Origin of the sequence: Streptomyces silvae (genome assembly GCF_016745505.1) — a bacterium.
Classification (GTDB): Bacteria; Actinomycetota; Actinomycetes; order Streptomycetales; family Streptomycetaceae; genus Streptomyces; species Streptomyces silvae.
Genome location: NZ_JAERUC010000150.1, coordinates 1 through 47304 on the forward strand (window position 1 = coordinate 1; position 47304 = coordinate 47304).

45 protein-coding genes are annotated in these 47304 nt (G+C 72.6%); 28 read left to right on the top strand and 17 right to left on the bottom strand.

Annotated elements, in window-relative coordinates:
* Nucleotides 1-197: 197 nt before the first annotated feature.
* From JKV81_RS23795 to JKV81_RS23815, 5 genes are all read left to right on the top strand, one after another.
* A complete protein-coding gene (locus tag JKV81_RS23795; RefSeq protein WP_202077700.1) occupies nucleotides 198-2405 on the top strand; it encodes a molybdopterin oxidoreductase family protein in 2208 nt (735 codons plus the stop codon).
* 121 nt (nucleotides 2406-2526) lie between these two features.
* Nucleotides 2527-3951 carry a CitMHS family transporter gene (locus JKV81_RS23800; protein WP_202077702.1) on the top strand — a complete coding sequence of 475 codons (1425 nt, stop codon included), beginning with the start codon at nucleotides 2527-2529 and terminating at the stop codon, nucleotides 3949-3951.
* The gene (locus JKV81_RS23805) at nucleotides 3951-5249 is read left to right on the top strand and encodes an MFS transporter (protein ID WP_202077704.1); all 1299 of its coding nucleotides are present in this window, start codon (nucleotides 3951-3953) and stop codon (nucleotides 5247-5249) included. The genes JKV81_RS23800 and JKV81_RS23805 overlap by 1 nt, the downstream gene beginning before the upstream one ends.
* Before the next feature lie 241 nt (nucleotides 5250-5490).
* Nucleotides 5491-6885 carry an aldehyde dehydrogenase family protein gene (locus JKV81_RS23810; protein ID WP_202077706.1) on the top strand — a complete coding sequence of 465 codons (1395 nt, stop codon included), beginning with the start codon at nucleotides 5491-5493 and terminating at the stop codon, nucleotides 6883-6885.
* A 31-nt stretch (nucleotides 6886-6916) separates the two neighbouring features.
* The gene (locus JKV81_RS23815) at nucleotides 6917-7996 is read left to right on the top strand and encodes a Zn-dependent alcohol dehydrogenase (protein ID WP_124279555.1); all 1080 of its coding nucleotides are present in this window, start codon (nucleotides 6917-6919) and stop codon (nucleotides 7994-7996) included.
* 73 nt (nucleotides 7997-8069) lie between these two features.
* Here the strand turns inward: JKV81_RS23815 and JKV81_RS23820 are convergent, their stop codons facing one another.
* Genes JKV81_RS23820 through JKV81_RS23830 form a run of 3 tightly spaced genes read right to left on the bottom strand, consistent with a single transcriptional unit; the run spans nucleotide 8070 to nucleotide 10467 of the window.
* Nucleotides 8070-9008 carry a DMT family transporter gene (locus JKV81_RS23820; RefSeq protein WP_129261660.1) on the bottom strand — a complete coding sequence of 313 codons (939 nt, stop codon included), beginning with the start codon at nucleotides 9006-9008 and terminating at the stop codon, nucleotides 8070-8072.
* Between the two features lie 44 nt (nucleotides 9009-9052).
* The gene (locus JKV81_RS23825) at nucleotides 9053-9778 is read right to left on the bottom strand and encodes an ArsR/SmtB family transcription factor (RefSeq protein ID WP_129261658.1); all 726 of its coding nucleotides are present in this window, start codon (nucleotides 9776-9778) and stop codon (nucleotides 9053-9055) included.
* A 14-nt stretch (nucleotides 9779-9792) separates the two neighbouring features.
* Nucleotides 9793-10467 carry a TetR/AcrR family transcriptional regulator gene (locus tag JKV81_RS23830; RefSeq protein WP_129261656.1) on the bottom strand — a complete coding sequence of 225 codons (675 nt, stop codon included), beginning with the start codon at nucleotides 10465-10467 and terminating at the stop codon, nucleotides 9793-9795.
* 65 nt (nucleotides 10468-10532) lie between these two features.
* Here JKV81_RS23830 and JKV81_RS23835 point away from each other — a divergent pair, with 65 nt between their 5' ends.
* From JKV81_RS23835 to JKV81_RS23860, 6 genes are all read left to right on the top strand, one after another.
* Nucleotides 10533-11684, top strand: a complete 1152-nt coding sequence (locus JKV81_RS23835; RefSeq protein WP_129261654.1) for an acyl-CoA dehydrogenase family protein — start codon at nucleotides 10533-10535, stop codon at nucleotides 11682-11684.
* 102 nt (nucleotides 11685-11786) lie between these two features.
* The gene (locus JKV81_RS23840) at nucleotides 11787-13034 is read left to right on the top strand and encodes a hypothetical protein (protein WP_129261652.1); all 1248 of its coding nucleotides are present in this window, start codon (nucleotides 11787-11789) and stop codon (nucleotides 13032-13034) included.
* The gene (locus JKV81_RS23845) at nucleotides 13022-14182 is read left to right on the top strand and encodes a hypothetical protein (protein ID WP_129261650.1); all 1161 of its coding nucleotides are present in this window, start codon (nucleotides 13022-13024) and stop codon (nucleotides 14180-14182) included. The genes JKV81_RS23840 and JKV81_RS23845 overlap by 13 nt, the downstream gene beginning before the upstream one ends.
* Nucleotides 14183-14199: 17 nt before the next feature.
* The gene (locus JKV81_RS23850) at nucleotides 14200-15213 is read left to right on the top strand and encodes a hypothetical protein (RefSeq protein ID WP_202077708.1); all 1014 of its coding nucleotides are present in this window, start codon (nucleotides 14200-14202) and stop codon (nucleotides 15211-15213) included.
* Nucleotides 15214-15306: 93 nt separating this feature from the next.
* Complete coding sequence (locus JKV81_RS23855) at nucleotides 15307-15597, top strand: YiaA/YiaB family inner membrane protein (RefSeq protein ID WP_031099588.1); 291 nt, start codon at nucleotides 15307-15309, stop codon at nucleotides 15595-15597.
* Between the two features lie 84 nt (nucleotides 15598-15681).
* Nucleotides 15682-16311 (top strand): TetR/AcrR family transcriptional regulator, encoded by a 630-nt coding sequence (locus tag JKV81_RS23860; protein ID WP_099178099.1) that lies wholly within the window; start codon nucleotides 15682-15684, stop codon nucleotides 16309-16311.
* A 30-nt stretch (nucleotides 16312-16341) separates the two neighbouring features.
* Here the strand turns inward: JKV81_RS23860 and JKV81_RS23865 are convergent, their stop codons facing one another.
* Nucleotides 16342-16803, bottom strand: a complete 462-nt coding sequence (locus tag JKV81_RS23865; protein ID WP_124279564.1) for a MaoC family dehydratase — start codon at nucleotides 16801-16803, stop codon at nucleotides 16342-16344.
* 156 nt (nucleotides 16804-16959) lie between these two features.
* Here JKV81_RS23865 and soxR point away from each other — a divergent pair, with 156 nt between their 5' ends.
* Nucleotides 16960-17433, top strand: coding sequence for a redox-sensitive transcriptional activator SoxR (soxR, locus tag JKV81_RS23870; protein WP_129261647.1), 474 nt, complete (start codon nucleotides 16960-16962; stop codon nucleotides 17431-17433).
* Between the two features lie 40 nt (nucleotides 17434-17473).
* Here soxR and JKV81_RS23875 read toward each other — a convergent pair whose 3' ends face one another.
* Nucleotides 17474-18085, bottom strand: a complete 612-nt coding sequence (locus JKV81_RS23875; protein WP_202077710.1) for a hypothetical protein — start codon at nucleotides 18083-18085, stop codon at nucleotides 17474-17476.
* 222 nt (nucleotides 18086-18307) lie between these two features.
* On the opposite strand from JKV81_RS23875, the gene JKV81_RS23880 reads away from it, so the two are divergent.
* Entirely contained in the window at nucleotides 18308-21136 is a 2829-nt protein-coding gene (locus JKV81_RS23880; RefSeq protein WP_202077712.1) for a penicillin acylase family protein, read from the top strand.
* A 50-nt stretch (nucleotides 21137-21186) separates the two neighbouring features.
* Here the strand turns inward: JKV81_RS23880 and JKV81_RS23885 are convergent, their stop codons facing one another.
* Nucleotides 21187-22455, bottom strand: coding sequence for an exo-beta-N-acetylmuramidase NamZ family protein (locus JKV81_RS23885; protein WP_202077714.1), 1269 nt, complete (start codon nucleotides 22453-22455; stop codon nucleotides 21187-21189).
* A 172-nt stretch (nucleotides 22456-22627) separates the two neighbouring features.
* On the opposite strand from JKV81_RS23885, the gene JKV81_RS23890 reads away from it, so the two are divergent.
* From JKV81_RS23890 to JKV81_RS23905, 4 genes are all read left to right on the top strand, one after another.
* The gene (locus JKV81_RS23890; RefSeq protein WP_129261641.1) at nucleotides 22628-23392 is read left to right on the top strand and encodes an SDR family oxidoreductase; all 765 of its coding nucleotides are present in this window, start codon (nucleotides 22628-22630) and stop codon (nucleotides 23390-23392) included.
* Nucleotides 23389-25056, top strand: coding sequence for an AMP-binding protein (locus JKV81_RS23895; RefSeq protein WP_129261639.1), 1668 nt, complete (start codon nucleotides 23389-23391; stop codon nucleotides 25054-25056). The genes JKV81_RS23890 and JKV81_RS23895 overlap by 4 nt, the downstream gene beginning before the upstream one ends.
* Before the next feature lie 38 nt (nucleotides 25057-25094).
* Complete coding sequence (locus JKV81_RS23900; protein WP_099177967.1) at nucleotides 25095-25688, top strand: TetR/AcrR family transcriptional regulator; 594 nt, start codon at nucleotides 25095-25097, stop codon at nucleotides 25686-25688.
* A gap of 237 nt (nucleotides 25689-25925) precedes the next feature.
* On the top strand, nucleotides 25926-27242 hold the full coding sequence (locus JKV81_RS23905; RefSeq protein ID WP_202077716.1) for a M28 family metallopeptidase: 1317 nt from the start codon (nucleotides 25926-25928) through the stop codon (nucleotides 27240-27242).
* Nucleotides 27243-27284: 42 nt separating this feature from the next.
* Here JKV81_RS23905 and JKV81_RS23910 read toward each other — a convergent pair whose 3' ends face one another.
* From JKV81_RS23910 to JKV81_RS23920, 3 genes are all read right to left on the bottom strand, one after another.
* Nucleotides 27285-28499: an acyl-CoA dehydrogenase family protein gene (locus tag JKV81_RS23910; RefSeq protein WP_202077718.1), complete on the bottom strand. Its 1215-nt coding sequence runs from the start codon at nucleotides 28497-28499 to the stop codon at nucleotides 27285-27287.
* Between the two features lie 7 nt (nucleotides 28500-28506).
* Entirely contained in the window at nucleotides 28507-29529 is a 1023-nt protein-coding gene (locus tag JKV81_RS23915; protein WP_129261633.1) for a phosphotransferase family protein, read from the bottom strand.
* Nucleotides 29530-29648: 119 nt separating this feature from the next.
* Nucleotides 29649-29990 (bottom strand): winged helix-turn-helix transcriptional regulator, encoded by a 342-nt coding sequence (locus tag JKV81_RS23920; RefSeq protein ID WP_129261631.1) that lies wholly within the window; start codon nucleotides 29988-29990, stop codon nucleotides 29649-29651.
* Between the two features lie 118 nt (nucleotides 29991-30108).
* On the opposite strand from JKV81_RS23920, the gene JKV81_RS23925 reads away from it, so the two are divergent.
* Nucleotides 30109-30759 carry an NADPH-dependent F420 reductase gene (locus JKV81_RS23925; RefSeq protein ID WP_202077720.1) on the top strand — a complete coding sequence of 217 codons (651 nt, stop codon included), beginning with the start codon at nucleotides 30109-30111 and terminating at the stop codon, nucleotides 30757-30759.
* A 36-nt stretch (nucleotides 30760-30795) separates the two neighbouring features.
* Nucleotides 30796-31731 carry an NADP-dependent oxidoreductase gene (locus tag JKV81_RS23930; protein WP_124279575.1) on the top strand — a complete coding sequence of 312 codons (936 nt, stop codon included), beginning with the start codon at nucleotides 30796-30798 and terminating at the stop codon, nucleotides 31729-31731.
* A gap of 55 nt (nucleotides 31732-31786) precedes the next feature.
* On the opposite strand, the gene JKV81_RS23935 is transcribed toward JKV81_RS23930, so the two are convergent.
* Genes JKV81_RS23935 through JKV81_RS23950 form a run of 4 tightly spaced genes read right to left on the bottom strand, consistent with a single transcriptional unit; the run spans nucleotide 31787 to nucleotide 33927 of the window.
* Nucleotides 31787-32104: a DUF202 domain-containing protein gene (locus tag JKV81_RS23935; protein WP_129261627.1), complete on the bottom strand. Its 318-nt coding sequence runs from the start codon at nucleotides 32102-32104 to the stop codon at nucleotides 31787-31789.
* A complete protein-coding gene (locus JKV81_RS23940; protein ID WP_124279577.1) occupies nucleotides 32101-32496 on the bottom strand; it encodes a YidH family protein in 396 nt (131 codons plus the stop codon). The genes JKV81_RS23935 and JKV81_RS23940 overlap by 4 nt, the downstream gene beginning before the upstream one ends.
* Nucleotides 32493-33023 (bottom strand): NUDIX hydrolase, encoded by a 531-nt coding sequence (locus tag JKV81_RS23945; RefSeq protein WP_129261625.1) that lies wholly within the window; start codon nucleotides 33021-33023, stop codon nucleotides 32493-32495. Before JKV81_RS23945 ends, JKV81_RS23940 begins: the two co-directional genes overlap by 4 nt.
* The gene (locus JKV81_RS23950) at nucleotides 33010-33927 is read right to left on the bottom strand and encodes a DMT family transporter (RefSeq protein WP_129266886.1); all 918 of its coding nucleotides are present in this window, start codon (nucleotides 33925-33927) and stop codon (nucleotides 33010-33012) included. The genes JKV81_RS23945 and JKV81_RS23950 overlap by 14 nt, the downstream gene beginning before the upstream one ends.
* A gap of 154 nt (nucleotides 33928-34081) precedes the next feature.
* On the opposite strand from JKV81_RS23950, the gene JKV81_RS23955 reads away from it, so the two are divergent.
* Complete coding sequence (locus tag JKV81_RS23955; RefSeq protein WP_202077722.1) at nucleotides 34082-35737, top strand: FAD-binding dehydrogenase; 1656 nt, start codon at nucleotides 34082-34084, stop codon at nucleotides 35735-35737.
* Between the two features lie 47 nt (nucleotides 35738-35784).
* Here the strand turns inward: JKV81_RS23955 and JKV81_RS23960 are convergent, their stop codons facing one another.
* On the bottom strand, nucleotides 35785-36210 hold the full coding sequence (locus JKV81_RS23960) for an ASCH domain-containing protein (RefSeq protein ID WP_129261621.1): 426 nt from the start codon (nucleotides 36208-36210) through the stop codon (nucleotides 35785-35787).
* Nucleotides 36211-36452: 242 nt separating this feature from the next.
* On the opposite strand from JKV81_RS23960, the gene JKV81_RS23965 reads away from it, so the two are divergent.
* The 4 genes from JKV81_RS23965 (at nucleotide 36453) to JKV81_RS23980 (ending at nucleotide 40437) form a co-directional block, all read left to right on the top strand.
* Nucleotides 36453-37415, top strand: coding sequence for a hypothetical protein (locus JKV81_RS23965; RefSeq protein WP_202077724.1), 963 nt, complete (start codon nucleotides 36453-36455; stop codon nucleotides 37413-37415).
* Between the two features lie 35 nt (nucleotides 37416-37450).
* Nucleotides 37451-39019: an APC family permease gene (locus JKV81_RS23970; protein WP_129261618.1), complete on the top strand. Its 1569-nt coding sequence runs from the start codon at nucleotides 37451-37453 to the stop codon at nucleotides 39017-39019.
* A gap of 145 nt (nucleotides 39020-39164) precedes the next feature.
* Nucleotides 39165-39830, top strand: a complete 666-nt coding sequence (locus JKV81_RS23975; protein ID WP_236057559.1) for a molybdopterin-dependent oxidoreductase — start codon at nucleotides 39165-39167, stop codon at nucleotides 39828-39830.
* Nucleotides 39772-40437: a cytochrome b/b6 domain-containing protein gene (locus JKV81_RS23980; RefSeq protein ID WP_202077726.1), complete on the top strand. Its 666-nt coding sequence runs from the start codon at nucleotides 39772-39774 to the stop codon at nucleotides 40435-40437. Before JKV81_RS23975 ends, JKV81_RS23980 begins: the two co-directional genes overlap by 59 nt.
* 6 nt (nucleotides 40438-40443) lie before the next feature.
* Here the strand turns inward: JKV81_RS23980 and JKV81_RS23985 are convergent, their stop codons facing one another.
* Both JKV81_RS23985 and JKV81_RS23990 read right to left on the bottom strand, forming a co-directional pair.
* Complete coding sequence (locus JKV81_RS23985) at nucleotides 40444-41841, bottom strand: GntP family permease (protein ID WP_124279585.1); 1398 nt, start codon at nucleotides 41839-41841, stop codon at nucleotides 40444-40446.
* An 11-nt stretch (nucleotides 41842-41852) separates the two neighbouring features.
* A complete protein-coding gene (locus JKV81_RS23990; RefSeq protein WP_129261610.1) occupies nucleotides 41853-42362 on the bottom strand; it encodes a gluconokinase in 510 nt (169 codons plus the stop codon).
* A gap of 144 nt (nucleotides 42363-42506) precedes the next feature.
* Here JKV81_RS23990 and JKV81_RS23995 point away from each other — a divergent pair, with 144 nt between their 5' ends.
* The 3 genes from JKV81_RS23995 to JKV81_RS24005 all read left to right on the top strand — a co-directional run bounded on the left by JKV81_RS23995 (nucleotide 42507) and on the right by JKV81_RS24005 (nucleotide 44999).
* Nucleotides 42507-43208, top strand: a complete 702-nt coding sequence (locus tag JKV81_RS23995; RefSeq protein WP_202077728.1) for a FadR/GntR family transcriptional regulator — start codon at nucleotides 42507-42509, stop codon at nucleotides 43206-43208.
* Nucleotides 43209-43284: 76 nt separating this feature from the next.
* Nucleotides 43285-44370 carry an S-(hydroxymethyl)mycothiol dehydrogenase gene (locus tag JKV81_RS24000; protein WP_124279587.1) on the top strand — a complete coding sequence of 362 codons (1086 nt, stop codon included), beginning with the start codon at nucleotides 43285-43287 and terminating at the stop codon, nucleotides 44368-44370.
* On the top strand, nucleotides 44370-44999 hold the full coding sequence (locus tag JKV81_RS24005; RefSeq protein ID WP_129261606.1) for an MBL fold metallo-hydrolase: 630 nt from the start codon (nucleotides 44370-44372) through the stop codon (nucleotides 44997-44999). The genes JKV81_RS24000 and JKV81_RS24005 overlap by 1 nt, the downstream gene beginning before the upstream one ends.
* A gap of 12 nt (nucleotides 45000-45011) precedes the next feature.
* Here JKV81_RS24005 and JKV81_RS24010 read toward each other — a convergent pair whose 3' ends face one another.
* Nucleotides 45012-45950: a pseudouridine synthase gene (locus tag JKV81_RS24010; RefSeq protein WP_202077730.1), complete on the bottom strand. Its 939-nt coding sequence runs from the start codon at nucleotides 45948-45950 to the stop codon at nucleotides 45012-45014.
* Nucleotides 45951-46156: 206 nt separating this feature from the next.
* Here JKV81_RS24010 and JKV81_RS24015 point away from each other — a divergent pair, with 206 nt between their 5' ends.
* Nucleotides 46157-47215: a rhamnogalacturonan acetylesterase gene (locus tag JKV81_RS24015; RefSeq protein ID WP_202077732.1), complete on the top strand. Its 1059-nt coding sequence runs from the start codon at nucleotides 46157-46159 to the stop codon at nucleotides 47213-47215.
* The last annotated feature ends 89 nt before the right edge of the window (nucleotides 47216-47304 follow it).

Sequence of the window (47304 nt, forward strand, 5' to 3'; positions counted from 1 at the left end):
CCGGCGGCAGGCGCTGGCGCGGGGCCCCCTCCCCGGCGGCCCGGTCTCCGGGGACGGGGCAACGGGCCGCCCCCAGACCCTCGCCAGCATCCGTACCGGTCGGTATGCTCGGTCCGCCGGGAGCCCGCGCCCGCCGAGCGCGCCGCGGGACGCCGGTTCACGCCCGCGCGCCACCGCTGCCGCCCCGGGGAGGGCCCGTGTCCCACGATTCCCGTACCGCCCTGCGTGTCTGCCCGCTCTGCGAAGCCACCTGCGGACTCACCCTCACCATCGAGGGAACGGCGGTCACCGGCGCACGCGGTGACCGCGAGGACGTCTTCAGCAAGGGCTTCATCTGCCCCAAGGGCGCCTCGTTCGGCGGGCTGGACGCCGACCCCGACCGGCTGCGCACCCCGCTCGTCCGCACGGACGGCGTCCTGCGCGAGGCGACCTGGGACGAGGCCTTCGACGCGATCGCGGCGAGGATCCCGGCCCTGGTCCGGGAGCACGGCAAGCAGGCCGTCGGGGTCTTCCTCGGCAACCCCAACGTGCACACGATGGCGGGCGGGCTCTATCCGCCGCTGCTGCTGTCCACGCTCGGCACCCGCAACGTCTTCACCGCCAGCACCCTGGACCAGATGCCCAAGCACGTCTCCAGCGGGCTGCTCTTCGGCGACGCCCACGCCATCCCCGTACCTGACCTGGACCGCACCGCCCATCTGCTGCTGATCGGCGCCAACCCGCTGGAGTCCAACGGCAGCCTGTGCACCGCCCCCGACTTCCCGGGCAAGCTCAAGGCGCTCCGCAAGCGCGGCGGGACCCTCACCGTCATCGACCCGCGCCGCACCCGCACCGCGCGGCTCGCCGACCGGCACGCCGCCATCAGGCCCGGCACCGACGCCCTGCTGCTCGCCGCGCTCACCCAGGTCCTCGTCGAGGAGAAGCTCGCCGACCCCGGCGCGCTCGCCGACCACATCGAGGGGTACGACGAACTCGCCGAAGCCGTCGCGGACTTCACTCCCGAGGCGGTCGCCGGGGCCTGCGACCTGGACGCGGACACCATCCGGGCGATCGCCCGGGAGCTGGCCGCCGCCCCCGCCGCGGCCGTCTACGGGCGCATCGGGAGCTGCACCGTCGAGCACGGCACCCTGGCCAGCTGGCTCGTCGACGTACTCAACATCCTCACCGGCAACCTCGACCGCCCCGGCGGCGCCCTCTTCCCGCTCTCCGCCACCGCCCGCGCCCCGCGTGCCGCCGCGCCCGGGAAGGGCTTCGACCTGGGCCGCTGGAGCAGCCGGGTCTCCGGGCACCCCGAGGCCAAGGGTGAACTGCCCGTCGCCGCGCTCGCCGAGGAGATCGAGACACCCGGGCAGGACCGGATCCGGGCGCTCATCGTCATCGCGGGCAACCCGGTGCTCTCGGCGCCCGACGGGGACCGCCTGGACCGGGCACTCGCCGACGGCCTCGACTTCATGGTCAGCGTCGACCCCTACCTCAACGAGACCGCGCGCCACGCGGACGTCGTACTGCCCCCGCCGCCGCCCTCCCGGAGCGCCCACTTCGACTTCGCGTTCAACTCCTTCGCGGTCCGCAACCAGGTCCGCTACAGCCGCCCCGCCGTCCCGCTGGAGGAGGGCGGGATGGACGAGAGCGAGATCCTCGCCCGGCTCGTCCTCGCCGTCGGCGGCAACCACGGCGCCCCGCCCGAGGCCGTGGACGACCTGATCATCACCACGACGCTCGCCAAGGCCGGCCTCCCCGAGTCCCTCGCCGGCGAGCTGACCGGCGACACCGGGGCCGAACGGCGCCTCGACCTGATGCTCCGCCTCGGTCCGTACGACCTCACGCTGGACCGGCTCCTCGCGCATCCGCACGGGATCGACCTCGGCCCGCTGGAGCCGCGCGTCCCGCAGGTGCTCAGGACCCGCAGCGGCCGCATCGAGCTCTTCCCGGCGCCGATCGCCGCCGACCTCCCCCGGCTCCGCGCCGCACTCGGCGCGCGGCCCGCCGGACTCGTCCTCGTCGGCCGCCGCCATCTGCGGTCCAACAACAGCTGGATGCACAACGTCGCCTCGCTGCGCGGCGGATCGAACGTCTGCACCCTCCAGATCCACCCCGACGACGCGGCCCGGATCGGACTCGCCGAGGGCGACACGGCCCGGATCACCGCGGCGGGCGGCGAGGTCGAGGCGCCCGCCGAGATCACCGACTCGGTACGGGCCGGGGTCGTGAGCCTCCCGCACGGCTGGGGCCACAGCCGGCCGGGCACCCGCATGTCGGTCGCCGGGTCGGAGCCGGGCGTCAACGTGAACCAGCTCCTGGACGGCACCCTCCTGGACCCGCTGTCCGGTACCTCGGTGCTCAACGCCGTCCCCGTCTCCGTGACCCCGTCCGCAGCCGACGCCTCTCTAGCATCGGCTCGTTGACCTGGGGTTTTGCTCGTATTGCTCACACGTCAACATCTTGTTAACGCTGCTTCAGGGCCCCTAACGTCATCCGGACCGCCGGCACCGGTGAGAGTTCAAAGGTGAACGTTAGGTATCCCATATGTTGACAATCCTCGGATTCGCCATGATCGCGACCTTCCTGGTCCTGATCATGATGAAGAAGATGTCGCCGATCGCGGCGCTGGTCCTGATCCCCGCCCTGTTCTGCGTGGCCGTAGGACAGGGCGCGAAGCTCGGTGACTACGTCATCGAGGGCGTCGGCACCCTCGCGCCGACCGCGGCGATGCTGATGTTCGCCATCGTCTACTTCGGCGTGATGATCGACGTCGGCCTGTTCGACCCGATCGTCCGGGGCATCCTGCGCTTCTGCAAGGCCGACCCCATGCGGATCGTCATCGGCACGGCGCTGCTCGCCGCCGTCGTCTCGCTGGACGGAGACGGCTCCACCACCTTCATGATCACGGTCTCGGCGATGTATCCGCTCTACAAGCGGCTGAAGATGAGCCTGGTCGTGATGACCGGGGTCGCCGCCACCGCGAACGGGGTCATGAACACGCTGCCCTGGGGCGGCCCCACCGCCCGCGCCGCCACCGCGCTCAAGGTGGACGCGGCCGACATCTTCGTACCGATGATCCCGGCCCTCGCCGTCGGGCTCCTGGCCGTCGTCCTGCTCGCCTGTGTCCTGGGCCGCCGCGAGCGCAAGCGGCTCGGCATGCTCACCCTCGACGAGGCGCTGGTGACCGAGCCCGAGACCGTCCTGGTCGGCGCGGGAAGCGGAGCCGGCGGCGGTGGTGACCGGCTCACCAAGGCCCCGAAGAGCGGCAGCTCCGGCACCGCCACCGGTGGTGCGGAGGACACCGAGGACGGGGATGGGGACGAGGAGTTCAAGGGCCTCGACCCGCACCGGTCCACGCTCCGCCCCAAGCTCTACTGGTTCAACGCCGGCCTCACCGTCGCCCTGCTGGCCGCGATGATCCTGGAACTCATGCCGATCCCGGTGCTCTTCCTGCTCGGCGCGGCCCTCGCCCTCACCGTCAACTTCCCCCACATGCCCGACCAGCGGGCCCGGATCGCGGCCCACGCCGACAACGTGCTCAACGTCTCCGGCATGGTCTTCGCCGCCGCCGTCTTCACCGGCGTGCTCACCGGCACCGGTATGGTCGAGCACATGGCGGACTGGCTCGTCGGGGCGATCCCCGACGCGATGGGCCCGCACATGGCCATCGTCACCGGTGTGCTGAGCCTTCCCCTGACGTACTTCATGTCCAACGACGGCTTCTACTTCGGAGTTCTGCCCGTGCTCGCCGAGGCCGGCGCCGCCCACGGCGTCTCCCCGCTGGAGGTCGCCCGCGCCTCCATCGTGGGACAGCCGCTGCACATGTCGTCCCCGCTCGTGCCCGCCGTCTACGTCCTGGTCGGCATGGCCAAGGTCGAGTTCGGCGACCACACCCGGTTCACCGTCAAGTGGGCCGTGCTCACCTCGCTGGTGGTCCTCGGCGCGGGCGTCCTCTTCGGAATCATCTGATGCCTCCGGAACCACGGCCCGGCAGGGGCTGGCTGCTGCGCCTCGTCATCGCCTTCGCCTTCGCGCAGGGGGCCGTGTCGATGGCGCGGCCAGCCGTCTCCTACCGGGCCCTCTCCCTGGGCGCCGACGAGCAGGCCATCGGCGTCATCACGGGGGTGTACGCGCTGCTGCCGCTCTTCGCCGCCGTACCCCTCGGCCGGCGGACCGACCACGGGCGCTGCGCACCGCTCCTGCCCGTCGGGGTCCTCCTGATCGGCGGCGGCTGCGCGCTCAGCGGCACCTCCGGCTCCCTCCCGGCGCTGGCCGCCTGGAGCGGGGTCATGGGCCTCGGCCACCTCTGCTTCGTGATCGGCGCCCAGTCGCTCGTCGCCCGGCAGTCGGCCCCCGCCGAACAGGACCGCAATTTCGGCCACTTCACCATCGGCGCCTCGCTCGGCCAGCTCATCGGGCCGATCGCCGCGGGCTACCTCATCTCCGAGCGCGACGGCGCCATGGTCCGTACGAGCGCCCTCGCCCTGATCGTCTCCGCGGCCGTCGCCGCGGTCTCCCTCACCTCGCTGTGGCGCATCGAGCACCGCGCCGCCCCGGGGGCACCGCGGGGGACGGACCGGAAGGTGCCGGTGGGCGGTATCCTGCGCACCCGCGGAGTCCCGGCCGGCATCTTCATCAGCCTCGCCGTGCTCTGCGCCACCGACATCCTCACCGCCTACCTGCCGGTGGTCGGCGAGAACCGGGGCATCGCACCCGCCACCGTCGGCCTGCTCCTCAGCCTGCGGGCCGCCGCGACCATCGCCTGCCGGCTCGTCATGACACCGATGCTGCGCAGGGTCGGCAGGGCCGCCCTGCTCTCCACGACCTGCCTGCTCGGCGGCCTCCTCTGCGCGGCCGTCGCCCTGCCCGTCCCGGTATGGGGGCTCGCCGTGATGCTCGCCGTGCTGGGCTTCTGCCTGGGGGTCGGCCAGCCCCTCTCGATGACCACCGTCGTCCAGGCGGCCCCCGCGGACGCCCGCTCCACCGCGCTCGCCCTCCGGCTCACCGGGAACCGGCTCGGCCAGGTCGCGGCCCCCGCCTCGGCCGGCCTGATCGCCGGAGTCGCGGGCACCGCCGCGCCGTTCGTGATGCTCGGCGCCCTGCTCGTCGGCGCGGCGGGCCTCGGGCTCCGGCGGGGCGGGGCAGGGGCAGGGGCAGGGGCCGGGAGAGGGACCGGGACGGTCGACAAGGTCCCGGCCCCCGGTACGGCGCCGGCTCCAGGAGCCCAGGAGGTACGGGCGCCCGCCGCCGAGCGGGACCCGGCCTGAGAAGGGTTCCGGCCTGACAGAGGGACTCGGCCCGGCACGGGTTCCCGCCCCGCGCTTCCCGTCCCGCCCCGGGACATCCCCGGCCCGCCGTGCGAGGGTGGCCGGAGGCCCTGCGTGACCTGTGTCTCCAGCCGTTCCCTGGCGCCGAAAAACTAACAGCGCTAGTTTGGGCCCGGGACGGCATCCGTCCGTACGACGCACGGCTTCGGCGGCAGGCACAGCGAGCCCGGGAGGGACAGCCATGAAGGCGCATGACGGGATGTACATCGGCGGGGAGTGGCGGCCCGCCGCCGGCCAGGACACGATCGCGGTCGTGAACCCGGCGGACGAACAGGTCATCGGACACGTCCCGGCGGGCACCGCCGAGGACGTCGACGCCGCGGTACGCGCCGCACGCGCCGCCTTCCCCGGCTGGGCGGCCACCCCGCCCGCCGAGCGCGCCGCGCGGATCACCGCGCTGCGCGACGTGCTCGCCGCCCGCAAGGAGGAGATCGCCGAGACCGTCACCGCCGAGCTGGGCTCGCCGCTGCCGCTGTCCCAGGCGGTGCACGCGGGCGTACCGGTGCTGGTCGCCGGCTCGTACGCCGAACTGGCCGCCTCGTACTCCTTCGAGGAGAAGCTCGGCAACTCCACCGTCCTGCTGGAGCCGGTCGGCGTCGTCGGCGCGATCACGCCCTGGAACTACCCGCTCCACCAGATCGTCGCCAAGGTCGCCCCCGCGCTCGCCGCGGGCTGCACCGTCGTCCTCAAGCCCGCCGAGGACACCCCGCTCACCGCGCAGCTCTTCGCCGAGGCCACCGAGGAGGCGGGCCTGCCGGCCGGCGTCTTCAACCTGGTCACCGGCGTCGGGGCGGTCGCCGGACAGGCGCTCGCCGAGCACGAGGACGTCGACCTGGTCTCGTTCACCGGGTCCACGGCGGTCGGCCGGCAGATCGGGGCCACCGCGGGCGCGGCCGTCAAGCGGGTCGCCCTGGAGCTCGGCGGCAAGTCCGCCAACGTGATCCTCCCCGGCGCCGACCTCGCCAAGGCGGTCAACGTCGGCGTGGCCAACGTGATGTCCAACTCCGGCCAGACGTGCAGCGCCTGGACCCGGATGCTGGTCGACGCCGAGCGGTACGAGGAGGCCGTGAGCCTCGCCGCCACGGCGGTCGCCAAGTACGTCCCCGGCGAGCGGGTCGGGCCCGTCGTCAACGCCAAGCAGCAGGCCCGGGTGTGGGGTTACATCGAGAAGGGCATCGAGGAGGGTGCCCGCCTCGTCGCGGGCGGCCCCGAGGCCCCCAAGGACCAGGGCTACTACGTCAGCCCCACCGTCTTCGCCGACGTCACCCCCGGCATGACCATCGCGCAGGAGGAGATCTTCGGCCCGGTGCTCTCGATCCTGCGGTACGAGGACGTGGACGACGCCCTGCGCATCGCCAACGACACCGTGTACGGGCTGGCCGGCGCGGTCTGGGGTGCCGACGACGCGGAGGCCGTGGCCTTCGCCCGCCGCATGGACACCGGACAGGTCGACATCAACGGCGGACGCTTCAACCCCCTGGCGCCCTTCGGCGGTTACAAGCAGTCGGGCGTGGGACGCGAGCTCGGCCCGCACGGGCTCTCCGAGTACCTCCAGACCAAGTCCCTCCAGTTCTGATCCCCACGCCGATCCACCGAGGAGTCTGTTCGTGGTCCGCGCCGCCGTACTGCCCGCCGTCGGAGCTCCCCTGGAGATCACCGACATCGCACTCCCGGAGCCCGGCCCCGGCCAGGTGAGCGTCAGGCTCGCCGCCGCCGGTGTCTGCCACTCCGACCTGTCCCTGTCCAACGGCACCATGCGGTTGCCCGTCCCCGCGGTCCTCGGCCACGAGGGTGCCGGCACGGTGCTCTCCGTCGGCGAGGGCGTCACCCACGTTGCCGCGGGCGACCCCGTCGTCCTCAACTGGGCGCCGTCCTGCGGCGCCTGCTTCCACTGCGGGATCGGCGAGGTCTGGCTCTGTGCCGACGCGCTCAAGGGCGCGGCGAACATCCATGCCCGTACGGCCGACGGCACCGAGCTCCACCCCGGCCTGAACGTCGCGGCCTTCGCCCAGGAGACCGTCGTCGCCGCGAACTGCGTGCTGCCCGCCCCTTCCGGCATCCCGCTCGACGACGCGGCCCTGCTCGGCTGCGCGGTCCTCACCGGCTACGGGGCGGTCCACCACTCCGCCCGGGTGCGCGAGGGCGAGAGCGTCGTCGTCCTCGGGATCGGCGGGGTCGGCCTCGCCGTCCTCCAGGCCGCCCGCATCGCCGGAGCGTCGCAGATCATCGCCGTGGACGTGTCACCCGAGAAGGAGGAGCTCGCCCGCCGGGCCGGCGCCACCGACTACGTCGTCGCGTCCGACACCACACCCCGCGCCGTACGCAAGCTCACCGGCGGCCAGGGCGCGGACGTCGCCGTGGAGTGCGTGGGCCGCCCCGCCACGATCCGCGGGGCCTGGGAGTCGACCCGCCGCGGCGGCCGGACCACGGTCGTCGGCATCGGCGGCAAGGACCAGCAGGTGACCTTCAACGCCCTGGAGATCTTCCACTGGGGCCGCTCCCTCACCGGCTGCGTCTACGGGAACAGCGACCCGGCCCGCGACCTGCCGGTGCTCGCCGAGCACATCCGTGCAGGACGGTTCGACCTCTCCATGATGGTCACGGAGCGGATCACGCTGGACGGCATCCCGGAGGCCTTCGACCACATGATCGCGGGCAAGGGCGGCCGCGCGCTGGTCGTGTTCTAGGGCGTACAGGCGGGGCCGTGGAACCACGGCCCCGCACTCCGCCCAGGCAAGCCCGCGCGCGGGCCGGGCGGCCTCAGACCGCCGGCTCCTCCGCCGCCCGCGCGCGCCGCGAGCGGGTCCGTGAGACCGCCACCCCCGCCAGGCAGAGCAGCCCGCCCGCGACGGTGAGCACCGCGGGCACCTCGTCGAGGAGCAGCCAGGACATCAGCACCACCAGGGCGGGCACGGCGTACGTCGTCGCGCCCATCCGGCCCGCGGTCGTCCGGGCCAGGGCGTACGCCCAGGTGGTGAAGGCCAGCGCGGTCGGGAACACGCCCAGATAGACCATGTTCAGCGTGGCGGAGACCGGGGCGTCGGCCGCCTCGGAGACCAGGACGCCGGTGAACGGCAGGCAGGCGACCGTGCCGATCAGGCAGCCGAACGTGGTGATCTGCAGCGGGGACCCGTGCCGCAGCGCGGGCTTCTGGATGACCACCCCGCCCGCGTACGACAGGGCGGCCAGCAGGCACAGGAGTACGCCGAGCACCGACGAACTCCCGTGGCCCGACATGGAGAGCCCCACGACGACGGCCCCCGCGAACGAGACCGCCATGCCCGTCAGGAGGCGGCGGGGGAGCGCCTCCCCGAGCAGCCGGGCGCCCAGCAGCGCCATCAGGATCGGCCCCACGTTCACGACCATGGCCGCCGTACCGGCGTCGACCTGCTGCTCACCCCAGTTGAGCACCACCATGTACAGCCCGAACCAGAGCAGCCCTGAGCCGATGATGCCCGGCCACGCGGCCCGGGACGGCAGACCCTCGCGGCGTACGAGCAGGAGCGCGCCGAGCGTCAGCGTGCCCGCCAGGAGCCGGCCCAGGGCCAGCGCCCCCGGTGAGTACGCCTCGCCCGCGCTGCGGATGGAGACGAAGGCGGAGGCCCACAGGAGGACCGTGGTGCACGCGGCGGCCGGGGCGCGCCAGTCGCGTCGGGATGCGGACGGCGCGGAGGGGCGCGCTGTCGGTGTGGTCGTCATGGCCCCGACGGTAGGCCGGGAACGCTTCGGGCCCCACCGAATTGTCAGCACGCCGTGAGCGACGCCGGCTCGATGCCCAGATGCTCCGCCAGGGCGCGCTCCCCGGCGGGGGTCGCCCGGACCGCCCGGCCCGTCCCGACCCGCTCGCACCAGCCTGCGTCCAGCGCATGACGGCACAGCGCGGCTCCTGAGACACCCGCGAGGTGCGGCCGCCGCTCGGTCCAGTCCAGGCAGCCGCGCGCCAGAGGCCTCCGGGACGTGGTGCCGAGGGGGATGCCGAGCGCGCCGAACCAGTGCAGACCGTCCTCGGTCAGCGCGAAACCGGTGTCCTGCCGCAGGAGCCCGCGCTCGGTCATCGCGTCGGTGATGCGGATGCCGAGGAGCCCGGCGAGATGGTCGTAACACGTACGTCCCCGGGCCAGCGCGTGCTGGAGGCTCGACTCGCGCAGCGTGCGCGGGGGCGTACGGACCCCCGGCTGGGCGTGGGCCGCCAGCTCCTCGACCAGCTGCGCGATCCGCCCGTCGGCGAGCCGCAGATAGCGGTGGCGGCCCTGGCGCTCCTCGGTCAGCAGCCCGCCGGCCACCAGCTTGCCCAGATGCTCGCTGGCGGTCGAGGGGGCCACCCCCGCGCCCCGGGCCAGCTCGCCCGCCGTCCAGGCCCGGCCGTCGAGCAGGGCCAGGCAGAAGGAGGCGCGGGTCTCGTCGGCGAGCAGGGCCGCCAGCGCGGCGAGCCGCGGTGCGGCCGGATCGTGCGGTGTCGTACGGGCCATGGGTCCAGGATGCGTCAGGCGCCGTTCGGCGCGGGCCGAACCGTCCGGCCGGCGGCCGTCTGCTCGTACTGGAGCGCCAGACCGTCCAGCAGGGCGCGCAGCCCGGTCTCGAAGGCACCCTCGTCGACCTGCTGGCGGCGGTCGGCCAGCAGGTGCGCCTGGCCCAGGTGGGGGTAGTCGGCGGGGTCGTACGCCGTCTCGTCGTCCACGAAGCCGCGGGCGAACGAGCCGAGCGCGGAACCGGTGATGAAGTACCGCATCAGCGCGCCGATGTACGTCGCCTGGGCGGGCGGCCAGCCGGCCCGGACCATCGCCCCGAACACCGCGTCGGCGACCTTGAGGCCGGCCGGACGGCGGCCGGGCCCCTGCGCGAGCACCGGGACGATGTGCGGGTGCGCGGCGAGCGCCGCCCGGTAGGAGACGGCCCAGTCGTGCAGGGCGGCGGCCCAGCCGCGCGGGTCGGACTCCTCGAACATCGACAGGTCGACCTGCGCGGAGACGGCGTCGGCGACCGCGTCGAGGATCTCGTCCTTGTTCCGGAAGTGGTTGTAGAGCGAGGGCCCGCTCACCCCCAGCTCGGCGGCGAGCCGGCGGGTCGAGACGGCGTCCAGCCCTTCGGCGTCGACGAGGGCGCTCGCCGCCTCGACGATGCGGTCTCTGCTGAGGAGGGGCTTGCGCGGTCGGGCCATGCGGCACATAGTAGGGCCTGCAAGCCTAAAACTAGCAGTGCTAATTAAAAGTGGGGTGTCGCAGGATGAACCTGGAGCTGAGCGAGGAGCAGGAAGCCGTCCGGCAGCTCGCCGAGGACTTCGTCGCACGGGAGATCACCCCGCATGTCGTCGAGTGGGACCGCGCCGAGAGTGTCGACAAGTCGATCGTGAAGAAGCTGGGCGCCCTCGGCTTCCTCGGGCTGACGGTCCCGGAGGAGTACGGCGGCTCGGGCGGCGACCACCTCGCCTACTGCCTGGTGACCGAGGAACTCGGCCGCGGTGACTCCTCGGTGCGCGGCATCGTCTCCGTCTCGCTCGGCCTGGTCGCCAAGACCATCGCGTCCTGGGGCAGCGAGGAGCAGAAGCAGCAGTGGCTGCCGGGGCTCACCTCGGGCGAGGCGATCGGCTGCTTCGGCCTCACCGAGCCGGGCACCGGCTCCGACGCCGGCAACCTGACGACCCGGGCCGTGCGTGACGGTGAGGACTACGTCGTCAACGGCTCCAAGATGTTCATCACCAACGGCACCTGGGCCGATGTCGTCCTGCTCTTCGCCCGGACGAACGACACCCCCGGTCACCGGGGCGTCTCCGCCTTCCTGGTCCCGGCCGACACCCCCGGCCTGACCCGGCGCACCGTGCACGGCAAGCTCGGGCTGCGCGGCCAGGCCACCGCCGAACTGGTGCTGGAGGACGTCCGCGTCCCCGCCTCCGCGCTCCTGGGCCCCGAGGGCAAGGGCTTCTCCATCGCGATGTCCGCCCTGGCCAAGGGCCGGATGTCGGTGGCCGCGGGCTGTGTCGGCATCGCCCAGGCCGCCCTGGACGCCGCCGTGCGCTACGCGGGGGAGCGCGAGCAGTTCGGCAAGTCCATCGCGAGCTACCAGCTCGTCCAGGAGCTCATCAGCGACATCTCCGTGGACGTCGACGCCGCCCGCATGCTGACCTGGCGCGTCGCCGACCTCATCGACCGCGGCCAGGACTTCGCCACCGCGGCGTCCACGGCGAAGCTCTTCGCCTCCGAGGCCGCGGTCCGTGCCGCGAACAACGCCCTCCAGGTGTTCGGCGGTTACGGCTACATCGACGAGTACCCCGTCGGCAAGCTCGTCAGGGACGCCCGCGTGATGACCCTGTACGAGGGCACCAGCCAGATCCAGAAGCTGATCATCGGCCGGGCGCTGACAGGGGTGTCCGCCTTCTAGCACCCGTCCCCGCCCGTCCTGTCCGGTCAGGGAGGCGGGACCGGCCGCGCACCGCTCTGATAGCGTCCCCGGTTCGGATCGGCGGGGGAAGGTCATCACGGAATGCGCGGCATACGGGGGCGCACTTGGCTGCTCCTCGCGGCAGCGGGGGCGACGGTCCTGGCTCTCATCGGCGGGACCGCGGTGTGGTTCTCCGCCGACCGGGACCGGCAGCGGAGCGACAACCTGGAGCAACTCGGGCGCGCCTGCGCCGGTCTGCTGCCCCATGAGCGGCTGCGGGGCTTCGTCCCGGACGACAGCGCCGGCGTCCTGGAGGAGTACGGGACGATGCTCGACCCGGGCCGGGAGAGCCGGGCGCTGCTGGACTGCACGCTCGCCTGGGGCCCCGCGCGCTGGGAACCCGAGGCGCTCGTACAGGTGCGGGCCGAGGCCCTGATCGCCGCTCAGGTGGCCGCCGACGACGAGGGGTCCCCGACCGTCGGCGACTTCCCGATGCCCCTTCCGGCGGGTGCGCGGGGCGGCACCATGGCCGACGACCGGCTGAACGGCAGTGCGGTGAGCGCCTCGTTGCGGGTGGAGTGCCCCTCGGGCCTCCGCGGCAGGAGCCGGCCCGCCGAGAGTTTCCGGGTCACGGTGGACCTGCCCTCCGCGGCGGACGACGAGTACGACGTCCCCGACGCCGACCGCCTCCTCGCGGCCCGCACGGCGGTCGACGTCGCCAACTGGGTCCTCGGGCACCAGGACTGCGGGCGGGATCCGATCCGTACGAGCGCCTCGCCCCGTCAGGCCGAAGGGCCCGAGCCGACGGAGCTCTGCGCGTGGGCCGACCCTGACGAGCTCGGCTTCGCCGCCGAGGACTGGGAGTTCACCGGGGACGCGCGGTACGACGGCCGCGCCGGGTCCTGCGCGGGCCGCACCACCGGATTCGGCGTACCGGACGGCATGCCCGTCGTGGCGCTGAAGGCCGAGAGCTGGTCGGGCGAGTTCGCCCGTGGCGCGTACGAACGCCACACCTACGCGGGAACCGCCCCCGGGCAGGGCGCCAGGTCACCCGCCGCCCCTGACGGCACCGTCGCGATCAGGACGGCGGAGTTCTCCCCTCCGGCGCTCGCGCTCTGGGCCGGGTCGGTGTGCGACGGCGGCCCGAGCTACCACCGGATCGTCGTGACCCCGGGGATCAGCTTCGACGACGAGCAGGAAGTGACCGTCGAGGGGCAGGTCCGCAAGCGGTTCTCGGCGGACGCGCGCGCCGCGCTCGACCGCTACCTGGCCGCCGACGGCGGCTGGCCGAAGCGTGCGCACTGCCATGACACCAAGGTCCTGGGCGAGGTGGAGGAATGGCTCCGGTGAAGCGTTACGCGGTGGGAGCCGGGGCCGTCCTGGCCGCTCTGGTGCTGCTCGCGGGCGGCGTCGCCTGGTTCGGCGGCGGCTACGACCGCTGGCGGTCGGCCCGGCTGGTCACCGACGCGTGCGACGGTGTGCTCCCCGCCGACGAGGTCCGTGCCGTCCTCGGCGACCGCCGTCTGAAGGCCGGCAAGGACACGAGCGAGGGAAGCCTCGACGACACCACCACCTCGCTGCGGGTGACCTGCGGCATCGCGCGCGGCGCCGACCCGCATGACGGCGTGCACCCCGGCGAGGCGACGATGACGGTCACCGTCAACGGTGTGCCGACCCTCGACCGGGAGGACCGCCGGTACGAGAGCCTCTACCCACCGGTGCGCTCCACCTTGCCGCCGGCCCCTCTGGGGCAGGGCTGGAGCGGCGTGTTCGCCATGGGCCACCACTCCTCCGGTGAGGCCGAAGCCACCACGTCCGTCCTGCTGGACTGCTCACCGGGCCGCGGCGACCTGCTCGTCACCGTCGCGGTGGAGGGGAAGAAGTACCTGGACGACAGCCCCCTCGACAACCCGGAGCGCCGTACCGCGTTCGCCCGGGTCGCCACCGCCACGGCCGCCAACGCCTCCCGCCGGTGGAACTGCGACGCCGACCTCGGCGAGCCGCCGGCCACCGTGCCGCTGCCCGTGAACGAGGACGAGTACGTCGCCCCCGCCGACGCCGAGGGCGCCTGTTCCGGCGTCACCGCCCGCGGGAAGACGGTCGACCGGGTCTGGGAGAGCGGCAGCGGCGCCGCGCCGATCGAGGAATGCGTGCTCGGCGACGCGAAGGGCACGGCCTCCCGGCTCACCGCGCTGTACGGCCCCTACGCGGAGGGAGCGCGCCATGACGCCGCCGAGCACACCGGGAAGCCCCATCCGTCCGAGTCCGGACAGCGGTCGGGCGTCCTGGACGAGGGCGACTACTGGACCAGCGCCGAATGCCCCGGAGACGGCGGACCCGCCCTCTTCGGGCTGACGGGCGGGCACGACGACGAGACGCAGGAGACGGGGGCCGACCGGGCGTACGCGCTCTCCGTGCTGAAGACGTTCGCCGAGCGGTCGGCCGCGGCCCACGGGTGCGCGGCGCCCGCCGCGCCCACGGCCACCACGGCACCGTGACGGAGGGGGAAGCAGGGATGACCGGACGACGGGTCAAGGCGGCCGGGGGAGCGCTCGTCCTGGCGCTCACGGCCGGCGGGCTGATCTGGGGGCTCGGCCTCCGGGGCGACGACTCCGGGGAGGAGCCCGCCGACACCTGCCGGGGAGCCCTGGCGGCCGAGGAGGCAGAGACGTTCTTCGGCGGCGCCGAGCTGGAGTTCGGCGGTCACACCGCGGAATGGGTGGGCCAGGAGACCGAGTACTGCGCGGCCTGGGCCCGGGGCGAGGAGGCCGGCGGCGTACAGCTCAAGCTGAACATCCGTCCGTCGGCGGCCCATCGGTCCAGTGGCGCGGCGGAGAACGCCTCGGCGACGCCGATCGGATTCGGCTGGAACGGCTCCTTCGCCGTCTCCGACCAGCCCAGGGCCGGGGTGCTCGTCGACTGCGCCCCGCTGCCCGGCAAGGGCCTTCTCGTCCTGGCCGAGGCGCGCCAGGACATCGAGGAACTCACCGACGCCCAGGTGCTCCAGGTGGCCCGGTTCGCCACCGAGTCGGCCCGCCGCGCGGCGAAGCGCTTCGACTGCGAGGGGGATCTGGGCCGGCGCCCCTCGGCCGTCGACCGTTCGCCGTGGCAGACCCGCCCCGTCGCGGAGGCGGAGGGCACCTGCCGCGACGTCGTCCGCCCGCAGGACGCGGACCGGCTGCGGCTCACGACGGTGTCGGAGAAGCCCGCCGGGCGCGCGCTCACCGAGGAGTGCTCCGTCACCCTCCCGGACGAGGACCACCATGTCCGGCTGACCGCCTACTACGGGCCCTCCGCGGAGCAGGAGAGGTACCTGGACGGCCGCTATCCCGGCAGCGTGACGGGTGCCGTCATGGAGTCCCACCTCTGCGACGGTGCCCTGTGGGTCGCGTACTTCAAGTTCGAGGAGTTCCCGAGGCCGGACCGTGAGAAGGGGGTGCGCTCCACGGTCGGCCACCAGGACGCGGAGCGCCTGCTGGCCGCCTTCGCCACCGCCTCCGGGGCCCGGCACGGGTGCCCGGTCCCCTGACGCACCGCCGGGCCCACGGGCAACCGCCGATGAGTACCGGCTGAGTACGCCGACGGATACCGGTGGGCGCCACCGCGCCGGATGCTGTGTCCCATGAGTGAGACAACATCGGTCAAGCAGCAGAGCACCGCCGCCTTCTACGGACAGGCCGTCCTCTCCTTCGGCGTGGCCATGGGTGCGGTGGCCCTCGGCATCTTCTTCCTCGACGCGGACGCCTGGGTGCGGGCCTTCCTCGCCATCGGCGTCCTCTATCTCGTCACCTCGTGCTTCACCCTCGCCAAGGTCATCCGGGACCGGCAGGAGGCGGGGCAGATCGTCAGCAGGGTCGACCAGGCCAGGCTGGAGAAGATCCTCGCCGAGCACGATCCCTTCCAGAAGCTCTGACGGTCTCACCCCCCGAGCGCTCTAAGCGCTTGCTCAGGTTCGCGGTATGGTGTTCGTCCTGCCAGCGGAAAGGGGCACGTGGCGATGAGCACGGCGGAGGAGACCGACGGCGACAACACGCCGTGGAGCGAGGTCACGCCCGAGGCGGCGAGGCGGCTGCTCCTCGCGGCCGTCGAGGCCTTCGCGGAGCGTGGCTACCACGCCACCACCACCCGTGACATCGCCGGCCGGGCGGGGATGAGCCCGGCCGCGCTCTACATCCACTACAAGACCAAGGAAGAGCTGCTCCACCGGATCAGCAGGATCGGCCACGACCGGGCCCTGCTCCTCCTGGAGACGGCCGCGGACCAGGACGGTACGGCCTCCGAGCGGCTCGCCGACGCGGTCCGGTCCTTCGTCAGCTGGCACGCCGAGCGGCACACCACGGCCCGGGTCGTCCAGTACGAGCTGGAGGCCCTCGGCGAGGAGCACCGGGCCGAGATCGTCGCCCTGCGCAGGCGGAGCGACGCCGCGGTGCGCCGGATCATCGGCGACGGCGTCCGGGCCGGCGAGTTCGACGTACCGGACGTCCCTGGCACCACGCTCGCCGTGCTGTCCCTCTGCATCGACGTGGCGCGCTGGTTCAACGCCCAGGGCAGCCGGACGCCCGAGGAGGTCGGCACCCTCTACGCGGACCTCGTCCTGCGCATGGTGGGCGCCACCCCGAAGCAGTGACCCCCGGGGCGGCCCCGAAGCGGTGACGGATCAGAAGTAGTAGCGCGACACCGACTCGGCGACGCACGCCGGCTTGTCGCCGCCCTCGCGCTCGATGGTCACCAGCGCCGTCACCTGCACGCCGCCGCCCGCCTCCTCGACGTCCTTGAGCACGGCCGTGGCGCGCAGCCGCGAGCCCACCGGGACGGTCGAGGGGAAACGGACCTTGTTGGTCCCGTAGTTGATGCCCATCTTCACGTTCTCGACCTGGAGGATCTGCGGGACGAGCACCGGCAGCAGCGACAGCGTGAGGTAGCCGTGCGCGATCGTCGTTCCGAACGGGCCCGCCGCGGCGCGCTCCGGGTCCACATGGATCCACTGGTGGTCGCCCGTGGCCTCGGCGAACTGGTCGATCCTCTTCTGGTCGATCTCCAGCCAATCGCTGTGACCGAGCTCCTGGCCCACCCCGTCCCGCAGCTCCTGTGCGGACGTGAAGATCTTCGGCTCTGCCATGTTCCTGGTCCCTGCTTTCCGGCGGTCGGTCGCCCCCAGGGGCGATGTCTAAGCGCTTGCTCAGCATGGTTGGGCCGCGCGTCCCTGTCAACGACGGACCGGCCGGGTTTTCGAAGCGGCGGCAGCGGCCGAGGTGCGGCCACTAGGGTTGGGGGAGTGCCACAGATTCCGCAGACATGCCAAGAACTCACCGTCGGCCAGCTCTCCGCCCGTAGCGGAGCCGCGGTGTCCGCCCTGCACTTCTACGAGTCCAAGGGCCTGATCAGCAGCACCCGCACCAGCGGCAACCAGCGCCGCTACACCAGGGACGCGCTGCGCCGGGTGGCATTCGTCCGGGCGGCGCAGCGGGTGGGCATCCCGCTCGCCACCATCCGGGAGGCGCTGGCCGAACTGCCGGAGGAGCGCACACCGAACCGCGACGACTGGGCCAGGCTCTCCCGGGCGTGGCGCTCCGAGCTGGACGAGCGCATCAAGCAGCTGGGGCGGCTGCGCGACCACCTCACCGACTGCATCGGCTGCGGATGCCTGTCGCTGGAGACCTGCGTGCTGTCCAACCCCGACGACGTGGCCGGCGAGCGGATGGCCGGATCGCGGCTCATGCCCGAGCGAGGAGCCCGGAGCCGCTCCTGAGCGCGCACCGGCTCCGGCGGGTCCCCTCCACGCGCGCCCCTCAGGCCGCCGACGCCAGGGCCCTCGTCCGTACTCTTCTCGCCTCGGCCAGCGCCTTCGCCGTCAGGACGGGCCGCGGGACCACGATGCCGCAGCCGGTGCAGACCGGCCCGGTCCACGGCTCGCGGTCCAGGTCCTGCCGCCAGATGATCCCGGTCCCCGCGCAGACCGGGCACGCGGCGCCCGGCTTCGCGCCCAGGGCGGCGATCAGTCGTCCCAGCACCTCGGCCAGGGGGGCGCCGGGATGGACCTCCGGGTCCTCGCAGTGCGCGATCCCGTTGCCGCCCCAGGTCCGCCGGTGCCAGTCGTCGAATGTTCCGGGCCGCCGCAGCCCGTCGTGCTTCTCGCGGCGCCGCCGCTCGGCGAAGCCCGCCTCGTACGCGAGCCAGACGGCCCGCGCCTCCTCCAGTTCCTCCAGCGCGCGGATCAGCCGCGCCGGGTCGGGGGCCCGGTCCTCGGGCTCGATCCCGTGCCGGGCGCACAGATGATCCCAGGTCGCCCGGTGACCGTACGGGGCGAACCGCTCCAGGCATTTGCGCAGCGAGTACCGCCGCAAAGCCAGATCGCCCCGTGGATCGCGGACCTGTCTCGCAAGACTCCGGAAACCGGCCATGGCACTGCCACCTCCGTCGCTCGTACTTCGGCGTTATGGGATGGACGTACGACTGCCCGATTCGGCTCCATCCAAGGGTGAAAGCGTCCACGGACCGAGACGGCCCCTGTGGGGCGGCGTGTGCCGGGGTGTGGTGATTCGGAAAAAGTGACTGATGTTCATCTTACGGACGGGGCGTACCGCCAGTAACCTCCGGCGCATCGGCCACCCGGAGGAGCACGCATGCCCCCACGCACCCGCACGCTCAGAGCCGCCACAGTCGCGGCTGTTCTCGCTCTCGGTACATCCCTGCTCGCCACGGCGCCCGGCGCCGGAGCGGCGGAGCCGAAGCCCCTCGCCGTCACCGACCACTGCGCAAGCCAGTGCGCGGACATCCTGCCGCCCGGCGAGAACGGCAACGCCACCCTCGTCGAGATCCTCGGCAACAAGGCGTTCGGCACGCACCCCGCGCACAGCGACGACCAGCTCGACCGCTACAACGGCCTGGTCGCGGGGCATACGGGCCTCACCGACCAGAAACTGACCGACTTCTTCAACGACGCCTCCTTCGGGGTCGCCGCCGACCAGGTCGAGTCCGTGACGAAGCCGCGTGAGGACGTCACGATCACCCGCGACAAGAAGAGCGGCGTGCCGCACATCAAGGGCACCACCCGCTACGGCACCGAGTTCGGCGCCGGTTTCGCCGCCGGGCAGGACCGGCTGTGGCTGATGGACCTCTTCCGGCACATCGGACGCGGCCAGCTGACCTCGTTCGCCGGCGGAGCGCTGGCCAACCAGGGCCTGGAGCAGCAGTTCTGGCCGCAGGCCCCGTACACCGAGGCGGACCTCCAGGCCCAGGTCGAGCGGATCAGGACCACCGAGGGCGCCCGCGGTGAGCAGGCGATGGCCGACGCGCAGGCCTACGTCGACGGGATCAACGCCTACCGCGAGAAGTCCAAGAAGGGCCGCTACTTCCCGGGGGAGTACGTCCTCACCGGGAAGATCGACTCCATCACGAACATCGGCGAGATCCAGCCGTTCGGGCTGACCGACCTGATCTCGATCGCCTCCGTCGTCGGCGGACAGTTCGGCGGGGGAGGCGGCGGTGAGGTCCAGGCCGCGCTCTCGCTGCTCGCCGCCCAGCAGAAGTACGGCGTCGAGGAGGGCACCCGGGTCTGGGAGTCCTTCCGCCAGCGCAACGACCCCGAGGCGGTCCTCACCGTCCACGACGGCACCTCGTTCCCGTACGCCGGCAAGCCCGACAAGGCCCGGGGTACGGCGCTTCCCGACGCGGGATCCGTCACACCCGAACCCCTGATATACGACCGCACCGGCTCGGCCGGCACGAACAAGAAGGCCCCCGTCGACGCGCCGGCCGCCCTCGAACCGCTCCAGGGCATGTACGACGACGGCGTCATCCCCGAGGGCTCGCTGCCCGGCTCCGGCGACGGCGCCCAGAAGCGGGGCATGTCCAACGCCCTGCTGGTGTCCGGCAAGGCCACCGCCAGCGGCAACCCGATCGCCGTCATGGGCCCGCAGACCGGCTACTTCGCCCCGCAGCTGATGATGCTCCAGGAGCTCCAGGGCCCCGGCATCAGCGCCCGCGGTGTCTCCTTCGCCGGGGTCGGCATGTACATCCAGATGGGACGCGGCCAGGACTACGCCTGGAGCGCCACATCGGCGGCCCAGGACATCACCGACACGTACGCCGTCGAGCTCTGCGAACCCGACGGCTCCGCGCCCACCAAGGACTCCACGCACTACCGCGTCGACGGCGCCTGCACGGCCATGGAGAAGCTGGAGCGCACCAACTCCTGGAAGCCCACCGTCGCCGACTCCACCGCCAAGGGCTCCTACCGGATGCAGGTGTGGCGCACGGACTACGGCATCGTCACCCACCGCGCCACGGTCGGCGGCAAGCCGGTCGCGTACACCTCGCTGCGCACCACCTACCGCCACGAGGCCGACTCGATCATCGGCTTCCAGCTGCTCAACGACCCGGCGTACGTGACGGACGCGGCCTCCTTCCAGCAGGCCGCCAGTCACATCGACTACGCCTTCAACTGGTTCTACGCGGACTCCCGCACCACCGCCTACTACAACAGCGGCATGAACCCCGTGCGCGCGGCCGGGGTCGACGCCGCGCTGCCGGTCAAGGCCGAGAAGGCGTACGAGTGGAAGGGGTACGACCCGGCGGCCAACACCACCGACTACACCCCGTTCGCCGAACACCCGCACTCCAGCGGCCAGGACTACTACATCTCCTGGAACAACCGTCAGGCCAAGGACTACTCCACCGCCGCGTTCGGCTTCGGCGCCGTGCACCGTGGCGACCTGCTCGACGACCGGGTCTCCGCACTGGTCGAGGAGGGCGGGGTGACCCGCGCCTCCCTCACCCGCGCCATGGAGGAGGCCGCTCTCACCGACCTGCGCGGCGAGCAGCTGCTGCCCGAGCTCCTGAAGGTGCTGCGCTCCCAGCCGGTCACCGACCCGGCGCTGAACGCCGTGGTCCAGCAGCTGGACTCCTGGCGGGCCGCCGGTGCACAGCGCAAGGAGACGAGCCCGGGCTCGCACACGTACACGCACGCGGACGCCGTCCGGATCATGGACGCGTGGTGGCCGAAGCTGGTCGAGGCGGAGTTCCGCCCCGGTCTGGGTGACGGCCTCTACGACGCGTTCACCGCGAGCCTGGCCACCGACGAGTCCCCGGCCGCCAGCCACGGGCCGAGCGGGGCGCACAGCGGCTCCGCCTTCCAGTACGGCTGGTGGGGCTTCGCCGACAAGGACCTGCGCCAGGTCCTCGGACAGCCCGTCAAGGGGCCGCTGGCCAGGACGTACTGCGGCGGCGGCGACCTGAGCGCCTGCCGCTCCGCGCTGCTCGGCACCCTGAAGGAGGCGGCCGCCGTGCCCGCCGCCGAGGTCTACCCGGGGGACGACAGCTGCAAGGCCGGTGAGCAGTGGTGCACCGACGCGATCGTCCACCGTCCGCTGGGCGGGATCTCGCAGAAGTCGATCCACTGGCAGAACCGTCCGACCTACCAGCAGGTCGTGGAGTTCCCCTCGCACCGCTGAGTCCGGGCGACGGGCCCCTTCCGCCGCACCCGGCGGAAGGGGCCCCACGCTCACCGGTACAGCAGGTACTCCCGCCGCACCTTGCGGAACGCGGCGAGGTCGGCCGCCCAGGCGCCCACCACCTCGTCGGTGTCCGCGCCCGCGTCGATCATCGTGCGGACCCGGGTGTTGCCCGAGAGCCGGTCGATCGCGTTGTCCGCGCGCCACGCGAACCCGCTCCACGTCCGCTTCGCCGTGACCAGCAGGCCGATTCCGGTGCGTACGGGGTCGAAGACCTTCCGGTCCTGGACGTGCACCTGCACCCCGCCCACCGTCTTCCCCTCGAACTTGGAGAACGTCGGCGCGAAGTACGCCTCGCGGAAGGCGACCCCGGGCAGCTCCAGGGCGTTCGCGGCGGCCGCCCACCGGTGGTCGATGCCCTCCGCGCCCAGCAGCTCGAACGGCCGTGTCGTCCCCCGGCCCTCGGAGAGGTTCGTCCCCTCGAACAGACAGGTCCCCGAGTAGACCACCGCGGTCTCCGGCGTCGGCATGTTGGGACTCGGCGGCACCCACGGCAGGCCCGTCGCGTCGAAGAAGTCCTCACGGCGCCACCCGGACATCTTGACGACGTCCAGCTCCACCGGACGGTCGGCCAGGAACTCCGCGTTGAAGAGCAGCGCGAGCTCCGCCACCGTCATCCCGTGCGCCTGGGAGATCTCCCGGCGCCCCACGAAGGACGCGAAGGCCCGGTCGAGCACGGGCCCCAGTGCCGCCCGCCCGGTGACCGGATTCGGCCGGTCCAGGACGACGAACCGCTTGCCCGCGAGCGCGGCCGCCTCCATGCAGTCGTACAGGGTCCAGATGTACGTGTAGAAGCGCGCCCCGGCGTCCTGGATGTCGAAGACCACCGTGTCCACACCGGACGCCGTGAAGATGTCGGCGAGCGGCTGCCCGCTCTTCAGATACGTGTCGTAGACCGGCAGCCCGGTCGCCGGGTCGTCGTACCGCCCCTCCGAACCGCCCGCCTGCGCCGTCCCCCGGAAGCCGTGCTCCGGGCCGAAGACCGCGGTCAGGTCCACCCGGTCGTCCGGGTGCATGACGTCGACGATGTGCTCCACGTCGGTGGTGATGCCGGTCGGGTTGGTGACGATCCCCACCTTCTGCCCGGCCAGCAGCCGGTAACCGTCGGCCGCCAGCCGCTCGAAGCCGGTACGCACCCCGCCCCGCCCGGCCCCGTGCTCCCGGCCGGCCGCGACGGCCGTCCCCGGTGCGGCAGCGGTCGTCGCGAGGGCCCCCATCGCACCGCCGACCGCCAGCAAACCACGCCTGGACAGGGTCATCCTGCTACCTCCATGATCGCGTCGACCGTCATGGTCACGCACGCTAGCGCGGGCACCGGCCATACGGAACGCCCCTGACCGGGCAGATTCCCGGTCCTTCCCCGGACCCCTTCCCCGATCACATACCGACTGGTTAGTCTGCCGTGGAAGACGGCTGAGAGAGGCGGGACCGATGAGTACGGTGCAGGGCGCTGGCGTAGTGGTGACGGGAGCCGGAGGCGGCATCGGGGCCGCCCTCGCCCGGAGATTCGCCGCGGAGGGTGCCCGGGTCGTCGTCAACGACCTGGACGCCGCCCGGGTCGAGGCGCTGGCCGAGGAGATCGGCGGCACGGTCGTGGCCGGCGACGCCTCCACCGTCGTGGACGCCGCGCGCGACGCGCTCGGCGGCACGGTCGACGTCTACTGCGCCAACGCCGGCCTCGCCTCGGGCGGGGACGCCTTCGCCGAGGAGGACGTCTGGGCACGGGCCTGGGACGTCAACGTGATGGCGCACGTCCGCGCGGCCAAGGCGCTGCTGCCCGACTGGCTGGAGCGCGGCAGCGGCCGCTTCGTCTCCACCGCGTCGGCGGCCGGCCTGCTGACGATGATCGGCGCGGCCCCGTACAGCGTCACCAAGCACGGGGCCGTCGCGTTCGCCGAGTGGCTCTCGCTGACCTACCGGCACCGCGGCATCAAGGTCCACACGATCTGCCCCCAGGGCGTGCGTACGGACATGCTCACCGCGGCCGGCTCCGCGGGCGAGCTGGTGCTCGCCCCCACCGCGATCGAGCCGGAGGCCGTCGCCGAGGCCCTGTTCGACGCCATGGAGCAGGACCGCTTCCTGGTCCTGCCGCACCCCGAGGTGGCCGGCTACTACCGCGCCCGCGCCAAGGACCCCGACCAGTGGATCGGCAACATGAACCACCTGCAGCAGAAGTGGGAGGCGGCCGGAGCATGACCGAGTCGATCTACGCGGCGAAGCCCTGGACGGCCCTCCTCAGCGAGGCCCAGCTCGCCCCCGTCCACCCCGCCGAGACCGTGGTGCACGCCTTCCGCGCCGCCGTCGGGCGGGCCCCGGACCACACCGCGCTCGCCTACTTCGACGGGCGCCTCACCTACCGTGACGTGGACGCGCTGTCCGACTCCGTGGCGGGGCACCTGGCCGCCGAGGGGCTGCGGCGCGGCGACCGGGTCGCGATCATGCTCCAGAACACCCCGCACTTCGTGCTCGCGCTGCTCGGCGCCTGGAAGGCCGGCGCGACCGTCGTCCCGCTCAACCCGATGTACAAGTCCGGCGAGGTCGGCCATGTGCTGAAGGACGCGGAGGTGACCGCGCTGATCTGCTCCGACCGGGCCTGGGAGGCCTATCTGCGGGCCACCGCCGAGGCCGCGCCGAGCGTGACGATCGCCCTCACCGCCTGCGAGCTCGACCTCCAGTCCGCCGACGACCCGCGGGTGCTCGGCTTCGAGCGGCTCCCCGCGCCCGGCGCGGACGCGTGGGCCCGCGATCTGGTGGAGGTGGCCCGCCGCGGGCTGCCCGCCCCCGGGGACCGGGAGCTCGCCGCCTCGGACACCGCCCTGATCAGCTACACCTCCGGGACGAGCGGCACCCCCAAGGGAGCCATGAACTCCCAGGGCAACATCATGGTCAACGCCGAGCGCCAGCGGGCCGGCCACCCCATCGAGGAGGGGGCGTCCTACTTCGCGCTCGCCCCGCTCTTCCACATCACCGGCATGGTGTGCCAGCTGGCCGCCTGTATCGCCAACGCGGGCACCCTGGTCCTCGCGTACCGCTTCGAGGCGAGCGTCGTCCTGGAGGCCTTCGCGGAGCACCGGCCCGCCTACACCGTGGGCCCGTCGACCGCCTTCATGGCGCTCGCCGCGCACCCGGACGTCACCCCGGAGCACTTCGCCTCCTTCAAGGTGATCTCCTCGGGCGGCGCGCCGCTGCCTCCCGCGCTGGTCGAGAAATTCCGCGAGGGCTTCGGCCCGTACATCCGCAACGGCTACGGGCTCACCGAGTGCACCGCGCCCTGCGCCTCCGTACCGCCGGAGCACGAGGCCCCCGTCGACCCGGTCTCCGGGACCCTGTCCGTCGGCGTCCCGGGGCCCGACACCGTGGTCCGCATCGTCGACGAGAAGGGCGACGACGTGCCCTTCGGCGAGCAGGGCGAGATAGCCGTACGCGGCCCCCAGGTCGTCTCCGGCTACTGGAACCTCCCCGAGGCCACCGAGGCCGCCTTCCCGGACGGAGAGCTGCGCACCGGGGACATCGGCTTCATGGACGCCCAGGGCTGGCTGTACGTCGTCGACCGCAAGAAGGACATGATCAACGCCTCCGGCTTCAAGGTCTGGCCCCGCGAGGTGGAGGACGTGCTCTACACCCACCCCGCGGTCCGCGAGGCGGCCGTCGTGGGCGTGCCGGACGCCTACCGCGGAGAGACCGTACGGGCCTACGTCAGCCTGCGGCCCGGGGCGGAGACGGAGCCCGCGGAGCTCAGCGCGTACTGCAAGGAGCGGCTGGCCGCCTACAAGTACCCGCGCGAAGTCGAGATCCTGGCCGAACTCCCGAAGACGGCGAGTGGGAAGATCCTCAGGCGGGAACTGCGTTCCCCCCGTTAGAACAGTTCACGCACGGTACGAGAGGACAGGTGGCGGCAATGGCCAAGGCGACGGACGGGAACGGTACGCCCGTCCCCCAGAGGCTGCTGGCCGCCGCCACCCGGCTCTTCGCGGAACGCGGCTACGACCGCACCTCCGTCCAGGAGATCGTCGAGGCGGCGGGCGTCACCAAGGGGGCGCTCTACCACTACTTCGGCTCCAAGGAGGACCTCCTCCAGGAGGTCTACGCCCGGGTGCTGCGGCTCCAGCAGGAGCGGCTCGACGCCTATGCGAACGCCGAGGCGCCGATCGAGCAGCGCCTGCGTGACGCGGCGGCGGACGTCGTGGTCACCACCATCGACAACCTCGACGACGCCTCGATCTTCTTCCGCTCGATGCACCACCTGAGCCCGGAGAAGAACAAGCAGGTCCGGCTGGAGCGCCGCCGCTACCACGAACGCTTCCGCGCCCTGATCGAGGAGGGCCAGAAGGCCGGGGTGTTCTCCACCGCGACCCCGGCCGACCTGGTCGTCGACTACCACTTCGGCTCGGTCCACCACCTCTCCACCTGGTACAGCCCGGAGGGTCCGCTCAGCCGCCAGGAGGTCGCCGACCACCTGGCCGACCTGCTGCTGAGGGCACTGCGCCCCTGAGGCCCCGGCGGCGTCCGCCCGGCCGGCGGCAGGGTCATGCCGGCCCCCGGGACCGTCTGACGGCGCTCGTATCTCCGATATGCGGACAGGTCTGTCCGAATCCCGCTCTTGACGGTACGCGGCCATCCCCGCCAGCATCGGTCGCGCACCGCGCACCGCCCGCTCCAGGCCCCGGTCGTGCACGGCCGGGGACCCCCGCACGTTCCGTCAGTCCCCGAACGGAATCCGGAGCCCCCGATGAGCCCTGCCCGTCCCAGATCCCTCTCCGTCGCCGCGCTCGCCGTCGCGGCCCTCCTGGCGGCCGCCGCCCCCGCGGTCCAGGCCGCGCCCACCGCCGAGGCCGCCCTCGCCGCGGCGCCCGACATCCCGCTCGCCAACGTCAAGGCGCACCTCACCCAGCTCCAGTCGATCGCCACCGCCAACAGCGGTAACCGGGCCCACGGAAGGGCCGGTTACAAGGCGTCCGTCGACTATGTGAAGGCCAAGCTGGACGCCGCCGGATACACCACGGCGCTCCAGCAGTTCACCTCCGGCGGGGCCACCGGGTACAACCTGATCGCCGACTGGCCGGGCGGCGACCCGAACAAGGTCCTCATGGCCGGCTCCCACCTCGACTCGGTGACCTCCGGTGCCGGCATCAACGACAACGGATCGGGGTCGGCCGCCGTGCTGGAGACGGCCCTAGCGGTCTCCCGGGCCCAGCTCGCGCCCGACAAGCACCTGCGGTTCGCCTGGTGGGGCGCCGAGGAGCTGGGGCTCGTCGGCTCCAAGTACTACGTCAACAACCTGGCCACGGCCGAACGTTCCAAGCTCGCGGGCTACCTCAACTTCGACATGATCGGCTCGCCGAACCCCGGCTACTTCGTCTACGACGACGACCCGGTCATCGAGCAGACCTTCAAGGACTACTACGCGGGCCTGTCCATACCCACGGAGATAGAGACCGAGGGCGACGGCCGCTCCGACCACGCCCCGTTCAAGAACGCGGGAGTCCCCGTGGGCGGGCTCTTCTCAGGCGCCGACTACACGAAGACGAGCGCCCAGGCCCAGAAGTGGGGCGGAACGGCCGGCCAGGCCTTCGACCGCTGCTACCACTCCTCGTGCGACACGACGGCCAACATCAACGACACGGCCCTGGACCGCAACAGCGACGCGATCGCGCACGCCGTCTGGACCCTGTCCGCCGGCACCACCACCCCGCCGACCGGCACCGTGTTCAGCAACACCGCCGATGTCGCCGTGCCCGACAACGGGGCGGCCGTGACCTCGCCCGTCTCCGTCACCGGCCGTACGGGCAACGCCCCTTCGGCCCTCAAGGTGGCCGTCGACATCAAGCACACCTACCGCGGTGACCTCGTCGTCGACCTGCTCGCGCCCGACGGCACCGCCTACCGGCTGAAGAACTCCAGCGGCAGCGACTCGGCCGACAACGTGATCGCGACCTACACCGTCAACGCGTCGAGCGAGACCGCCAACGGCACCTGGAAGCTCCAGGTACGGGACGTCGCCGCGCAGGACACCGGCTACATCGACAGCTGGGGGCTCACCTTCTGACCGGGCCGGGGAGGCGGCCGGCCGCCGCCTCCCCGGACGGGATCAGAGGTACTTCTTGATCTCGCGCCGCGCCAGCGACCGCTGGTGCACCTCGTCCGGTCCGTCCGCCAGCCGCAGCGTCCGTGCCGACGCCCAGAGTTCGGCCAGCGGGAAGTCCTGGCTGACCCCGCCGGCGCCGTACAGCTGCACCGCCTGGTCGAGGATGCCGACGACCGCGCGCGGGGTGGCGATCTTGATCGACTGGATCTCGGTGTGGGCACCGCGGTTGCCCACGGTGTCCATCAGCCAGGCGGTCTTCAGCACCAGCAGCCGCAGCTGCTCCACCGTCACCCGGGCGTCCGCGATCCAGTTCTGCACGACGCCCTGCTGGGCCAGCGGCTTGCCGAAGGCCGTACGGGCCACGGCCCGCCTGCACATCAGCTCGATCGCGCGCTCGGCCATCCCGATCAGCCGCATGCAGTGGTGGATCCGGCCCGGACCCAGCCGCGCCTGGGCGATGGCGAAGCCGCCGCCCTCCTCGCCGACCAGGTTCGCCGCCGGCACCCGTACATCGGTGAACACGACCTCGGCGTGGCCGCCGTGCGAGTGGTCCTCGTAGCCGTACACCTGCATCGCGCGGCGCACCTCCAGGCCCGGGGTGTCGCGCGGGACCAGGATCATGGACTGCTGGCGGCGGATGTCCTCGCCGTCCGGGTCCGTCTTGCCCATCACGATGAAGACGGCGCAGTCCGGGTTCATCGCCCCGGAGATGTACCACTTGCGCCCGTTGATGACGTAGGAGTCGCCGTCCCTGGTGATCCGGGTCTCGATGTTCGTCGCGTCGGAGGAGGCCACCTCGGGCTCCGTCATCGCGAACGCCGAGCGGATCTCACCCGCCAGCAGCGGCTCCAGCCACTGCTTCCTCTGCTCCTCCGAGCCGAACTGGGAGAGCACCTCCATGTTCCCGGTGTCCGGCGCCGCGCAGTTCAGCGCGGTCGGCGCCAGGTGCGGGCTGCGGCCGGTGATCTCGGCCAGCGGGGCGTACTGGAGGTTCGTCAGCCCGGCCCCGTACGCCGCGTCGGGGAGGAAGAGGTTCCACAGGCCCTGCCGGCGCGCTTCCGCCTTGAGGTCCTCGACGATCTGCGGGGTGTCCCACGGGGACGCCAGCCGCGCACGCTGCTCCTCGGCGACCTCCTCGGCCGGATACACGTGCTCGTCCATGAACGTGAGCAGCCGGGTGCGCAGCTCTTCGGTACGGGCGTCGAATGCGAAGTCCACGGGGTGATCAGCCTTCCTGGAGGGTGGTGAGGCCGTGCGCGATGAAGACCGGGACCAGATCGCCGATGCGGTCGAAGCCGGCGCCGACGGTCTGGCCCAGGGTGTAGCGGTAGTGGATGCCCTCCAGGATCACGGCGAGCTTGAACCACGCGAAGGCCGTGTACCAGGAGATGGCGGAGGTGTCACGGCCGGAGCGGGCCGCGTAGCGCTCGATCAGCTCGGCGGGGCCGGGATGCCCCGGGGCGCCGCTCGTCGTGGAGACGGGTGACTCGGGCAGGCCCAGGTCGGAGCTGTACATCACGAGCAGACCGAGGTCGGTGAGCGGGTCGCCGAGCGTGGACATCTCCCAGTCCAGGACCGCCTTGATCCGGTCGTCCCGGCCGATCAGCACGTTGTCCAGGCGGTAGTCGCCGTGCACGACGGTGGGGGCGGGGGAGACGGGGAGCTCCCGGCCGAGCGCGGCGTGCAGCTCGTCGATGCCGGCCAGCTCGCGGTTGCGGGAGGCGTCCAGCTGCTTGCCCCAGCGCCGCAACTGCCGGTCCAGGAAGCCGTCCGGGCGCCCGAAGTCGCCGAGCCCGACGGCCGCCGGGTCCACGGCGTGCAGGTCCACCAGGGTGTCCACCAGCTCCAGCACGACGGCCCTGGTGCGCTCGGCGCCCAGCGGGGCGAGCTGGTCGGCGGTGCGGTACGGCGTCCCCTCGACGTACTCCATGACGTAGAAGGGCGAGCCGATGACCGCCTCGTCCTCGCAGAGCAGGAGCGTCTCCGGCACCGGGACCGCCGTAGGGTGAAGGGCGCTGATCACCCGGTGCTCGCGCTTCATGTCGTGCGCGGTGGCCAGCACATGGCCCAGCGGAGGTCTGCGCACGACCCACTGCCCGGACCCGTCGGTGACGATGTACGTGAGGTTCGAGCGGCCGCCCTCGATGACGCGGGCCTCCAGCGGTCCGTTCACCAGCCCCGGCCGCTCACGGTCGAGATGGCCGCGCAGCAGGTCGAGGTCGAGACCTGGCGGGTGGACTGGGCTCATGGGGCGCACCTCCGGGGCGGTTGAACGGTCGGGACCATGATGCCGACCAGTCGGTATGTCGTCCAGTGCCCTCCCGGAATCCGGGCAGTGATCTCCGGCTCCCCGCCCCCGCCCCGAGGTCAGTCGTCCCAGCCCTGCGCCTCCACGAAGGCGTCCCCGTACGTGGCGGACCAGCGGCCCAGCGCCTCGATCGGCTCCAGCAGCGTCCGGCCGAGCGCGGTCAGGGAGTACTCCACACGCGGCGGCGCCTCGGCGTACGCCCGGCGCTCCACCAGCGCGTACTCCTCCAGCCTGCGCAGCGTCTCGGTCAGCACCTTGGCGCTGATGCCCCCGATCTCCGCACGGAGCTCACCGGGCCGGCGCGGGCCCGCCCCGAGCGCGTACAGCACCACCGGATTCCAGGTGTTGCCCAGCAGATCGAAGCCGAGCCGCGCCCGGCAGTCGGCGAGCAGCCGGTCCATGACGTCCCCTTTCCCCGCCCGTCGGGCACCGAACGGTGCGCAACGGTTTCCCTAACGTCCCCTTCGGCACGGAACACGCAGCACGACGCTACGTGACGGGCTTCCGGAGGAGAGGGACATGCGCATCGGCATCATCGGGACCGGCAACATGGCGGACGCACTGGGCGGCCGGTGGGCCGCGGCAGGCCACCGCGTGCTCTTCGGGGGCCGCTCCCCGGAACGGGCCAGGGCCCTCGCGGACCGCACCGGCCAGAGCGCCGGCACCCTCCGGGACGCGGCCGGCTTCGGCGACGCGGTCCTGCTCGCCCTGCCGTACGACGCGGTGGCGGGCGTCCTGGCGGCGCTCGGCGCGGACGGGGGAGCGCTGCGCGGCCGGGTGCTCGTCGACTGCACCAACGCCGTCGGCCCCGGCTTCCGGCTCACCACCGGCACGGGACCGGGCGCCGCCCGTACGATCGCCGACGCCACCGGAGCACGGGTCGTCAAGGCCTTCAACCACCTGCCCGACGCGGTGTGGCGGCGGCCCCCGCCCGCCTTCGCCGAAGGGCCGGTCGCCGTCCCGCTGTGCGGGGACGACCCGGCGGCCCTGGAGACCGTCGCGACCCTGGTCCGGGACCTCGGCTGTGTGCCGCTGCCCGTGGGCGGGCTCGACCGGGCCGCGTACCTGGAGGCGACGACCGCGTTCCTCATCGGCCTCTGGCACTCCGGCCACGACCCGCGGTCGCTGCTGCCGCCCTTCCATGCGGTCACGGCCCCGGACCGGGGCTGAGTTGCGGGGACCCCGGCCCGCCCCGATCGTCGGAGGATGAAGGCGATCAGCTACAGCAGGTACGGCTCGGCCGACGTCCTGGAGTACGGCGAGCGGCCCGACCCCAAGGTCGGCCCGGACTCGGTCCTGGTGAAGGTGCGCGCCGCGGCCGTGAACCCCGTCGACTGGAAGGCCCGTGAGGGCTACCTCCAGGCGGGGCTGGAGGCGGTGTTCCCCGTCATCCCCGGCTGGGACGTCTCCGGGGTCGTGGTCCAGCCCGGCGCCGCCGTGGACGAGTTCGCGGTGGGGGACGAGGTCATCGGCTACGTACGCGAGGACTTCCTCTCGCGCGGCACCTTCGCCGAGTACGTCGCCGCCCCCGTGCGGACCCTCGCCCGCAAGCCGCTCAGCCTGAGCTTCGAGGAGGCGGCGGGCCTTCCGCTGTGCGGCCTCACCGCCCACCAGGTGCTGCACCGCGTCCTCGGGGTGCAGGAGGGCGAGACCGTCCTCGTCCACGCCGCCGCCGGAGGGGTCGGTTCGCTCGGGGTGCAGCTCGCCCGGCACGCCGGCTGCCGGGTCATCGGCACCGCGGGACCCCGCAACCACGACTACGTACGCAGGCTCGGCGGTGAACCCGTGGAGTACGGCGAGGGGCTGGCCGCCCGGCTCCGGGAGCTCGTCCCCGAGGGCTTCGACGCGGCCTTCGACACCGTCGGCGGGGAAGCGCTCCGGATCTCCGCCGAGACCCTCGCACCCGGCGGCCGGCTCGCCTCCATCGCCGACGCCGAGGTCTTCTCCTACGGCGGGCGCTACGCCTTCGTACGGCCCGACGCCACGGACCTCGCCCACCTCGCCGGACTCGCCGAGCAGGGCATCGTCTCCGTGCACGTGGACCGGGTCTTCCCGCTGGAGGAGGCCGCCGACGCCTACCGGCTCAACCAGGAAGGCCGTACCCGGGGCAAGATCGTCGTCTCCGTGCCCTGGGACGACTGAGCGGCCACCCCGCCCGCACGCGCGGCCAGGCCAGGTCACGTCAGGTCAGGTCAGGTCAGAACAGCGTCGCGACGGCGAACACCGCGAGCGCGACCGTGCACGCGGCCGCCGTCAGCGCAAGGCGCGGCGACAGCGCGGCGGGCGGCCGGGCCGACCCCATGCCCGTCACCCGGCGGTGCGCCACACCGAGGAAGCCGAGCCAGGCCAGCAGGCTCAGAGCGACCGCGACCACCCCGGCCGCGGTCGCCCCGGCGTGCAGGGACTGCCGGAACGCGAGCAGGGCCACCACCGTGCACGACAGGGTGGTGCGGCGCCAGGCCAGCCGGGTCCGCTCGGGCTGGAGACCGGGATCGCGCCCGGCGGCGGTGGTCACCGGCCCTCCCAGCCGAACAGGACCACCACCACCATCGCGACGGCCACCACGGCGACCACGAGGCTGAGCAGCGCCGGGAAGTGCGACACCGGCAGATCCTCCCCGCGCCGCATCGCCCGCTCGCACCGCACCCAGTGGTTGACGGCCCGCAGCGCGCAGAGCACCCCGGCCGCCAGCAGCCCGAGGGCCAGCCCGGCGCGGACGCCCCAGGCCAGCTCCGGGAGGAACTGGTCGACGGCGAAGCCGCCGCCGATGAGGGCGAGGGCCGTCCGGATCCAGGCGAGGAAGGTCCGCTCGTTGGCGAGGGAGAAGCGGTAGTCCGGGGTGTCGCCCTCCTCGCGGATCCGCTCCGGGGCGAACCACAGCCGCAGCCCGCGTACGAACCCGCTCACGCGGTGGCCCCCGCCGTGTCACCCGCGCGGTACGCCCGCAGCCGGTGGTACGTCTCCAGCCCGTCCGGCACCCATGTCCAGCCGCCGAGCCGCTCCTCCAGCTCGGCGTCGGTCAGGAAGGTGTGCCAGGCGACCTCCTCGGCCTGCGGCCGCACGGGCAGCTCGCAGCGCACCTCGTACACGTACGACCACCAGCTGTGCCGGGGGCTCTCGTAGAGGTACTTGAAGAGGGGCGTGGGGCGGGGGAGGCCCGAGACCCCCAGCTCCTCCTCGGCCTCCCGGAGCGCCGCCGTGTCGTACGACTCGCCCGCGCCCACGACCCCGCCGACGAACATGTCGTGGTGCGAGGGGAAGACCAGCTTCGTGGGCGTCCTGCGGTGCACGAAGAGCCGGCCCGCCGGGTCCCTGGCCTCGATGAAGACGCAGCGGTGGCGCAGGCCGCGCGCGGTGGCCTCGCCACGCGGCGCCTGCCCCACCACCTCGTCGTACGCGTCGACGATGTCCAGGATCTCGTCAGCCGGAGTCATGGGGTCCATCCAACATCAACCGGTCCGCGGCCGTGGAACCGTGCCGCTCCTTGCCCTCCGGCATCGCCGGGTGCAGCCCCAGCAGCACGATCCCGGCCACGATCGCCGCCAGCCCGGCCGCCTGCCAGGCCAGCGCCCCGGTGTCGGTGCGCACCTGGTCGCCGAGGAACCCGATCCCGCAGAGGATCCCCGCCAGCGGCTGCGCGGCGGTCAGCGCCGGCAGGGACATCCTCAGCGGCCCCGCCTCGAACGCGCTCTGGACCAGGATCAGCCCCGTCACCCCCAGCACGAGCACGGTGTACGGCTGCCAGCCCGTCAGCAGCGCCGTCCAGCCGTCGTCGGCCAGCCGTTCCCCGCTGAGCCTGGTCAGGGCGTCCTGGAGCCCGTAGAGCAGCCCGGCCGCCAGACCGAGCAGGACGGGCGTCCCCCGGGTCCTGGGGTGCCGGGCACTGGCCGTCAGGACCACGGCGAGCCCCGCCACCACCCCGATCACCAGCCAGTGCCGCAGGGGAGAGGTCACCGCCTCGCCGCCGCGCGGCTCACCGGCCAGCAGGAACGCGGAGACGCCGCCGGCCAGCAGGCAGAGGCCTCCCCAGCCCTGCCGGCCCAGCGTCTGGCCCGTGCGGTGACGCGACAGGGCCATCGCGAAGAGCAGATTGGTCGCCAGCAGCGGCTCCACGACCGACACCTCGCCCTGGCCGAGGGCAAGGGCCCCGAGGACCATCCCGCAGACCATCAGCCCGAGCCCGGCCAGCCAGCTCGGCACCCGCATCAGGTCGAGCAGCAGCCGGGGCGAGAGGAAGTCGCTCAGGGGCGCGCGGCGGGCGGCGTCCTGCTGGAGGACGAATCCGAAGCCCAGACAGCAGGCGGCGCCCACGGACAGCAGGAGTACCAGCACCGACACGGTCCGACGATAGCCCGGCGGACGTACGGGATCGGTGAGGGCGAGGCCGACCGGACGGTTGACGTGGGCGCGGCCCGTACCGAAGATCTGACCCACAAGTAACTTCGCCCGCCCCCGCCCGCCGCTGCCCCGCACCGCCCGAAGGATGGAACCCATGGCGTACGACGCTGATGTGATCGTGATCGGGGCGGGGCTCGCCGGGCTGGCGGCCACCGCCGAGCTCGCCGAGGCGGGCCGCACGGTGATCCTCCTCGACCAGGAGCCCGAGCAGTCGATCGGCGGCCAGGCGCACTGGTCCTTCGGCGGGCTCTTCCTCGTCGACTCGCCCGAGCAGCGCCGGCTGCGGATCAAGGACAGCCACGACCTGGCCCTCCAGGACTGGTACGGCACCGCCGGCTTCGACCGCGACGAGGACCACTGGCCCCGGCAGTGGGCCGAGGCGTACGTCGACTTCGCGGCCGGGGAGAAGCGGTCCTGGCTGCGCGCCCAGGGGCTGCGGCTCTTCCCCGTCGTCGGCTGGGCCGAACGCGGCGGCTACGACGCCAACGGCCACGGCAACTCCGTCCCCCGCTTCCACATCACCTGGGGCACCGGGCCCGGTGTCGTCGCCCCGTTCGAGCGGCGGGTCCGCGAGGGCGTCGCCAAGGGCCTCGTCCAGCTGCGCTTCCGCCACCGGGTGACCGGCCTGGGACGCTCGGCCGGAGCGGTCGACACGGTCACCGGGGAGATCCTCCGGGAGAGCGGCGCCGAGCGGGGCACGGCGAGCAGCCGCGAGGTCGCGGGCGCCTTCGAGCTCAGGGCCCAGGCCGTGATCGTCACCTCCGGCGGCATCGGGGGCAACCACGACCTGGTGCGCGCCCAGTGGCCCGAGCGGCTGGGCACCCCGCCGGAGAAGATGCTCTCCGGGGTCCCCGCCCACGTCGACGGGCTGATGCTGGGCATCGCCGAGAAGGCGGGCGCCCACCACATCAACCGCGACCGGATGTGGCACTACACCGAGGGCATCGAGAACTGGAACCCGATCTGGGACAAGCACGGCATCCGGATCCTGCCCGGCCCGTCCTCCCTCTGGCTGGACGCCCGCGGCAAGAGGCTCCCGGTGCCGCTCTTCCCGGGCTTCGACACGCTGGGAACCCTCGAACACATCATGCGGTCCGGCCACGGCTACACCTGGTTCGTCCTCGACCGGAAGATCATCGGCAAGGAGTTCGCCCTCTCCGGCTCCGAGCAGAACCCGGATCTGACCGGGAAGTCGGTGCGCGACGTGATCGGCAGGGCGCGCGCCGACGTCCCCGGGCCCGTCCAGGCGTTCATGGACAAGGGCGTGGACTTCGTCGTCGAGAAGGACCTCGGCGCACTCGTACGCGGGATGAACGCGCTCACCGGGGACTCCCTCATCGACGAGGACGCCCTGCGCCGCGAGATCACGGCCCGGGACCGCGAGATCGCCAACCCCTTCACCAAGGACCTCCAGGTCACGGCGATCAACGGCGCCCGGTCCTACCTGGGCGACAAGCTGATCCGCACCGCGAAGCCGCACCGCATCCTCGACCCGGCCGCCGGCCCGCTCATCGCCGTACGGCTGAACATCCTGACCCGCAAGTCCCTCGGAGGGCTGGAGACGGACCTGTCCTCCCGCGTCCTGACCGAGGACGGCAGCCCGCTGCCCGGGGTGTACGCGGCGGGCGAGGCGGCGGGGTTCGGCGGCGGCGGGGTGCACGGCTACCGGTCCCTGGAGGGCACGTTCCTCGGCGGCTGCATCTTCTCGGGCCGGACGGCGGGCCGGGCGGCGGCGAAGGCACTGGGCTGAGCCGGCCGGCCGGCTCTCCGAAGCGGGGCCCGTGGGGCGGCGGCCGGTCACTCCAGCCGCTCCACCACCCGGAAGCGCTCCGCCACGATCATCGTGTCGTCGTCGACGGTGAACGACGGGTCCCCGAGCGCCTCCCGCATCTCCTCGCTGTGCCAGAACGCCTCGTGCGCCGCCCGCCACCCGGCGACCGAGGTGTACCCCTCGCCCTCGTCCAGCGCGTGCCGCAGCCCGACCGACCCCAGCGGCAGCACCCGCACCTCCGTCAGCTCGACCACGGCGACCTCCCGCCCGTCGGAGTCGATCAGCGCGGACCGCTCGCCCACGGGCGGGAGCTCCTCCCGCTCCGCCTCGTACTCCGCCAGCAGACCGGAGGTGGAGACCTTCTCGCCGGAGAGCACCGCCGCGACCAGCCGGTCGCGCAGCGGCCCCGGGAACGCGAGGAGGAGGGGCTTGAGGGGTTCACGGTTCGCCATGGCGGCAGTGTGGCACGCGTCACCCCGGCCCCACCCGCCACACCCGTCACCACCCCTCGAACTGCGCGAATGGTTCAGGCCTGCCCTTTCGGAGGTCAACTGTGTGTTAAGTGAAAGCAGTTGAGGGAGGGTCGGCCTTGACTCGGAGCATTACCTACCGCTTTGCTGTCCGCGATCGTTTGCTCGCACACAGCATCGATATGTGCTCGCGTCACTGTCGAAGTGGATAAGGAAGCCTGCGGATGTCTCCGCCTCCGCCGCCCCTGGGCCGTTCCCGCCGTAAGGGCGGACGCTCGGACCACATCTTCGACCCGGCGCTCGACGACAGCGAACTCATCGACGTACGAGGACAGTTCGCCCAGGGCCGGTGGACCAGGGCCCGCTCCCTGCTCGTCGCGACGGGCACCGACTGGGATCTGCGCGGCCACCGTCTGCTCGCCCTCGCCGCCGTACCGTCCGCCGCCGGCTGGGCGCGGGACTGGCTGCTCGCCGAACCGGACAGCGCCGACGCCACGACGCTGCTCGCCTGTGCCTCCGTCGCCCGTGCCCGGCGCCCCAAGGCCACCGCGGACGAACGCGCCCGGGCGCGCGAGGCATGCCTGGCCGCGGCCGCCCAGGACCCGGACGACCCCACCCCCTGGCTCGGCCTGATGACGCTGGAGCGCACGCACGGCACCCACCAGGCCGCCGCCCGGCACTTCGAGGAGATCCGCGCCCGCCACCCCGAACACCACCACGCCCACCACCTGATGACGGCCGGCCTCGCCGAGGCGCACCCCGAGAGCGACCCGCTCCACGAGGTGTACGACTTCGCCGCATGGGCCGCCGAACAGGCACCGGCCGACTCCCCGCTCGCCGTGCTCCCCGTAGTCGCCCACGCCGAGCGCTACCGCGTCCTGGCCGCCGCCGGCGTCGTGTCCGACGACCCGGCCGCCTCGGGCCACTGGTCGGGGCGCCGGGCCAGACAGGTGATGAAGGCTGCCTTCGACTGGTGGCTCGAATGGGAACGCGAGGACCACCCCCGCCACCGCGTCGACCTCAACTTCCTCGCCCACGCGAAGATCTGCGAGGGCCGCCCCGCCGAGGCCGCCGCGATCTTCCACCGCATCGGCCCGCACGCCACCGAGGCCCCCTGGTCGTACGCCGGCCGCGACCCGTACCCCGACTTCCTCGCCGCGCGCACCCTCGCGCTCGGTGCCCCCTGACGCACGCAGATATCGACGAAGGGACCACCCCCGCCATGTCGACGGGCAGAACAGATACGAGCGAGACCGGCACCACCGGGACGGCCGGCACCGGCGGGATCAACACCTACAAGGGCGAGGAACGCGCCCTGCGCGCGGACCGGCTCGGCACCCCCGGGCTGCTCCTGTCCGTCCTCGCCGCCAGCGCCCCCCTGATGGTCGTCGCCGGGGTGATGCCCACCGTCTTCGGCGTGATGGGCATCGTCGGGCAGCCCCTGCTCTACGTCATCCTCGGCATCGTCCTGATGCTGTTCAGCGTCGGCTACGCGGAGATGAGCCGGCACGTCCACAACGCCGGGGCCTTCTACGCGTACATCGCCCGGGGCCTCGGCCCCACGGCCGGTGCGGGCGCCTCGCTCGTCGCGCTGGTCGCCTACAGCGCCATGCAGGTCGGCATCTACGGCATCCTCGGCTTCGAGGTCTCGGGCCTCTTCGCCACGTACCTCGACATCGACCTCCAGTGGTGGATCCCCGCCCTGGTCGCCGTGGCCGTCGTCGGCGTACTGGGCTGGCTGAAGATCGACCTCAACGCCAAGGTGCTCGGGGTGCTGCTCGTCATCGAGTGCGCCCTCGTGGTGATCTTCGACATCGCCGCCGTCGGCAAGCCCGGCCCCGAGGGCCTCTCCCTGCACGCGTTCAACCCCGAGACGCTCACCGGAGCCGGCCTCGGTACGGCCCTCTGCTTCTGCATCGCCGCCTTCGTCGGCTTCGAACAGGCCCCGGTGTACGCCGAGGAGACCAGCCGCCCGCAGATCGTCGTGTCCCGGGTGATGTTCCTGGCCGTCGGCTACGCCGCCCTGTTCCTCGCCGTCAGCTCCTGGGCCCTGACCGTCGCCGCCGGCCCCTCGTCCATCGCGGACACCTCGCTCAAGGAGGGCCCGGGAATGCTCTTCGGCCTCACCGAGGAGCGGCTCGGCGCCACGTTCACCGACGTCCTGCACGTCCTGTTCGTCACCGGCATGTTCGCCGCGCTGCTCAGCTTCCACAACGTGGTCGCCCGCTACGCCTTCGCCATGGGCCGCGAAGGACTGCTGCCGGCCGGATTCGGCCGCACCAACAAGGCCAGTGGCGCCCCCGCCACCGGCTCCATGCTCCAGTCGGCGCTCTCCGTCGTGATCGTGCTCGCCTTCGCCGTCACCGACGACAACCCGGTCGGCGACCCCACCGCGCCCGTCCTGCACCTGTTCACCTGGATGGGCAACGTCGGAGCCCTCGGCGTGATCGTGCTGATGGCCGCGGCCTCCTTCGCCGTCATCGCGTTCTTCGTACGGCGCGGCGCCGGCCGCGCGCAGGCACCCCGGCTCGTCGCCTCCGGACTCGCGGGCCTCGCCCTGCTGTCCATCGCCGTCTTCACCGTCCGGGACTTCGACGTCCTGGTCGGCTCCGGCCCCGGCTCCGTGCTGAACTGGCTGCTGCCCGGCGTCATCGTCCTGGCCCTCGCCGGCGGCCTGCTCTACGGGGCGGTGCTGCGCCGCACCAGGCCCGAGGTCCACGCGCGGATCGGCCTCGGCAACGAGGCGTTCCAGCTGGAGAAGGCGGCGGAGGGCGGCCCGGACCCGCGCTGACCCGGCCCTTCCCGCCTTCTTACGGAAGAGTGACGCACACCCGCGGCCCCTGGTGACGGACGGCCGCGGGTGTTCGAATGGGCGCGTGAACAGTCCCCCTCCCGACGAGGGCGGCGCGCCCGTCGGCCGCCGTCTGGTCCTGACCATGCTCGGCCTCGGCGCCGCCGGTGTGGCGGCCGCCCCCGTCCTCCAGCGCGCGCTGGAGAACGGTCTGGGCGCCGTCGCCGACAAGGACCCCACCGGCCTCACCGGCCTGCTGCCCAACGGCGGCGGCTTCCGCTACTACTCGGTCACCACCTCCGTGCCCGAGCGGACCGCCGCCGACTACCGCCTCACCGTGGACGGCATGGTCGACCGCCCGGCGACGTACACGCTCGCCTCCCTGAAGGCGCTGCCGCAGACCCGCATGGTGCGCGACGTCCAGTGCGTCACCGGCTGGCGGGTGCCCGAGACCCCCTTCGAGGGCGTCAGGCTCTCGGCGCTGCTGGACGCGGCGGGGGTACGCCCCGGGGCGAAGGCGATCCGCTTCACCTGCTTCGACGGTGCGTACAGCGAGAGCCTCACGCTCGACCAGGCCCGCCGCCCGGACGTCCTGGTCGCCACGCGCATGCAGGACAAGCCGCTGGCCCACTCCCACGGGGGCCCGGTCCGGCTCTACGTGGCCCCGATGTACTTCTACAAGTCGGCGAAATGGCTCTCCGGGATCACCGTCACCGACTCCGTGCGCCCCGGATACTGGGAGGAGCTCGGATATGACGTCGACGCCTGGGTGGGCCGTTCCAACGGACGGGACGACGCCCCTACTGCCTGAACACGGCCCGAAGGTGCGGCGCTTCACCACGGCGGAGCGCTGGGTGCACCGCACCACGGCCTGGCTGACCCTGCTCTGCGTCGCCACGGCCGCCTTCCTGTACGTCCCCCAGCTCGCCGAGCTCGTCGGCCGCCGGCACCTGGTGGTCACCGTGCACGAGTGGTCCGGGCTGCTCATCCCCGTACCGCTGCTGGCCGGGCTGGTCTCGCGGGCCCTGCGCGCGGACCTCTCCCGCCTCAACCGGTTCGGGCCGCACGACCGGCAGTGGCTGAGGGCCGCCCTGCGCCGCGACCGCACGCCCGGCTCCAGGCCGGCCGGGAAGTTCAACGCCGGCCAGAAGCTCTACGCCGGCTGGATCGCGGGCGCCGTGCTGGTGATGCTGGGGACCGGGCTGCTGATGTGGTTCACCGGCCTTGCCCCGCTGGTGTGGCGTACGGGCGCGACCTTCGTCCACGACTGGCTGGCCCTCGCGATCGGCATCGTCCTCGCCGGACACATGGCGAAGGCGCTCGCCGACCCGGAGGCACGCCGTGGCATGCGCACCGGGTCGGTCGAGCGCCCCTGGGCCCGTTCCGAGCACCCGCTGTGGCGGGAGCCCGAGGAGTGAGGCCGGCTACAACACGAGCGAGAGCAGCAGGATGAAGCCCAGCGAGACGACGGAGATGATCGTCTCCATCACCGACCAGGTCTTGATCGTCTGCGGCACGTCCATGCCGAAGTACTCCTTCACCAGCCAGAACCCCGCGTCGTTCACATGGCTGAAGAAGAGCGAACCCGCACCGACCGCCAGGACGAGCAGCGCGACGTGCGACGTCGACAGGTCGGCGGCCAGCGGGGCGACCAGACCGGCCGCCGAGATGGTGGCCACCGTGGCCGAGCCGGTCGCGAGGCGGATCGCGACGGCGATCAGCCAGCCGAGCAGCAGGGCGGGGATCGACCAGTTCTGGGAGAACTCCAGGATCATCTGGCCCACACCGGCGTCGATGAGGGTCTGCTTGAACCCGCCGCCGGCGCCCACGATGAGCAGGATGCCCGCGATCGGGGCGAGTGACTTCTCGACGGTGCTGGAGAGACGGCCCTTGGTGAACCCGGCCGCCCGGCCCAGCGTGAACATGCCGACGATGACGGCTGCCAGCAGCGCGATCAGCGGCGATCCGATGACGTCGGTGACCCGCTGGACGTGGTTCTCGGGGTCGTCCACGACGATGTCGACGAGGGCCTTGACCAGCATCAGCACGACGGGCAGCAGGATCGTCGCCAGCGTCGCGCCGAAGCGGGGCCGGCGCTCCAGGTCCTCGGAGGGACGCTGCGGGACCATCTTCTCCGGCGCCTCGATGTCCACCCAGCGGGCGGCGTAACGGGAGAAGACGGGACCCGCGATGATCACGGTCGGGATGGCCACCAGCACACCGAGGGCCAGCGTGATGCCCAGGTTGGCGCCGAGGGCGTCGATCGCGACCAGCGGGCCGGGGTGCGGGGGGATCAGCCCGTGCATCACCGAGAGACCGGCGAGCGCGGGGATGCCGATCCGCATCAGCGAGTAGTTGCCGCGCTTGGCGACCAGCAGCACGACCGGAATCATCAGCACGATTCCGACCTCGAAGAAGAGCGGAAGCCCGATGATCGAGGCGATCAGCACCATCGCCCACGGCATGGCGCGCCCGCTCGCCTTCGCGAGGATCGTGTCGACGATCTGGTCGGCGCCGCCGGAGTCGGCGAGCAGCTTGCCCAGGATGGCGCCCAGGGCGATCAGGACACCCACACTCGCGACGGTCGAACCGAGACCCGCGGTGAAGCTGGCGATGGTCTTCGCCGGGTTGGCCCCGGCGAAGGAGCCGAGCGCCAGCGAGCCGATGGTCAACGCGAGGAACGCGTGCATCTTGAACTTGGTGATGAGCAGGACGATGACGGCGATGCCCGCCAGTACGGCGATGCCCAGCTGTGCGTTACCGGCCGAAGTGATCGGTTCGACGGCGTCCGCTGCCAGCATCTCGACGCTGAGACTGGTCACGGTGGTGATCCTTAGTTCGCGAGCCGGCGCAGCGCGGCGACGGCACGGTCGGTGATTTCCTCGGGGGTGCCGGACACGTCGACGGCGACGCCCGCCTCGTCCTCCTGCAGCGGCTGCAGGGTGGCGAACTGGGAGTCGAGCAGCGCGGTCGGCATGAAGTGGCCCTTGCGGTCCGCCATGCGGTGTTCGATGAGGGACCGGTCGCCGGTCAGATGCAGGAAGACGGCACCGGGGGCCTCGGCCCGCAGCCGGTCGCGGTACGCGCGCTTGAGCGCCGAACTGCTGACGACGCCACCGAGCCCCGCCCGGCCGTGCGCCCACTGCCCGATCGCGTCCAGCCAGGGCCAGCGGTCGTCGTCGTCCAGAGGCGTTCCGGCGGACATCTTGGCGATGTTGGCCGGCGGGTGGAAGTCGTCGCCCTCGGCGTAGGGGACGCCCAGTGCGTCGGCGAGCAGGGGGCCGATCGTGGTCTTGCCCGTCCCTGCTACGCCCATCACCACGACGACGTGGGGGGTGCTCATTGGTGCCTCGCTGTCTTCATCGACATCGGTCCGCGACATCGGTCCGTCGCGCTACTGAAACCCATTACATACGACTTATTCAAGTGGCTGTGACATAAACGTCGTACTTTTTGTTCCCGCAGGCCGCCCCGTAGGGTTGTGGGCATGACCACACCTGCCCAGGGGCTCCATACGCATGTGCTGGACACCCTGGGCCTGGAGATCGCGGCGGGGGACAGTCCGCCCGGCCAGGTGCTGCGCACCGACGAGCTTGCCCAGCGCTTCGACGTCTCGCGCACGGTCGTACGCGAAGTGGTCCGCGTCCTGGAGTCCATGCACCTGGTCGAGTCCCGGCGCCGGGTCGGCGTGACCGTACGGCCCACCGAGGAGTGGAACGTCTACGACCCCCAGGTCATCCGCTGGCGGCTCGCCGGCTCCGACCGGCCCCGGCAGCTGCGCTCCCTCACCGTGCTGCGGTCCGCCGTCGAACCCGTCGCCGCGGGCCTCGCCGCCCGCAACGCCACCGCCGAGCAGTGCGCCGCGCTCACCGAGTGCGCCCTCGGCATGGTCGCGACCTCCCGCGGCCACCAGCTGGAGGGATACCTCCGGCACGACACCGCCTTCCACCGCATCGTGCTCAACGCCTCCGGCAACGAGATGTTCGCGCGGCTCGGCGACGTCGTCGCCGAGGTCCTCGCGGGCCGCACCCACCACCAGGTGATGTTCGAGGACCCGGACCCCGCCGCCGTCACCCTCCACGTCAGGCTCGCCGAGGCCGTGCGCGAGGGGGACGCCGAGGAGGCGGAACGGCTGACCAAGGAGATCGCGGTCGGCGCGCTGCACGAACTGGACGTACTCGCCCCGTGAGCGGCCCCCCGCCCGGGTACGGTGGGCGGGTTCGATCTTCGGAATTGACGGGGCAGTCGGAATGGGAGACCACGGCATGGCGCAGCAGGTACAAGGGGTCATCGCACCGGGGAAGAACGAGGCCGTTCGCGTCGAGACGATCCTGGTGCCGGACCCCGGCCCCGGCGAGGCCGTGGTCAAGATCCAGGCGTGCGGCGTCTGCCACACCGACCTGCACTACAAGCAGGGCGGCATCAACGACGACTTCCCGTTCCTGCTCGGCCACGAGGCCGCGGGTGTCGTGGAGTCCGTCGGCGACGGCGTCACGGACGTCGCGCCGGGCGACTTCGTCGTCCTCAACTGGCGTGCGGTGTGCGGCCAGTGCCGCGCCTGTCTGCGCGGCCGCCCCTGGTACTGCTTCGACACCCACAACGCCAAGCAGAAGATGACCCTTCTGGACGGCACGGAGCTCTCCCCGGCGCTCGGCATCGGCGCGTTCGCGGAGAAGACCCTCGTCGCCGCCGGCCAGTGCACCAAGGTCGACCCCGAGGTCTCCCCGGCCGTCGCCGGACTGCTCGGCTGCGGCGTCATGGCGGGCATCGGCGCCGCCATCAACACCGGCCAGGTCGGCCGCGGCGACTCCGTCGCGGTCATCGGCTGCGGAGGCGTCGGCGACGCCGCGATCGCCGGTGCCCGGCTCGCCGGAGCGGCGAAGATCATCGCGGTCGACATCGACGACCGCAAGCTGGAGACGGCGAAGAAGATGGGCGCCACCCACACCGTCAACTCCCGTGCGGACGACCCGGTCGAGGCCATCCGCGCACTCACCGGCGGCAACGGCGCGGACGTCGTGATCGAGGCGGTCGGCCGCCCGGAGACGTACAAGCAGGCCTTCTACGCCCGCGACCTGGCCGGCACCGTCGTCCTCGTGGGTGTGCCCACGCCCGAGATGCAGCTCGAACTCCCGCTCCTGGACGTCTTCGGCCGCGGCGGCTCGCTCAAGTCCTCCTGGTACGGCGACTGCCTGCCCTCGCGTGACTTCCCGATGCTCATCGACCTGCACCAGCAGGGCCGCCTCGACCTGGGCGCCTTCGTCACCGAGACCATCCAGCTCGGCGAGATCGAGCAGGCCTTCGCCCGCATGCACGACGGCGACGTCCTGCGCTCGGTGGTGGTGTTCTGATGACCGCCCGCATCGACCACCTCGTCACCTCCGGCACCTTCGCCCTCGACGGCGGCGAGTGGGACGTCGACAACAACGTCTGGATCGTCGGCGACGACACCGAGGCCGTCGTCATCGACGCCGCCCACGACGCCGCGGCGATCCAGGCCGCGCTCGGCGGCCGTACGCTGCGCGCGATCATCTGCACCCACGCGCACAACGACCACATCGACGCGGCCCCCGCCCTCGCCGACGCGACCGGGGCGCCGATCCTGCTGCACCCCGACGACCTGGAGCTGTGGCGGCAGACCCACCCGGACCGCGCCCCCGACGCCGAACTGGCCGACGGCCAGGAGCTGGAGATCGCCGGTGTGCACCTGACGGTCCTGCACACCCCGGGCCACGCCCCGGGAGCGGTCTGCCTGTACGCCCCCGAGCTGGCCACCGTCTTCACCGGCGACACCCTCTTCCAGGGCGGCCCCGGAGCGACCGGACGGTCCTTCTCGCACTTCCCGACGATCATCGACTCCATCAGGGACCGGCTTTTCGCCCTCCCGCCGGAGACCGAGGTCCGCACCGGACACGGCGACTCCACCACCATCGGCGCGGAGGCCCCGCAGCTGGAGGACTGGATCAACCGCGGTCACTGACCGGGGGACGCCTCACCGGCCCGGCCACGCGGAGAGCCGCAGCCCGCTCTGGAAGCGGTGCGGCTCACCCGTGACCGGGTCGGTGAACTCCAGCACCCGCGCGAGCAGTTGCAGCGGACGCCCGTACTCGGCGTGCTCCGGCTCGGGCTCCACCACCGGATAGACCGGGTCGTTCACCAACGGCAGCCCCAGCGCGTTCATATGGACCCGCAGCTGATGGGTGCGGCCGGTCGCGGGCAGCAGCCGGTAGCGGCCCAGGGCGCCCCGGTGCTCCAGCAGTTCGACCCGGCTCTCGCTGTTCGCCGGCCCCGGCTCCTCGCGCGCCGCGATGACCCCGCGCTCCTTCACGATCCGGCTCCGCACGGTGCGGGGGAGCGTGAGCGCCGGATCGTACGGGGCCACCGCCTCGTACTCCTTGCGCACCAGCCGGTCCCGGAACAGCGTCTGGTACGCGCCGCGGTCCCCGGCCCGTACGACACAGAGCACCAGGCCCGCCGTCAGCCGGTCCAGCCGGTGCGCGGGCTGCAGCTCCGGCAGGCCCAGCTCGTCCCGCAGCCGGGCGACCAGGGTCTGGGTGACATGCCGGCCGCGCGGGGTGGTGGCGAGGAAGTGCGGCTTGTCCGCGATCACCAGGCGGTCGTCGCGGTGGACGACGCCGACGGGGAAGGACACCGGCTCCTCGGGGGCGAAGTCACGGTGGAACCAGAGGTGGCGCCCGGCGGTGTACGGCTCGTCCGCCCGCGCCGCACGGCCGTCCGCCCCGACGAAGCTTCCCTCGTCCAGCATGGCGTCCACCCGCCCGGCCCCGACCGCCCCCGCGAACCGGTCCAGCAGATGGTCCCGCACGGTGGGCCACGCCCCAGCGGGATCAGCCGGGAACCGCACCCGCACCGGGTCGACGCCGGCACGCTGGGGGAGCGGGGCGGCAGGGGGCTTCGCCCGGCCTCTCATCGCGCATCGGTCCTTGTCTCGGGTCAGGGGCCCGGAACGGACGGGCACGGCGCCTCCATCATCCCACCGCGCGGGCCCCCGGCGGACGCTCGTAGGTCCTGCCGCGTCCGCCGGGCCCATGAAACCGCCCGTTCCGTAGAAAGCGCTTGCCGTCCGGCGCTAGGGTTCCAGTCCGTTGAATCCATTCAGCGAGAAGGAGTTCCGTCATGCGCCGAGCCGGTACCGCACTGCTGGCCGCCTGCGCCGCCGTCGCCGCCCTGACCACCGCCGCCTCCGTGCCGGCCCGTGCGCAGGGGCACGTCCCCGGCGGGGACGGCCTCGGCCGGTGCAGCGGCGCCGGCCCGGTCGTCTGTCACTTCGACGTGGCCCCCGGGACGTACCGCGTCCGCCTCCTCCTCGGCGGAGGCGCGCAGCCCGGCTCCACCGCCGTCACCGCCGAGACCCGCAGAACCATGCTCGCCGAGACGCCCAACGCGGCGGGCAGGACCGTGCGGCGCAGCTTCACCGTGGACGTCCGCGACCCCGAGGGCGAGCCCACCGGCGCCCCCGGCACCCCCGGGCTCGACCTGGTCCTCGGCGGCGCCGCCCCGCAGCTCGCGTCGGTGCGGGTCGAGCGCGTCCGCACGCCGCAGATCCTGCTCGCCGGCGACTCCACCGTCTGCGACCAGCCGGGCGAGCCCTACGCGGGCTGGGGGCAGCACCTCCCGCAGTACCTCACCGACCGGCTCTCCGTCGCCAACTACGCGGACTCCGGAGAGGGTTCACAGTCCTTCCTGGACAACCCCGCGCTGTTCCCCGCCCTCCGGGCCCGTATCCACCACGGCGACCTCGTCCTCATCCAGCTCGCCCACAACGACAAGGAGACCGACCGCGACACCTACCGCGCCAATCTCACCGCGATGACCGAGGGCGTACGCGCCGAGGGAGGCCGGCCCGTACTCGTCACCCCGATCGTCCGCCGCTGGTTCAACACGGACGGCACCCTCGACAACGGCACCGCTCTCCTCGTCAACGGCCTGGGCGTCGACCTGCCCGCCCAGGTGCGCACCCTCGCCGCCGAGCAGGACATCCCGCTCGTCGACCTCACCGCCCTCACCAAGGCGCGGGTCGAGGAGCTCGGCCCCGAGGCGTCCAAGGCCCTCTACCTGTACGACGAGAAGCGCGACAACACCCACACCTCGGTGCGCGGTGCCACCGAGTACGCCGCACTCGTCCTGGGTGAACTGCGGGATCAGAGGCTGGTGGCGCCGCACGCGGTCCGGTGAACGGACCCAGGGGAAAAGCAAGAACCCCCAGGGTGACCTGGGGGTTCTCCGCTGGTGTCCGAGGGGGGACTTGAACCCCCACGCCCGAT

Coding starts and splice junctions, on each gene's coding strand:
- JKV81_RS24005 (WP_129261606.1), top strand. CDS start 44,370: ATGACCGCCCGCATCGACCACCTCGTCACCTCCGGCACCTTCGCCCTC.
- JKV81_RS23875 (WP_202077710.1), bottom strand. CDS start 18,085: ATGGCCGGTTTCCGGAGTCTTGCGAGACAGGTCCGCGATCCACGGGGC.
- JKV81_RS23945 (WP_129261625.1), bottom strand. CDS start 33,023: ATGACTCCGGCTGACGAGATCCTGGACATCGTCGACGCGTACGACGAG.
- JKV81_RS23890 (WP_129261641.1), top strand. CDS start 22,628: ATGAGTACGGTGCAGGGCGCTGGCGTAGTGGTGACGGGAGCCGGAGGC.
- JKV81_RS23975 (WP_236057559.1), top strand. CDS start 39,165: ATGCTCGGCCTCGGCGCCGCCGGTGTGGCGGCCGCCCCCGTCCTCCAG.
- JKV81_RS23800 (WP_202077702.1), top strand. CDS start 2,527: ATGTTGACAATCCTCGGATTCGCCATGATCGCGACCTTCCTGGTCCTG.
- JKV81_RS23830 (WP_129261656.1), bottom strand. CDS start 10,467: ATGGCCCGACCGCGCAAGCCCCTCCTCAGCAGAGACCGCATCGTCGAG.
- JKV81_RS23860 (WP_099178099.1), top strand. CDS start 15,682: ATGAGCACGGCGGAGGAGACCGACGGCGACAACACGCCGTGGAGCGAG.
- JKV81_RS23855 (WP_031099588.1), top strand. CDS start 15,307: ATGAGTGAGACAACATCGGTCAAGCAGCAGAGCACCGCCGCCTTCTAC.
- JKV81_RS23930 (WP_124279575.1), top strand. CDS start 30,796: ATGAAGGCGATCAGCTACAGCAGGTACGGCTCGGCCGACGTCCTGGAG.
- JKV81_RS24010 (WP_202077730.1), bottom strand. CDS start 45,950: ATGAGAGGCCGGGCGAAGCCCCCTGCCGCCCCGCTCCCCCAGCGTGCC.
- JKV81_RS23970 (WP_129261618.1), top strand. CDS start 37,451: ATGTCGACGGGCAGAACAGATACGAGCGAGACCGGCACCACCGGGACG.
- JKV81_RS23825 (WP_129261658.1), bottom strand. CDS start 9,778: ATGGCCCGTACGACACCGCACGATCCGGCCGCACCGCGGCTCGCCGCG.
- JKV81_RS23920 (WP_129261631.1), bottom strand. CDS start 29,990: ATGGACCGGCTGCTCGCCGACTGCCGGGCGCGGCTCGGCTTCGATCTG.
- JKV81_RS24015 (WP_202077732.1), top strand. CDS start 46,157: ATGCGCCGAGCCGGTACCGCACTGCTGGCCGCCTGCGCCGCCGTCGCC.
- JKV81_RS23925 (WP_202077720.1), top strand. CDS start 30,109: ATGCGCATCGGCATCATCGGGACCGGCAACATGGCGGACGCACTGGGC.
- JKV81_RS23915 (WP_129261633.1), bottom strand. CDS start 29,529: ATGAGCCCAGTCCACCCGCCAGGTCTCGACCTCGACCTGCTGCGCGGC.
- JKV81_RS23965 (WP_202077724.1), top strand. CDS start 36,453: ATGTCTCCGCCTCCGCCGCCCCTGGGCCGTTCCCGCCGTAAGGGCGGA.
- JKV81_RS23845 (WP_129261650.1), top strand. CDS start 13,022: ATGGCTCCGGTGAAGCGTTACGCGGTGGGAGCCGGGGCCGTCCTGGCC.
- JKV81_RS23840 (WP_129261652.1), top strand. CDS start 11,787: ATGCGCGGCATACGGGGGCGCACTTGGCTGCTCCTCGCGGCAGCGGGG.
- JKV81_RS24000 (WP_124279587.1), top strand. CDS start 43,285: ATGGCGCAGCAGGTACAAGGGGTCATCGCACCGGGGAAGAACGAGGCC.
- JKV81_RS23980 (WP_202077726.1), top strand. CDS start 39,772: ATGACGTCGACGCCTGGGTGGGCCGTTCCAACGGACGGGACGACGCCC.
- JKV81_RS23850 (WP_202077708.1), top strand. CDS start 14,200: ATGACCGGACGACGGGTCAAGGCGGCCGGGGGAGCGCTCGTCCTGGCG.
- JKV81_RS23835 (WP_129261654.1), top strand. CDS start 10,533: ATGAACCTGGAGCTGAGCGAGGAGCAGGAAGCCGTCCGGCAGCTCGCC.
- JKV81_RS23865 (WP_124279564.1), bottom strand. CDS start 16,803: ATGGCAGAGCCGAAGATCTTCACGTCCGCACAGGAGCTGCGGGACGGG.
- JKV81_RS23885 (WP_202077714.1), bottom strand. CDS start 22,455: ATGACCCTGTCCAGGCGTGGTTTGCTGGCGGTCGGCGGTGCGATGGGG.
- JKV81_RS23810 (WP_202077706.1), top strand. CDS start 5,491: ATGAAGGCGCATGACGGGATGTACATCGGCGGGGAGTGGCGGCCCGCC.
- JKV81_RS23880 (WP_202077712.1), top strand. CDS start 18,308: ATGCCCCCACGCACCCGCACGCTCAGAGCCGCCACAGTCGCGGCTGTT.
- JKV81_RS23990 (WP_129261610.1), bottom strand. CDS start 42,362: ATGAGCACCCCCCACGTCGTCGTGGTGATGGGCGTAGCAGGGACGGGC.
- JKV81_RS23900 (WP_099177967.1), top strand. CDS start 25,095: ATGGCCAAGGCGACGGACGGGAACGGTACGCCCGTCCCCCAGAGGCTG.
- JKV81_RS23820 (WP_129261660.1), bottom strand. CDS start 9,008: ATGACGACCACACCGACAGCGCGCCCCTCCGCGCCGTCCGCATCCCGA.
- JKV81_RS23995 (WP_202077728.1), top strand. CDS start 42,507: ATGACCACACCTGCCCAGGGGCTCCATACGCATGTGCTGGACACCCTG.
- JKV81_RS23960 (WP_129261621.1), bottom strand. CDS start 36,210: ATGGCGAACCGTGAACCCCTCAAGCCCCTCCTCCTCGCGTTCCCGGGG.
- JKV81_RS23895 (WP_129261639.1), top strand. CDS start 23,389: ATGACCGAGTCGATCTACGCGGCGAAGCCCTGGACGGCCCTCCTCAGC.
- JKV81_RS23905 (WP_202077716.1), top strand. CDS start 25,926: ATGAGCCCTGCCCGTCCCAGATCCCTCTCCGTCGCCGCGCTCGCCGTC.
- JKV81_RS23955 (WP_202077722.1), top strand. CDS start 34,082: ATGGCGTACGACGCTGATGTGATCGTGATCGGGGCGGGGCTCGCCGGG.
- JKV81_RS23805 (WP_202077704.1), top strand. CDS start 3,951: ATGCCTCCGGAACCACGGCCCGGCAGGGGCTGGCTGCTGCGCCTCGTC.